Here is a 56,708-nt window from a genome sequence, read left to right as displayed (position 1 = left end):
TGAGCAAGCTCATCAGGGGTCACCGGGACATGAAACCGCCCAGCCCGCCCCGGTGCCCCCCCGACACGCCGAAACCTAACAAAGCACTACTAGGCAGTGGACCTGTCTCGATGTAACCCGACTGAGTGCTTCCCCGCCCTTCCGTTCAGTGCCATGGTCGAGGTGGACGACAGGGGGTGACCGTGGGCGGTGGGTTGATCGGCGCACGCGTGAGCCGTGCGGAGGACGTGCGGCTGCTCACGGGGCGGGCCGTGTTCATCGACGACGTGCGGCCGCCCGGTGTGCTGGAGGCGGCGATCCTGCGCAGCCCGCACCCGCATGCCCGGATCGTGCGCATCGACACGACCGCGGCCGCCGCGCACCCGGGTGTGGTCGCCGTCGTCACGGGCGCGGACGTGAAGTCGATGGTGCGGCGACCCCAGCCGCTGATCTGGCGGTCGGCGCCCGACGGGCCCGAGACGGTCGCGTACCCGCTCGCGGTCGACAAGGTGCTCTACACCGGGCACGGTCTCGCCGCCGTCGCCGCGGTCGACCGAGCCACGGCCGAGGACGCGCTGGAGCTGATCGACGTCGAGTACGAGCCGTTGCCGGCCGTCACGACGTTGGAGCAGGCGCTGGCGCCGGACGCGCCCCGGCTGCACGAGGACTGGCAGGACAACGTGGCGGGCCGCGCCGTGGTCGCGCAGGGCGACGTGGAGGCGGCGTTCGCGCGGGCCGACGTGGTGCTGCGGGAGACGTTCCGCTTCGCCCGGCAGTGGGGCGCGTCCCTGGAGACGCGCGGTGTCGTGGCGACGTGGGACCCGTTCACCTCGCACCTGGACGCGTGGGTCAACACCCAGAGCCCGCACCTGATCCGCGAGCTGTTCGCCGAGGTCCTCGGCCTGTCGGTGGACAAGGTGCGGGTGCGCGTGCCCGACATCGGCGGCGGCTTCGGCAGCAAGTCCGGCTTCTACGGCGACCAGGTGGTGGCCGCGGTCCTGTCCCGCGTGTCCGGGCGGCCGGTGAAGTTCCTGGAGGACCGGAGGGAGAGCTTCGTCGCCACCGTGCACGCGCGGGAGCAGCGCATCGACGTCGAGGTGGCGGCCCGGTCCGACGGCACGATCACCGGTCTGCGCGGCACCGTGCACGGCGTGCTCGGCGCCAACTTCAGCACCGTCGGCCTCAGCCCGTGCTGGACGACCGCCGCCGTCATGACCGGGCCGTACGCCATCCCGGCGGTCGAGCTGAACGTCGTCGGCGTGGTCACGAACAAGCCGCCCTACGGCGCGTACCGGGGGTACGGGCTGCCCAAGGCGAACTTCGTGCACGAGCACGTGGTGGAAGCGCTGGCCCGACGCCTCGACCTCGACCCGCACGAGGTGCGGCGGCGCAACTTCGTGACCGAGTTCCCCTACCAGAGCCCGGTGTTCGTCTACGACACCGGTCGGTACGCCGAGTGCCTGGACCTGTGCCGCGACGCCGTGCGCCGTGCCGGGTGGGCCGACCGGGTGGCCCGTGCGCGTGCCGAGGGCGGGCACGTGGGCATCGGCTACGCCTTCCACAACGAGGTGTCCGCGTTCGCGCCGTCGCGGATCGTCAACATGTCGGGGCTGGACCACTCCGGGTTCGACGAAGCCGCCGTGCGCATCGACTCGACCGGGCGCGTGACCGTCCACACCGGACAGACCTCGATGGGTCAGGGCATCCACACGGCGCTGGCGCAGGTCGCGGCGCACGCGCTGGACGTGCCGCTGGACCACGTCACGGTGATCTCCGGCGACACCGACTCCGCTCCGTACACGGGGTACGGCACCGCGGCCAGCCGTGCCGCCGCGGTCGGTGGCGCGGCCGTGCTCAACGCCGCCACCCGCCTGCGGGCCAAGGTGCTGCGCATCGCCGCCCACGTCTTCGAGGCCTCGCCGGACGACCTGGAGATCAGCGAAGGCGTCGTATCGGTCAAGGGCGTGCCGGGCCGCGGCGTGACCTTGGCCGACATCGGTGACGCGGCCTACCGGCGACCGCACGGCGTGCTGCCCGACGACGAAGATCCGACGCTGCACGAGCGCGAGGTGTACGACCCCGTCAACGTCGCCACGGCGTTCGGCTGCACGGCCGTGCTCGCCTCCGTCGACGTGGAGATAGGAGTCGTGGAACTCCTCGGCTACCTCATCGCCCACGACTGCGGCACGGTGATCAACCCGATGATCGTGGAGGGGCAGCTCCAAGGCGGCGCGGCGCAGGCCATCGGCGGCGCGCTGTACGAGCGGCTGGCCTACGGCGGCTCGGGGGAAGCGCTGACCCGGTCGTTCGCCGAGTACCTGCTGCCGACGGCCGGCGTGGTGCCGCCGTTCGGCATCGACCACCTGGAGACACCCGCCGACCACATCCCCGGCGGTTTCAAGGGAGCCGGGGAGGCCGGGGTGATCGGTGGCGGGGCGGCGATCGCGCACGCCGTGGAGGACGCGACGGCGGAGTTCGGCGTGCGGATCACGTCGCTGCCGATCACCCCGCCGGACCTGCTGGCCGCGATCCGGGCGGGAGCCGAGCGGTGAAGGCGGCGCGGTTCGACTACGTCCGGGCGTCCACCGCCGACATCGCGGTGGACGCGCTCGCGCGGGGCGCCGTCGCGTTGGCGGGCGGCCAGAGCCTCATCCCGCTGCTGAACACGCGGTCGCGACGGCCGGAGGTCGTGGTCGACGTGTCCCGGTTGCCGTTGACCGGCGTGGAGGAGGACGGTTCGACGCTCGTGCTCGGGGCGCTGACCCGGCTGCGCGCCGCCGAGACGTCCCCGGTCGTGCGCCGGGCCGTGCCACTGCTGGCCGAGGCCCTGACGCACGTCGGTCACGTGTCCGTGCGCAACCGCGGCACGGTCGGCGGCAGCGTCGCGCACGCCGACCCGGCGGCCGAACTGCCCGCGGTGTGCCTGGCGCTGGACGCGGTCTTCACGGCCCAGGGGCCCGGTGGCACGAGGGAGGTCGACGCCCGTGACTTCTTCCGCGGCCCGCACCGCACGGCGTTGGCCTCCGACGAACTGCTCACCGGCATCCGCGTCCCGCTGCCACCGCCGACCGCCCGCCACGGCATCGCCGAACTGAGCCGCCGCCCCAACGACCTGGCGATCACGGCGGTCTTCACCTCGATCACGCTCACCGACCGCGTCGTCGCCGAGGCCCGCATCGCCGTGGCCGGTGCGGCGCCCACCCCGATCCGCGCTCACGCGGCGGAAGAGCTGCTGCGAGGCCAAGCCCTCACACCGGAGGTGTTGACCGCGGCGGCGGACGCCGCGGCAGCCGCGACCGACCCCGTCGACGACGTGCACGCCCCTGCCGCGTACCGTCGCGACATGACGGCCGTGCTCACCCGCAGGGCGCTGCGTCAGGCGGTGGCCGGGTGAAGATCACCGTCACGGTCAACGGCCACACCCGCACCGCCGACTGCGAACCCCGCCGCACGCTCGCCGACTTCCTGCGTCACGACCTGGGCCTCACCGGTGTGCACGTCGGCTGCGAGCACGGCGCGTGCGGCTCGTGCACGGTGATGCTGGACGGCGCGACGGCCCGGTCGTGCTGCGTCCTGGCGGTTCAGGCGGAGGGCAGCGAGATCACCACGGTCGAGGGCCTGGCGACCACGTCCCTCACCCCCTTGCAGGAGTCGTTCCGCCGCCACCACGCCCTGCAGTGCGGCTTCTGCACACCGGGGGTCCTGGCCGTGGCGACGGAACTGCTGCGCGACAACCCCTCCCCCACCGAGGCCGAGATCCGCACCGCCATCTCCGGCAACCTCTGCCGCTGCACGGGCTACCACAACATCGTCACCGCCATCGCCGCCGCCCGCGACCACGGCGGCTCGTCGAACGCCGACGCGCCACCGCAGCCGCCCGGGACCTGACCACGACCCTTCCGCCCCTTCGGGCGGAGGACTGGACCGGGTCGGTGATCGTCCTCATCCCTGTTGCGTCGAACTGCGGCGCACCCGGACACGCCGATGCCGCACACGCGACCGAAGTTGCGTGTGCGGCATCGGTTACCGCCGGAGGTGGCCTGCCCTCAGCTCGCGACTGCGCGACGCGGCGAGGTCAGGGGTTCCGCCTTCGGGGCGGGGATAGCGCCCTGGACCGACGCGGACGCGGTCGGCGACACCCCGTCGAGGTAGAAGGTGCCCACCACGTCCACCAGGACGTGGGTCGAGCCGCGGTTGTTGTAGACGTGGAAGCCGTAATCGGGGCCGATCATGGTCTGCACGGCGTTCGGCGTGATCGCGCCGGGATCCAGGTTGAGGTTGGACGTGTTCGGGCGCTCGATCCCGGTGTAGCCCGCGGGCCACACCGTCAGGAAGGTGGCCGCGGTCGGCTGGACGGCGGTGACGTTGGTGGCCACCGCCCAGGTGTCGGCGCCGACGACGGAGTCGGGCACGACGATGGTCGCGGTCGTGGCGTTGCCGATCGCGGACGGCCAGTTCTGGCCCGTGCGGGTGTCGGCGATCCGCTTGGGCACGACCGGTTCGAAGCGCAGCCCTTCCGGCAGCGAGCTGTCGTCGTAGAAGCCGACGATGTCCACGATGACGTGGGTGTCCTGGTTGGTGTACACGCCGATGGACGGCAGGCCGTGCCCGCCGCCGCCGCAGTCGTAGCACCTCATGGTGGGCACCACCGCGAAGTTCGTCACGGTGCTGCCGGTCCCGTAGTTCAGCGTGGACGTGCTCGGCAGGCTGGCGCCGGAGCCGTTCCAGGCGGCGAGGAAGCCGGGTGCGCGGGTGTCGGTCGCGGTGATGTTCACCGCGAAGGCCCGGATCGTCCCGTTGGTCGAGGTGTCCCACGACGCGGCGACGTTGACGTAGTAGCCCGCCGGCAGTCGGCCGATGCCCCACTCACGGGTGTCGGCCAGGCGCACCGGCCTGGCCAACGGGTGGTACTGCCCACCCAGGTAGCTCGCGCGGCCCTTGGAGTAGAAGCCGTTGACGTCGGCGACGAGGTGGACGGACGCACCGTGGTTGTAGAGGTGCACCCCGCCGTCCGCGCCCACCTTCACCGTGACCGAGTTCGCCCCGGTCCAGCCGGGCGTGTAGTTCAACGACGACACGGTCGGCCGCGCCACGTCGGTCGGGTAGATGGAGATGTGGCCCGGGCCGGACGGCCCGGTGACCGTCACGTTCAGCACGACCGTCGACGCCTCGACCGGCACCCCGCCCTGGCCTGCCAGCTGCAACCGGACCGACTGGCCCGAACCGACCGCGACCGCCGGCGCGCCGTGACCGGATCGGGTGTCCAGCACGCGGTACGGCGCGAGCGGGAAGTAGGTCCCCCGGTCGCCGCGCGCGTCGTAGCCCACCAGCGTCAGCTTGCGCGTGACGCTGCCACCGACGGAGTCCTCCGGCAGGGTCAGCAGCGCCGTCTGCTCGCCCTTGCCGATGGCCGTCGGCGTGATGGTCAGCGAGCACTTCTGGCCGTAGGAGAGCGTCTTGCCCGAGCAGGTGTCCGCCGTGATCCGGAACGAGGCGGGATTCGCGCCCGCCACCGTCGCCGCGCCGAAGGTCGTCGGCAGGGTGCCGTTCACCTCGACCGGGACCTCCTTCGGCGTGCCCGTCCGCCCCCACGGCTGCTCGCCGAACCGGAGCGCGTGCTCCCCCCAGGTGTCGGCGGCCCGGTAGCCGAGACCGGACTGGAACCGGATCTCGCCCTTCGCGAAGACCTCGGTGGTCCCGCCGCACTTCACCGAGTAGTCGGCCGCGAACACGGTGAACTGGCCGGTGGCGTCGTCGTAGACGGCCTCGTGGACGTTCAGCGTGCCCGAGGACGTGCCGGAGGCCGAGCACCCCCGCCCGTCACCGCTGATGTTGAACACCGTGATCGCGTCCAGCGGCGAGTAGGAGCTCGTCGTCGGGTACGACCGGCCGGCCTCGAACCGCGTCCCGTTCGGCGGCGACACGTCGAGGTGGTGCCAGTGCGCGTGGCCGCTGGTCGACCCGGACATCGCCAACGCGTACCCGTTGGTGGTCTGCTGGAAGACCTGGAGCGTGTTGCGGGACCTCTCATACGAGAAGTTGCCGTCCACGTCCCAGCCCTCGAAGTGCACCGTCATGGCCGTGTACGGCGCGACAGGCGGCTCCGCGGCCACCGCCACGGGCGCCCCGACCGTCAGGGTCGTCCCCACCAGAAGCGCGGCGGCGCAGGCTCTAGCGCCGCGGAAAGTACGCACGATATCCCCCCGGGAAAATGGTCGCGGCAGAAGGAATGCCCGCGTCCCGCACAGGATAGGTACCCGAAGCCGCGCCGGGCAACAAACATCAGTCCCACCCTGCGCCCTGCGAGACGGCGCCCTCGTGCCTGCCGACCACCCCGTCCACGCAGGCGAGGCGGGAGCACGACGAGACCCGGGGACAGCCGTTGACGTGCTGCCGCCCCACTGCCTCGTCGACCAACACGGCGTGGATGCCCGGCTGTGCTGATCCGACTGGTCTCCTGAGCGTGACCAACGCCGTTGGCGCCGCTGCGCCTAGGGCTTCTTTCTCGCCCCGGGTTGAACGCCGCTTACCCACTGGCACCGGAGTGCCCCGTGGAACTTCGGTCGAGCCGGTTCAGGCGATGTCGTCGGGACTCACCCATCGACCCGCATCGACGAAGACGTCACAGCCGTCGTGTTCGAACCGCACACGCCCGTCGAACGGCGACCGAGCGTTCGAGCGTTCGAGCAAGCGCCGTAGTCGTTGCCCACCCGGCCCGCCAGCGGGATCCAGAACCGACAACCACCGCACTGTTCCTCACCCCAGGACTCCTGGTACTCCTGGTCGTCCCGCCCTCGGTTGCGGTCGCGGATCCACCGGCCGTGGATCGAGTCGAGTTCCGCTTCACTGAGGGTCACGTGGTCGAACTCATCCATCACTTGGCCGCTGTGATGACGCGCGGGATCTCTTCGGGAGAGCTCACCCGTCGATCGAGCCGGATAGCAAGCGTGCCGAAATCGCCGTCCATCTGCCTTCCCCTGTCCCGGTCACCACGTTGGCGCCCAACTGCTCGGCCACCTGCATCAACTTGTCGTCCTTGGTGCCGCTGAGTCTCAGCCACTGCCCGTTCCCGGAGAAGCCGACCTTCTTGGCGATCAGCTGCCGCAGTGCGCCGGCAGCACCTGCGCGCACACCCCAGGTGGCCGACGCGGTGGTGCCGCGCCAAAGGACCACGGCTGTACGACTGGGCCACGGCAATCCTTCCACCGGACCCCGACCAGTACCGCGACATGACGCGATGGCTGCGCCTCACCCTCGGCGGGGTCCGACATCTCCTGGCACACCTGATCACCAAGTGCGGCCGGAGTGCTAGAGCTGTGTGACACCGCCGTCGACGACCAGTTCCGCGCCGGTGGTGAAAGTGCTCTGGTCGCCGGCCAGGTAGACGGCGGTGGCGGCGACCTCGTCGGGACGGCCGGCGCGCCCGAGCGGGGACGGTTCGGCCGCGGTGGGCCCGTCGCCGTGCGGGAAAGCGGCGCGGAGCTCGTCCCCGCCGGGGGTTTCGACGAAGCCGGGAGTGAGGGCGTTGACGCGGATCCCCCGGCCGGCCAGCTCGGCGGCCCAGGTGCGGGCGAGGTTGCGGATCGCGGCCTTGGTGGCGGCGTAGACCCCCAGGCCGGGGACGGCCCGCAGGGCCGCGCTGGAGGAGAGCAGCACCACCGAGGCACCGGCCGTCAGCAGCGGCAGCGCCTTCTGGACGGTGAAGATCGTGCCCTTGAGGTTGATCGAGGTGGTGCGGTCGTACTCCTCCTCGGTGATCGCGCCGAGCGGACCGTACTCCCCGACCCCGGCGTTGGCCACCACGACGTCCAGGCGACCGCTGCGGTTCGCGATCTCGGCGAAGAGCAGGTCGAGGTCGCCGAGGTCCGAGACGTCGCCCTGGACGGCGATGCCCCGGGCACCGACCTGCTCGACGGCGGCGTCCAGCTCGGCCTTGCGGCGGCCGGTGAGGTAGACCGTCGCGCCCTCGGCGGCGAAGCGGCGGGCGATCGCCAAGCCGATGCCGCTGGAGCCACCGGTGACGAGGGTGCTCTTACCGTCCAGCTGTCCCATGAGATCCTCCGATTCCTTGACGTAACCATTTTTGTTACGTCGGTGGGTGCAGAGCACGCTTCTCCTCGAGCAGGAGAAGTCAACGCGCCGAGTTCAGGCGTTTTTTGAGGTCAGGCGGCTTTCAGGACGTCCCGCAGCACGTCCTCCAACGTGGTCCGGGCCAACTCGCCGCGCAAGACGGCCTCCACCTCGTCGTACACGGCGGCCATCACCGGCCCGATGCCGTGGCCCACCACGCACTCGGGGTTCGGCGTCGAGCGATGCAGGGCGAAGAGCGGTCCCGGCTCGATCGCCTGGTAGACGTCGAGCAGGGTGACCTCCCCCAGGTCCCGCACGAGCGTCCAGCCCGCCCCCGCCCCCCGCTGCGAATCGACCAGGCCGGCCCTGCGCAGTTCGGCCAGCAGGCGGCGGATCACCACCGGGTTGGTGTTGACGCTCGTCGCGATCTGGTCGGAGGTGGCGACCTCGTGGCCGCGCCGCTGGTACAACCCGATCCACGTCAAGGCGTGCGCCGCTATGGTCAGTCGGCTGTTCGCGCTCACGTCGACCTCCTCCACCCCTCGAACCCAGTCGTAACTGTAATAGTTACAACGCCGTGCGGCAAGTCCCGCGAAGCAGCCTCGACCGGACCGGGTGCACCAGGAGTTCCCCGTCCACCGACGCTCACCGCCGGCAACCACGGTCACTGCGGGGCGACGTCGGTGCAGTCGACCTGCTTGTCCGGCAGCCGGCCGGTGGTCAGGAACGTCACGGTGGCCTCGTCCACGCAAGCGGAGCCCTGGTTGTAGACGTAATGCCCGCCGTTGTCCGCGCCGACGAAAGCCGCTCGCTTGCCGAGGACCTCGTACAGCCCGAGGCCGTCCTCCCACGGTGTGGCGTTGTCCCTGCGGTTCTGCAGGATCAGCGTGTTGCGCGGTCCCTCGCCCGTCACGCGGACGGGCTCTTCGATCGGCTTCGGCCAGAACGCGCACGCCCAGATGTTGGCGGGCATCCCCGCGGTGAGCGGCCAGGCCGCGCGGTCCTCGGCGGTGCGGCGGGCGTACTCGTCGACTTCGTCGGACCACTGCGCGTCACCACAGGTCAGTGCCAGGAACATGGTGGCCTGGTTGTCGGCCGGCACGCCCGGGGTCGGCGGCGGCGCGGTGAACACCTGCTGCAGCACCTGGCCGTCCGCCTCGGTGAGCACGCCGTCGGCCAGCCCGACGGCGGCCTTCCAGAACTGCGCGAGCACCGGGAGGGTCTCGTTGTGCAGCAGGAGGCTGTAGGTGACGGTGCGCAGCACCGAACCCGTTAGGGCCAGTGGGGTGCCGGGGACGGGCGCGGGGGTGCGGTCGAGGCGGTCGGCGAGTGCGAGGTACTTCTGGGTCACCTCGTCGACGGTGCCGCCCAGTCCGAGCGTGGCGTGCTGTGCCGCAGCGACCTTTGCCGCGTCGGGGAAGCGTTCCGACATGGCCTTGCCCCAGTTGTCCGTCGCGCTGGCCCAGACCTTCGTGGGGTCGACGTTGCCCTCGAGGACCACCCGGTCGGCGCGCTCCGGGAACAGTGATTCGTAGACGGCGCCGAGGTACGTGCCGTAGGACTGGCCCCAGTAGGAGATCTTCTCCTCACCGAGCGCCGTGCGGATGCGGTCCAGGTCGCGCGCCGTGTTGGCGGTGGTGAAGTACCGGAGCTTCTCGCCGGCGTTCGTCGCGCACCGCTCGGCGTCGGTGCGGGCGTGGTCGACGTTCGCGGTGATCGAGCCGTCCGCCGCCGGGTACGGGAAGAGGCCGGCGAGAGACGGGTCGTCGAGGCCGCAGCTCTGCGGGGTGCTGTGCTCGACCCCACGCGGGTCGAAGCCGATCAGGTCGTAGGCCGCCAGCACCGACGGCGGCAGGGTCGGCGCCACGACACCCGGGGTGTCCAAGCCGGGCAACGCCGGGCCGCCCGGGTTCAGCAGCAGGACACCGCGGCGGTCGCGGGACTTCGCTGCCGGCAGCTTCGAGACGGCCACCTCGATCTGCTCGCCACCGGGGTCCCGGTAGTCCAGCGGAACCTTCACCGTTCCGCAGGTGAGCCGGGGGTCGCGACTGGCGCCCTCGGCCAACGCCGGGCACGTGTCCCAGGTGATGCGTGGCGTGGCGGCCGCCTCGGCGACAACCGGTGGTGCGTCCTCACTCGTCGCATCTCCTTCCGCGGCGGCGTCACAGGCCGCCACCGCGGAGACGCCGAGCGCCACCGCGATCACCGCACTGATGAACCTCCGAGGGATACCGGCTCCCGCTGACCGTTGCATCGTCTTCAAGGCCCTTGCCTCCAGGTCTCGGCATGCCGCGACGCACTGACGTCGTCGCCAGCGAAACCTATGGGAGACCGCGGTGCTACGAATCCCCTTGGTGTGGACACTTTTCTGTAGTCCTCAAGGGGGACAGCGGCCTGCGACCGACCGACCGTCGCCCAATGCGAGGCGCGACGGACTGCGCGGCGCGGGCACCTCCCTCTCCGGCGGTGTTCGACTCCACCGGCGATCTCGACGCGAACCTGGACGACATGGTCGAGCCGTTCGGTTCCGGAATGCTGGTCATCGACACGGTCCGACTCGAACCCGCCTGGCGTGGCTACGGTCTGGGTCCGCTCTGCGTGGGGATGATGATCGAGCGCCTGGCCGCCGGCCGTCGGCTGGTGGTCCTGCGGGCAGCGCCGGCGGAGCGTCGCACCGCGAAGGGCGAGGTGGTGGAGGAGATTTCCGCCGCCGAGCGTGACTTCGCCGTGGCGAAGCTCGGCCGCCTGTGGTCGCAATTGGGTTTCGAACACTTCAAGGACGAGGTGTGGGTGCTCGACCTAGGACTGGTCACCTTCTCGAAGGCGATGGACCTGGTTCGGGCGTGGGCTGGTCTGCCGCGCTGATCGCTGAGTCGGCAGGGCGCCAGTCACGGCACAACGGGTCACACATTCCAGATCGTAATGATCGCGGTTACCGCGCCAGGTCACCGACCCCACCGATCGACCGGGCGCGTCCGCGAGGCAGGACGGATCGACCGAGGATCTGGCCGTGCTTCGATCATTCAGCCGAACCACTTCACTTCGGTCGACGCCCAGTCAAGGAGTTCATGAACCGCCCCTCGAACCGAACACCACGATGTTCACCCAGGTATAACGGCACAAACCCCAGTCGCAGAACGACTGAGCGACGTGCTTGGTCCTGTTCTTCCAGGTCAACAGCCAAGGTAACTGGCCGAGTAGAGGAGTCATGGAGCCAGGCTCGGGCGGAATCGCGATGACGCTACGCCATCGGCCCTGATCGGAATCCCACAGGCCCTCCGCAAGCGGACCGCTCAGTGAGCAGCCAGCCAGGTGTCGACCTCGTCCCGCAGCATGGGATCGACGATGGCGTCGCGCACCCACGCCAGCGAGGGCAGCGTCCACGACACGTCCTGCATCAATCGGAACTCCTCATCGGCCGGTTTGTCTTCATCGGCCTCCCGTGCCCACTTGACGGAGACCTCCCGATAACGTTCCAAGGTCAACGGGAACGACTCGATGGTGTGCCGCGCCACCCGGTCCGGTCTCAGAAGATCAGGCAACCCGTGATGCGGCGCCCGCTGAGCGACCGCAGCGAACCTGAGCAGCCAGTAAGCCGCGTACGAAGGCGTGAGGTCACCGAGCCGCACGCTCGTTTGCAGGAACCAGACCGCGAAGTCGAACGCGGGCAGATCCAGGCCACCGGCGCGCCTGGTCGAGACGGAAGCATGCGTCTCGACCGACTCGATCACCGACAGCGCCCACTGCGGCGAGCCGCTGTGGGGGCGCTCGCGCTCGACCCACGCAACTCTGCCCGTTTCCGGCATCCCGCACAACGCCCGGTAGTCGACTACTGTCATGGCCGCCTTCCTCCGTAGTCACGCCAAGCCCGCAACGGGATGCGCTGGGCTTGACCCGTTCTGACGGACATCTGAGATCAGGGGACGCGTGTCCCCGGAGGGATGTCCCATCATGGAGCCCATGGGCAGGAAGAAGCGGCGGCCACGGCGGTCGTTCACCCCGGAGTTCAAGGCCGAGATCGTGGAGTTGTGCTCGCGGGGTGACCGGTCGGTGGGTCAGGTCGCGAAGGACTTCGACCTGACCGAGACCGCGGTCCGGCAATGGGTCGTGCAGGCCGAACGTGACGCCGGCACCCGCGCCGACGGGCTGACCACCGACGAGCGGGAGGAGCTCGCGAGGTTGCGGCGGGAGAACCGTCGACTGACCGAGGACGTGGAGATCCTCAAGCGCGCCACGGCTTTCTTCGCCAAGGATATCCGGTGAACGTCTACCCGTTCATCGAGGCGGAGCGAGTGGGCGGCGGCAACGTCCATCGGGCGTGCACGCTGCTTGAGGTCTCCCGGTCCGCCTACTACGCCCGCCGCACCGCGATCACCACCTGCGCCCGGTGCTGGACCTCTACGCGACCCACTACAACCATCGCCGACCACACCAAGCCCTACAACTCGCCCCACCACGACCGGACCACCCGATCGCAGAGCCGGACTACACCTCGATACGCCGTCGACCAGTCCTCGGCGGCCTGATCAACGAGTACGAACCTGCAGCAGCCTAACCGCAGGTCAGACCATGTGACTGGCTTTTGACACCCCACAGGGGTGGCCCATGCGCGGTCAGCGCCTCGGTCGCTCGGGCGGCTTGGATGACGCCGCCGATCGCTTGTTCGATCCGGGCGCTCGCGTGCTCGGGTTGCCCGGCGTCCAGCCAGGCGAGCACGGCCTCCAACGCCACCGCGGGCACGAGTGCCGCCGCCCACTCCCGCCACGGCCCGGCCGGGACCACCTCGGCCAGGTGGCGGCGGGTCACCTCGGTCGACGCCGAGCGCAGCCGGTCGACCACGTCGCGGAACTCCGGTTCCCGGACCGCGTGGCGGAACAGCAGGCGGAACCCGTCCGGATCAGAGGCGGCTGCCGCCAGCAGCGCGGGGATGCTGCCCTCGTCGAAGTCGTCGGACCCCACGGTGCCGTCGAGCCGGGCGCAGGCGCGGTCGAGGACGGCCCGGTAGAGGTCGGTCTTCGACTCGAAGTGCCGGTACAGGATCACGCGGGTGATGCCCGCCTCGGCGGCCACGTCGTCCAAGCCGGTGGCGGCGAAGCCGGTCCGCGCGAACGCACGGGTCGCGGCGTCCAGGATCTGCTCCCGCCGTTCGGCGCGGGGCATGCGCTTGGTGCCTGCCGTCATCGTCCACCTCCTTGTTGACACGGGAATATACATGTACCTTTGTTTACTGCTACGTATACATGAGCGAGTAAACAACCCTGGAGGTATGCATGAGCGTCCAGTTGCCGTTCGAGCAGGGCCATCCGCTCGACGTCCCGGCGGTGGTCGGCGCGCTGCGGTCGCGAGGCCCGGTGCACAAGGTCCGGACCGCCGTGGGCGACGAGGCGTGGTGGGTCGCCGACCACGCCCGGGTACGGCGACTGCTGGTGGACGACCGCCTCGGCCGCGCCCACCGCACCCCGGAGACGGCGGCGCGCACCGGGGAGTCGGCGTTGTTCGGTGGCCCGTTGGGTGATTTCGACTCCGAGCGGACCGATCACGCCAGGATGCGGTCACTGCTGCAACCGCACTTCACGCCGGGCCGGATGCGGGCGCTGCGGCCACGCGTCGAAGCGCTGACAGGCCGCCTGCTGGACGACCTGGCCGCCGGACCGCGGCCGGTCGACCTGCACGCGGCGCTCGCGCTGCCCCTGCCCGTCCTGGTGATCTGCGAGCTGCTCGGCGTGCCGTACGAGGACCGCGACGAGTTCCGCGGTTGGACCCAGGCCGCCTCCGACATCCACGACCGGGACCGCTCGCTGGGCGGGCTGGGCGCGTTGTTCGAGTACGGCAAGCGATTGGTCGCCCGGAAGCGGCGTGAGCCGGACGACGACGTGATCTCGCGCCTGTGCGCGGTGGACGACGTCGGCGACGACGAGGCCGCGATGCTGTCGATGGCGCTGCTGTTCGCGGGCCACGAGACGACCGTGGTGCAGATCGGCATGGGCGTGCTGCACCTGCTGGCGTACCCGGACCAGTGGCAGGCACTGCGGCAAGACCCGAGCTTGGTCGCGAGCGCGGTGGAGGAGATCATGCGGGCGCCGGTCCAGGGTGGTGGCGGCATCCCCCGGTACGCCCGGACCGACCTGGAGGTCGACGGCGTCGTGATCCGGGCGGGTGACCTCGTCCTGCTCGACATCGGCGCCGCCAACCACGACCCGGCGGTGTTCACCGACCCTGACCGGTTCGACATCGCCCGCCCGGCACAGCCGCACCTGGCCTTCGGCCACGGCGCGCGGTACTGCATTGGCGCGCCGCTGGCCCGCATCGAACTCCAGGCGGTGCTCACGCACCTCGTCCCCCGGTTCCCCACGATGACGTTGGCCGTGCCCGTCGAGGAACTCGTCGTGCGACGGGACACCCTCACCGGCGGACTGGTGGAACTGCCGGTGACGTGGTGACATTCGGACGGGAGGACGGCATGGACGAGGGACTGCGCGGCAAGTGGGACCGGTACGCGGGCCGGTACGACCGTGACATCGGCTTGGTCGAGAAGGTCCAGTTCGGCGGCGGCCGGGAGTGGGTGTGCTCGCAAGCCTCAGGTGAAGTGCTGGAAGTGGCGATCGGCACCGGGCTCAACCTTTCCCACTACCCCACCGGCATCCGGCTGACGGGTGTCGACTTCAGCCCCGCCATGCTCGCCCGCGCCCGTGACCGTGCCGCGCGGCTCGACCGCGACGTGACGCTCCTTGAAGGTGACGCGCAAGCGCTGCCGTTCCCGGACGCCGCCTTCGACACCGTGGTCTGCACGTTGGGTCTGTGCGGAGTGCCCGACGAGCGAGCGGCGATCGACGAGATGCACCGCGTGCTGCGGCCGGGCGGCCTACTCCTGTTGCTCGACCACGTCGGCAGTCATCATCGGCTGATCCACTTCGGACAGCGGCTGCTGGAGCGGCTGTCGGTGCGCATGCTCGGCGACTACCAGACCCGCCGACCGCTGCCGCTCGTCGAACAAGCCGGTTTCACCGTGCGTCGCCGGGAACGCCTCAAGCTGGGCACCGTCGAACGGGTCGCCGCCGTCAAGGAACCCAGCGAGGTCGATTCCCTTTGACGTGCGCGGTGATCCCCCTGGCCGCGGCGAGCAGGTCCGCTCCGATGGTGCCGCGGCCGAGCCCGGCGGGGACGCTCACGACGTGTCGTCCTCCCGGGAAGGTGAGCGGTGGCTCGGCGGGTGGGTTTCGTACATGCGCACGGCGACGATCAGGCCGGAGGCGGCGGTGACGGCGGCGACCACCCACACGGCGACCCGTATGCCCGCGAGGTCGGCGACCACGCCCGACAGGAGCGCGCCGACGGCGAACCCGCCGTCGCGCCAGAGCCGGTAGACCCCGACCGCACGGGCGCGCCACGCGGGGTGGGCGACGTCGCCGATGGTGGCCAGCAGCGTCGGGTAGACCATCGCGGTGCCCGCGCCCAACAGCACGGCGGCCACGGCCCAGGCGGCGAACGTGTGGGCGACGGCGGTCAAGGCGAGGGCGGCGGCCTGCACGAGCATGCCCGCGGTGATGAGGTGCTTGCGTCCCCACCGGTCGGACAGCGGTCCGGTGACCAGCTGCCCGAGTCCCCACACGGCGGGGTAGAGCGCGGCCAGGACGCCGATCCGGGCCACGGACAGCCCGGCGGTGGCGAACAGGATCGGGAACAGGCCCCAGGCCAGGCCGTCGTTGAGGTTGTTGACCATCCCGGCCTGGCTGGTCGCCGACAGCGCGGGTTCGCGCACGCTGGTGTGGGCGAAGACCTGCCGGTCGGTGAGGTCGGCGTGCAGGTGGTCATGCCGTCCGTCGGCGCGGGCGGTGTGCCGTCCGGCCTCGAGTCGCGCGTGATCACGGGTTTCGCGCACGAAGAACACCGACAGGCCGAGGCCGAGGGCGGCGTAGGACAAGCCCAGCAGGAACGGCGCGGGCCGCAACCCGTAACGAGCGGCGAGGTAGCCGGTGGCCAGCGCGGTCACCGCGACCGCGACGTAGCCCGCTGCCTCGTTCAGACCCATCGCCAGCCCGCGGCGTGACGGTCCGGCGAGGTCGATCTTCATGATCACGGTCGTGGACCAGGTCAGCCCCTGGTTGATCCCGAGCAGCACGTTGGCCGCCACGACCCAACCCCACGACGGCGCCCAGATCAGCATCAGCGGCACGGGGATCGCGACCAACCACCCGGCCACCAGCACCGGCTTGCGCCCGTAGCGGTCGGAGAACGTGCCCGCGACGTAGTTGGTCGCGGCCTTGGTCACCCCGAAGGCCAGCACGTACGTCAGCAGGAACGTGTAGCCGGTCAGGTGGAACGCCTGCTCGGCCAACGGGGACAGCACCGTGCGTTCCTGCCCGAGCACGCCGCCGACCAGGGCGTTGACCCCGACCAGCAGGCTGAACTGGGCGAGGTTCGCCCGGATTCCCAGCCGCGGGGTCGACGGTGCGGTGCTCACGCGCCGGTCTCCAACGAGCGGCCGGTCGCCGAGGCCCAGTCGCCGGGTCCGCCGGTGAGCACGGCGAGGTCGCGGTGACCGGCGCGTTCGAGCAGGCTGGCCGCGCCCATCGCGCGCTCACCGTGCCCGCACATCACCACCAGCGGCTCGGCGCCCACTTCCTCCACGCGGCCGACCAGATCGCCCAGTTCGACGTGCAGGGCTCCGGGAACGTGCCCGCCGGCGAACTCCGACGCCTGCCGGATGTCCAGGACCGCGCCCCGCACGTGCTCCGGACCGACCAGCCGGGTGCCCGTGGTCGGGTGCCCCGCCGCGGTCCAGGCGTCCAGACCGCCCGCGAGTTCCCCGACGAGGTTGGTGTAGCCGATCTTGGCGGCCTGCCACGCGGTCTCGACCGGATCCTGATCAGCTCCTCGCACGATCACCAAGGGCCGGTCGTGCGGGGCCAGCCACCCCAGCCAGGACGCGAACACCGGCCGCAGCGGGATGGACAACGCCCCCGGCACGTGGGCGGCGGCGAAGGCCGGCACCGGCCGCACGTCGACCAGGTGCGCCCCGTCCGCCAGCAAGGCCCGGACGGCGTCGACCGCCAGCGGCTTCAGCGCCGGCGGCCCGTCCAGGATCGCGGGCCCGCGGCGGTTGACCTCGCCCAACCGCAGGAAGTACGGCGGGAAGCTGCCCAGCGAGCCCACCAACCGGGCCACGAAAGCGTCCTCGTCCTCGACGGCCAGCAGCGGGTTGGTGGCCTTCTCCCGACCGATCGTGCTGACCCGGTCCGCGCCGGGCGGCGCCGAGCAGAACGATCCGGCGCCGTGGGTCGGCCACACCGCCACCTCGTCGGGGAGCTCGGCCAACCGCCGCAACGACGCGCACTGGGCGCGAGCCAACGCCTCGGTCCGCTCCGGCGAGACCAGGTCGGTCCGCGCCGCCGCACCCACCAGCAGCGAACCACCCGTGAACACACCGACCGGCCGGTCACCGTCGAGCAGGAGGAACGACAGGTGCTCGTGCGTGTGCCCCGGCGTGCCCAGCGCCCTCAGCCGCAACCCGCCCAGGTCCACCTCGTCACCGTCGCGCAGTCCACTGTGCGCGAACTCGCGATGCCCGTCCGCCGAGGCCAGCACCCGCGTGTCACCGATCGCCGACAGCTGCCGCGAGCCGGAGAGGAAGTCGGCGTGCAGGTGGGTGTCCGCGGCGAACGCCACCGACAACCCCCGACGACCGGCGACACGGGAAACCTCGCGCAGGTCGATGCTGACATCGACCACCAGCGCCCGACCGTCGCCGAGATCGACCAGGTAGGCGGAGTTGCCCAGCCCTTCGTCGACGAGCGGAACGACCTCGACCGTGCCCACGGCACCTCCCGACTCCACCGGCGGAACGTCCCGCCGCACCCATGTTCTACACTATTCCAAGGATGATTGGAGAATCATGGGTGACCGGGACGCTAAGACCGCCTTGTTCGAGCAGTTCGCCCGCGTGGGCAAGGCACTGGGCAGCGGCAAGCGACTGGAACTGCTGGACCTGCTCGCGCAGGGTGAGCGCAGCGTGGACTCGCTGGCCCGTGCCGCCGGGCTGGGCTTGACCACCGCCTCAGCGCACCTGCAGACGCTCAAGAACGCCGGTCTGGTGACCACCCGCCGTGACGGCACCAAGATCTACTACCGGTTGGCCGGGGACGACGTGGCGGCGTTGTTCGCACTGGTCCGGGCCGTTGCCGACGACCACTTGGCCGACGTCGCGATCGCGGCCTCCGCCTACCTCGGCGGCCCAGCGACCGACGAGGTGGACCGCGAGGAACTCCAGCGCCGCGTCCACTCCGGACAGGTCACCGTGATCGATGTGCGGCCCCGCGAGGAGTACGCAGCCGGCCACATCCCGGACGCGCTGTCGATCCCACTCGACGAACTGGCCGACCGACTCGCCGAACTCCCCGCCGACCAGGACATCGTCGCCTACTGCCGCGGCGCCTACTGCGTCCTCGCCCACGACGCCGTCCGCCTGCTCACCACCCACGGGTTGACCGCCCGACGCCTGGCCGACGGGATGCTCGAATGGCGCCTGGCGAACCTGCCGGTGGCTACCTGAGCACTACTTCGAGGTTTCCGCGTGGCCTCCATGGTCGGAGATCCGGGCCACGCCCCAGGAGTGCAGTGCCTGGATTAGCTCCGGGCCGGACGTGCGGAAGTCCAGCACAGCGCCGTTGCCGAGGACCCGTCCGACGTCCACGGCTTCGAGGTGACAGACCATGGACTCGAACCGTGGTCACGTCGAAACGGCGAACTCCGTCAAGCTGGATCACCAAAGGTCAACTGGCGGGGTGGAAGTCGAAGTGCTGGACGGGGAAGCGGTACACGTCGGCCAGGGTCATGAAATCTTTATAGAACGGATCCCAGCGCGTCGGGTAGTGCATGCCGCGAGCGAGTTCGGCGTCCGTCTCGTGGTCGAGCCGTCGGTGCAGCGCGGCGATCACGCCATCGCAGAGGCCGGCCATGTGGCGACGTCGCAGCACTGAGCCGCCGAGCCACGAGCCGGCGTAGTTGACCACGTCGAACGGCCTGGTGGCTGCGTTGAGCAGGCGCGCGAAGCCTCGGCTGACCGCGGGCGGGAGCCGGTCGAACAGGCGCACGAGGGCCAGCAGCGCGCGGATGATGAGGAACCCGACGAGCATGTGGAACAGCAGCTGCCGGTTGTTCCACCGGGTGCCGTTGGACCTGCGGCGCAGGTTGGCGGATCACCAACATCCCGGCGGAAAATCGCTGGTCCGACCTGGGACCGTCTGCGTGTAGCCCTGCCAGGGATTCGAACCTGCACACCCCCGCCGGCGCGACTCCGAGACTCAGACATGTTCGCCGATCCCCATCCGCAGTTGCGTCTCCTGAGCCCGCTAGGCAGCCGCGCTCTCGCCGTAATGGCGGGGCATGTCCTCAGAGGTCCAGCCGAGCAGCAGCATCAGGTCGCCGGAGTCGCCGCCGGCGCATTTCCACTCGTGGGCGAAGTTGTGCCGCCAGCGATGGGCGTGGACGCCGGTGAGACCCGCGGCCAGGCCGCGGCGCTTGAGCATGTTTTTGATGCCGTTCGGCGCGAAGCGGCGGATGCCCCGTTCGGCCAGCCACAGATCCGGTAGGTCGGCGGCTTTGCGCTTGGCGCGGGCGCGGAGGTAGCGACTCAGGGCACGGGCGGTTTTCGGGCCGAAGCGGACGCGGCGGTCTTTGTTGCCCTTGCCGTGGTAGTGGGCCGAGTCGGTGTCCATGTCGAGGTCGTCGAGGGTGAGGTTGCCGACCTCGGAGAGGCGAGCGCCGGTGTTGTAGTAGAGGCGGATGATGGCCTCGTCGCGGAGGTGTACGAAGTCCTTGCCCTTGCAGGTGTCCAACACGCGCTTCGTGTCGTCGTCGCGGATGACCGGAATGAGCTTCTTCCGCACCTGGGGTTGCTTCACCCGTTCCATCGGTGACCGGTCGATGTCCTCCTCGTCCAGCATCAGCCACTTGAAGAACTGCTGCAGGCCCTTGTGCTTATTCAGCGCGGTGGCACCCGAGCGGGTCTCGATCATCCACGCCTGGAACGCTTCGACGTGGGCCTTGGTCACTTCGCACGGGTCGTCGGCCGCGTCGTCGGCATCCGGGTCGGGCGAGTACTCGGCCAGGTAGCGGGCCAGTTGGGTGGCGGCGAGGAGGTAGTTGTAGCGGGTGGTCTCCGGGTGACCGGCCGAGCGCAGGGTCCGGTCCCAGTCGCGCAGGTAGCCCGTCCAGGTCTTCGACAGGCCGGTGGTGATCTTGGTCAGGTCCAGCAGAGGCATCGCGGAAGTCCTCCGAGTCAAGGTGTCGCTGAGCGGCGTGCTCGACCTCGAAGAACGAACCAAGATCATAAAAAGAGGGCCCTCGCAGTGTCTGACCTGCGAAGACCCTCTTGGCCGTCGGGACGACAGGATTTGAACCTGCGACCCCTTGACCCCCAGTCAAGTGCGCTACCAAACTGCGCCACGTCCCGGCCGCATCCCGTTGTGGGGTGCGCGCATAGCTTAGCGCACTCCCAACGGGCCTCCGACACGACCCCCCGGGTTGGTCGATCAGGCGGCCTACCTGCGGAAATGGCAGGGGCCCGCGCTTGGCGGGCCCCTGGTCCCCTCGGTCTCGCCGTTCCCCCGGGCGACGCCTCTCGAACTACTATGCGTTCGCCGGGTTTCGTGCACTACCGCCGAAAGTCGAGTCATCTGCGTCAACTTTCGACGCACCCGTCGGTAGGGTCGCGTCGATCACGAAGCCGCCGTCGGCGCGGGCCGTGGTGGTCAGGGTGCCGCCCGCCTGGGTCACCCGCTCCTTCAGGCCGTGCAGGCCGTGGCCGCCCTGGTCGGACGGTGCCGGCGGGGTCGAGGGGCGGTCGTTGGTCACGGTCACGCGTAGGCGATCGTCCTGTTGCGACAGTCGCACGTGGACGGAGGCGTCGGGGGCGTGTTTGGTCACGTTGGTCAGCGCTTCTTGCACCACGCGGTAGGCCGCGCGGCCCGTGGCTGGTGGTGGGGGATGTTCGCTTCGGTCTTCGTAGTCGACCGTCAGGCCGGCTGCGCGCGCCCGGTCGATGAGGGACGAGAGGCCGTCGAAGCCCGGGCTCGGCTCGGTGTTGAGGAGTCCGAGCGCCGCACGCATCTCGGCCAGGGCCTCCTTCGCCAACGCACGCAGGCGCAGGGCGGTGTCGCGGGTCTTGACGTCCTCCGTGGTGGCGGCGAGGGCGGCCGACTCGACCGCGATGAGGGTGGCGTGATGACCTACGGCGTCATGGATCTCACGGGCGATCCGGGCACGTTCCGCCGCACGGGCGCCGTCCTCGCGCGCCTCCACCTCGGCGATCCGGGCCCGGGACGCCTCGGCGAGGCTCGCGGTCAGCTCGCGTCTCGTCGTGATCAGGGCCCCGAGCGCGGTGGGCGCGCCGGCCACGAACAGGCTGAACGCGAACGTCAGGAGCGCGGCGCCGGGAGCCAGGCCCTGGCTGACGACCACCACCGTGGACGGCAGCACGGTCGCCACGGCCACCCAAGTGATCATCACCGGCACGGTGGACTTGCGGCCGATGCGGTACAGGGCGACGACGGTGGGCGGCAGCCCCAGGCCGCCGACCAGGCCGGGCAGGCACGCGAGCGCCGCGACCCAGGGCCGCCACCGGCGCACCGGCAGCAGCGCGCACGCCGCCAGCGCCGTCGGGATCGACCACGTGTACGGGACGTGGTCGGCCAGCAGCACCATCGCGGCGGGCACCACGACGGCCAGGACCTCCAGGACGATCACCACGTGCCCACCTGGTGCGCGACGAGGGCGGCTTGGACGCGGTTCTCGACGCCGAGCTTCGTGAGCACGGTGGACACGTAGCTCTTCACCGTCGCCTCGCTGAGGCCGAGCGCCCCGGCGATGGCGCTGTTCGGCTGCCCGCTCGCCAGCAGTTCGAGCACCTGCCGCTCACGCGCGCTCAGGCCGTCGAGCTGCGGGCTCCGCCGCAGCCTGGCGGCACGCATCCTGGGCAGCAGCCGGGCGGTGATCCGGGGGTCGAGCACGGCTCCCCCGGCGGCCAGGTCGAGCACGGCGCGCACCAAGGCCTCCGGCTCGGCGTCCTTGAGCAGGAAGCCCTGTGCGCCGAGCTCCAACGCTGTGGTCACGTAGTCGTCCAGGTCGAACGTCGTCAGCACGGCCAACGCCGGCGGGTCGGGCCAACTCAACAGCGCCCTCAACGCGGCCAGCCCGTCCATGCCCGGCATCTGCACGTCGACCAGCGCCACGTCCGGCCGGCACCGGCGGACGGCCTCCAGCAGGCCGGCGCCGTCCGCGGCTTCCGCCACGACCTCGACCCGGCCGTCCGCTTCGAGCAGGACCTTCAGCCCCCGACGGAGCAGCGCCTCGTCATCGGCGAGGACCAATCGCACCGGCACGACGACAGGCAACAGCATTCCGCCTGCCGGAGCAACCCGCCGCGACGAACGGCCCCCGTCCGGCCGATCACTTCTTCGTGCGCTTCTCCCGCACCCGCACCGAGATGCGCACCGGGCTGCCCTGGAAGTCGAACTCCTCGCGCAGCTTGCGCTCGATGAACCGCCGGTACCCGGCCTCCAGGAAACCGGTGGTGAACAGCACGAACGTCGGCGGACGCGTGCTCGCCTGGGTGGCGAACAGCACCTTCGGCTGCTTGCCGCTGCGCACCGGCGGCGGGGTGGCGGCGATCAGGTCGCTCAGCCACGAGTTCAGCCGGCCGGTCGGCACGCGGGTGTCCCAGGAGTTCAACGCGGTCCGCAGCGCGGGCGCGAGCTTGCGCACCGCGCGTCCCGTCAACGCCGAGATGTTCACCTTCTCGGCCCACGGCACCCGGACCAGTCCGCGTTCCAGCTCACGCACCATCGCGTGGCGCCGGTCCTCGTCCACGAGGTCCCACTTGTTGAACGCCAGCACGCACGCGCGCCCGGACTCCACGACCATCGTCAGCACCCGCAGGTCCTGCTCGCTGATCGGCTCGGACGCGTCCAGCAGCACGATCGCCACCTCGGCGGACTCGATCGCGGCCTTCGTGCGCAGCGACGCGTAGTACTCGGCGCCGGACGCGAAGTTGACCCGCTTGCGCAGCCCGGCGGTGTCGACGAACCGCCACACCTCGTCGTCCAGCTCGACCAGCGAGTCGACGGGATCGACGGTGGTGCCCGCGACGTCGTGCACGACCGAGCGGTCCTCCCCGCTGAGCCGGTTGAGCAGGGACGACTTGCCGACGTTCGGCCGGCCGACCAGCGCGACCCGGCGCGGGCCGCCGCGGACGGCCTCGTAGGTCTCGCGCGGCGTCTCGGGCAGGGCCTTGAGGATCGCGTCGAGCATGTCGCCGGACCCGCGTCCGTGCAGGCCGGACACCGGGATCGGCTCGCCGAGGCCGAGCGACCACAGCGACGCGACCTCGGACATCAGCCGCTCGTCGTCGACCTTGTTCGCGACCAGCAGCACGGGCCGCTTCGACCGGCGCAGCAGCTTGACCGCGGCCTCGTCGTTGGTGGTCGCGCCGACGGAGGCGTCGACCACGAACAGGATCGCGTCGGCCGTGGCCATCGCCAGTTCCGCCTGCGCGGCGACGGAGGCCATCATGCCGACCGCGTCGGGCTCCCAGCCGCCGGTGTCGACCACGGTGAACTTGCGGCCGTTCCACAGCGCGTCGTAGGCGACCCGGTCGCGGGTCACGCCGGGCACGTCCTGCACGACCGCCTCACGTCGGCCGATGATGCGGTTGACCAGCGTCGACTTGCCCACGTTCGGGCGGCCGACCACGGCCAGCACGGGCATCGGCGGCGTGCCGCCCTCCTCGCCCTCCACCGTCTCGTCGAACGCGGTCCAGTCGGACTCGTCCGCCCAGGTGCCGTCCAAGTCCGTCATCTGACTTCTCCTCGCTGACTGTCGAGCTCGGCCACCAGCGTGGCCAAGCGATCGCGGACCTGCTCGGTGGCCTTCACGAGCGCCTGGCGACCCTTGTCGCTCGGCAGCTCGAACGGCTCACCCACGAGCACGTCCACCACGGGCCGGAACCGCCGTCGGGTTCCGGGCGGGCGCAGGGTGCCCCGGCACGCGACGGGCACGACGACCGCGCCGGTCGAGCGGGCGAGCCACGCCGCGCCGGCCTGCGCCTCGGCCACGTCGCCCGTGCCGCGGGTGCCCTCGGGGAACACGCCCACCACGCCACCGGCCCGCAGCACCTTCTGCGCGGCGAGCAGCGGCGCCCGGTCGGGCTCGCCGCGCCGCACGGCCAGCTGGCCGATCTTGCGCAGCAGCGTGCCCGCCACGCCCTTGAACATCTCCTGCTTGATCAGGAACACCACGCGCCGGGGCAGGAGGCCGAACAGGATCGGCCCGTCCGCCATCGAGCTGTGGTTGGCCACGACGACCACGGGGCCTTCGAGCGGTATCCGCGAGACGCCGCGCGCCCGCACGCGGAACAGTGCCCGCAGCGGTGTGCGCCCGATCCACCGGCCGACGTCGTGCAGCCAGGGCGCCGACCCCTCGGGGAGCTGTCCGGTCACCCGCGCACCCGTCCGCTCGGCTGGGCCAGCAGCCCGTGGGCGTCCACCAGGTCGAGCAACGCGGCCAGCGTGCCCGGGAGGTCGAGCGACGTCGTGTCGAGCACGACCGCGTCGTCGGCGGCGCGCAAGGGCGACACCGCGCGTGACGAGTCGTAGGCGTCACGCCGCTGCACGTCGGCGAGCGTGGCGTCCAGCGTGGACTCGCGGCCGGACGCGCTGTCCTGCTTGGCGCGGCGTTGGGCGCGGGCCTCGGCGTCGGCCGTCAGGTAGACCTTGAGCGGCGCGTCGGGCACGACGGCGGTGCCGATGTCCCGGCCTTCCACCACGATGCCGCCCGCCTGCTCCAACGCCTCCGCGATGATCCGGCGCTGCTCGGCGACGAGCAGCTCGCGCACCGCGGGCACGGCCGAGACCGGCGACACGGCCAGCGTGACCTCGGGGCCGCGGATCTCGGCGCCGACGTCCGCGCCGTCGAGGACCGTGGTCGAGCGGTCCGGGTCGGTGCCCTGCACGACCAGCGCGGCGCTCGCGACCTCGGCGACCTCGGCCGCGTCGGCGAGGTCGACGCCGGCGCGCAGCACGGCCAACGTGACCGCGCGGTACATCGCGCCGGTGTCGAGGTAACGCGCGCCCAGAGTGGCCGCGAGCCGGCGCGCCGCGGAGGACTTGCCGGTGCCGGAGGGCCCGTCGAGGGCCACCACGCCACGCAGCTCACCGTGTTCCACGGGATTTCCTCCTCAACGCGACGACGGTCGTCAACCTCTGATTGTGCCTGGTGTGGCCCGTCACACCCGCATCAGGGCCAGTCCTCGCCCTTGTCGACCGGGCAACTCCCGCCCGGTCACGCCGGACGCCGCCGGTGGGGCGAGGAAGATCACGGGCGCGCCTTCCGGCGTGACGAGGGTGGCGCGTGGGCCACGACGTCGGCTCCGGTTTCGTGTGGGGCTGCTCGGTATGGCGGTCAGGCCGGCAGCACCACGTCGACCTTGACCGCAGGCCCCCTTGCCCAGAGTGGGTGTATCGAGGGCACGCGGTCTCAGAGGCACCGGGGGCGCGCAGCCTCGCCTGGGACGTCGGCCCGTTCTGCGATGCACGGCGCTGCGCGGGGGACCTCGATGCACCACCCTGGGCAGGGGACCTCGATGCACCACGCTGGGCAGGGGTTCTCGCTGCACCCACGCTGCGCAGGGGTCCTCGCCAAGGGGACCCCTGCTTTTATCCTGCCGGCAAGGTCTGACGGTGTGGGCGCTCGCGAGCCAGGCTGTGGACTACTCGTCAAAGGGCCGGGAAGCTGTGGACTACTCGGCGGCGGCCGGTTGACGCCGGGCCCGGTCGACAGCGGCGGCGGAGGCGTCGTCGCCCTCGGCCCGCAACCCGGCGACCACGCCGTCGACGTCGGCCGAGGGCCGGTTCTGGCTGAGCTTCCACTTGGCCTCGACCCGGGTGATGGCCACCTCGACCCCCACCACGGCGCGCAGCTGGCCGGCGATGAACTTCCCCGGCGCGTCGTCCACCGCCCAGGGCCGCTCCCGACCGGCTTCGTGCTTCCCGGTCAACTCCCGCACCGCCCGCCCGACCCACTCCGGATCGTCGTGGAACGTGACCTGCCCGTGGACGTGCGCGGTGATGTAGTTCCACGTCGGCACGACCCGCCCGTGCTCGGCCTTGCCCGGGTACCAGGACGGCGAGACGTAGGCGTCCGGCCCGCGCACGATGACCATCCCCTCCCCCACCACCGGGAGCCGCCAGTGCTCGTTGTTGCGGGCCAGGTGCCCTCGCAGCACCCCGGCCTCTTCGTCGTAGACGAACGGCAGGAACGTGGCGACCAACCCCCGCTCCGTGGCGGTGACCAGGTCGGCCGCGCCGTGCCGCCGGAGCAGGTCACGGACGGACTCGTCGTCGGGCGCGAAGTGAGCGGGCACGTACACGTCACCAGCGTGGTCGCCGAAGTGGTATCAGGAAATAGCCACTCACCATCAAACCGAGAGTGCCAGTCGACGGCCTCAGTCCAAGTCCGCGAGCAACAGCCCGCTGCGCGGCTTCGGCGTGAAGTAGGTGCTCTTGCGCGGCATCCGACCGCCCGCCTCGTGCACGGCCAGCACGTCCGCCAGCGGCACGGGCGCGATCAGCAGCACGGCGTCGACCCCCTCGGCGGGCACGTCACCCGTCACCGGGCGCACGTGCGGGCTCTCCGGATCCAGCCCGAGCGCCTTGTCCAGCAGCACCGCCTCGACGAACGCGTGGTCCACGCCGGCCGACGGCAGCTCGACCCGCACGGCGGACGACCCGGCCACCACGACCACCACACCCGGTGACGGGCGGGTCGCCGCGTCGACCGGCGTCACCACCAGCCCGAGCCCCCGCCACGCGACCACCATGTCCGCCAGCGACAGCCCGCTGCCCGCCACGGCCCGGTGGATCGGCCCGATCCGCAGGTCCGGACCGGCCGTGACCAGCGCCAACAGCCCCGACAGCCCGGCCGACGCCGCCACCCGGTGGTTGCCGTCGGCCACCATCAGCGGGTGCTCGCCCGCGGCGTCCAGCAGGGCGTCCTGCCGTTCTCCCGGACCGACGAGCCACAGCCAGTGCCGCCGCCCGCCGGGATCGACCACGGACACGGCGGGCTCGTCGTCGACCTCCGCCACCAGCCGGGTCAGCCGGACCTCGCGGGCCACGGGCACCAGCATCGCCGCGCTCGTCACGCAGCCGAGGCCGGCCAGCACGCGGGCGCGTTCGGCGACGACGTCCGGGTACACCTCCTCGGTGTGCCCGACCGCGGCCGGGTCGACCATGCACAGCAGTCCGTGGGCGGTGCCGTCCGGCCCGTCCACCCGGTACGGCGCGACCACGTCCCGCACCTCGCGGTAGGCGTTGCGCCGCAGGTGGGCGAGTTCCGCGACGGCGTGCGGCAGGGCGTCGAGCAGGCTCGACCCGGCGGCCAGCGCGGCGGGCGTGCGGTGCGGGTGCTGGACCGCGAGCAGCGTGCCGGGACGGGCGCGGGCCAGCGCGGCGACGATCCGCTCCGGCTCGGCGAACTCGTCGACGTCCGGCCCGGGCACGCGGTCGCGCACGACCCAGCCTCGATCGATCGGGCGAACCAGTCCTGTCACTCGACTAGGATCACATGGTGTGAACGTCGAGGTGACGCCGCTTCCGGGGATCGGCACCCGTCAGGACTTCATGATCCGCGCGGGCCGACGGATCGGGGTGATCACGCACCGTGACGGCAAGTTCGAGCTGATCGTCTCGTCTCTCGACGACCCCGACGACTGCACGGCGTCCATAGCGCTGACGCCCGCCGAGGCGAGCACCCTGGCCGGGCTGCTCGGCTCGCCGCAGCTCGTCGCGCACCTGCAGGAGCAGCAGCGCGAGGTCGCGGGGATCTCCACCAAGCAGTTCCCGATCGTGCCCGGCTCCCGGTTCGACGGCAGCCCGCTGGCCGAGACCGAGCTGCGCACCCGCACCGGCGCGTCCATCGTGGCCGTCGTGCGCGCGGGGTCGGTGCACCCGTCGCCGCGCCCCGACTTCGTCTTCCAGGGCGGCGACCTCGTGGTCGTGGTCGGCACGGCGGACGGCCTCGGCGCCGCGGCCGAACTGCTGGGCGGTGGCTGAACACCTTGCACAGCACCGCACTCGCGCTGATCCAACTCGGCGCGGTCTTCTTCGGCCTGGGCCTGCTCGGCAAGATGGCGTGGCGGATCGGCATCTCCCCGATCCCGCTCTACCTGATCGGCGGCCTGGCCTTCGGGCAGGGCGGCCTGGTGCCGTTGCACGGCATCGAGGACTTCACGCACCTCTCCAGTGAGATCGGCGTCATCCTCCTGCTGCTCCTGCTCGGCCTGGAGTACTCGGCCGCCGAGCTCGTGACCGGGCTCAAGCGGTCGTGGACGGCCGGGCTCATGGACATCGTGCTGAACGCGACGCCGGGCGTGATCGCGGCGCTGATCCTGGGCTGGGGGCCGCTGGGCGCGCTCGCGATGGGCGGCGTCACCTACATCTCGTCGTCCGGGATCATCGCCAAGGTCCTCGGCGACCTGGGCCGGCTGGGCAACCGGGAGACCCCGGTGGTGCTGTCGGTGCTGGTGTTCGAGGACCTGGCGATGGCGGTGTACCTGCCGATCCTGACCGCCGTGCTGGCGGGCGTGAGCTTCGTCGGCGGGCTGACCGCGGTGGGCATCTCCCTGGCGGCCATCACGGTCGTGCTGGTGATCGCGCTGAAGTTCGGCCGGTACGTGTCGGCGCTGGTGGACAGCCCCGACCCGGAGGTGTTCCTGCTCAAGGTGCTCGGCGCGGCGCTGCTGGTCGCCGGTGTGGCGTCCGAGCTCCAGGTGTCCGCGGCGGTGGGCGCGTTCCTGCTCGGCATCGCGATCTCGGGGTCGACGGCGGAGAACGCCACCCGGATGCTGGAGCCGTTGCGCGACCTGTTCGCGGCGATGTTCTTCGTGGTCTTCGGCCTGAACACCGATCCGGCGTCGATACCGCCGGTGCTGGCGCTCGCGGTGGCGCTGGCCGTGGTGACGACGCTGACGAAGGTGGCCACCGGGTGGTGGGCCGCGCGGCGGCAGGGCATCGGTCGGATGGGCCGGGCGCGGGCGGGCGCGGCGCTGGTGGCGCGCGGCGAGTTCTCGATCGTGATCGCGTCGCTGACGGTGGCGTCCGGCGCGGTGGACCAGCAGCTGGCGGCGTTGGCGACGGCCTACGTGCTGCTGATGGCGGTGCTGGGGCCGGTCGCGGCACGCGTGGTGGAGCCGTTGGCCAGGAAGTTCACCCGAAAGCGTGGTCCCGCACCGGCGACGGCCTGACCTGTATCTCCTCGGGCCCCGACGGCTCCACTACGGCATACGAACACGCTCGGCGCTCGCGGCCAACTCTTCCGGCCGATTGAGCCCGAGCGTGATCCGGCGCTACACCTGACTGCCGTCCAACCCCGAAGGGGGTCGTCATGTCACAACCAACGGAAGCCGAGACGACCGGCCGCTTCCTCGTGCTCCTCGACGACAAGTCGGTCACGGCCGGCGCGAGGGAGATGAACCGGGTCGCCGGGATCAGCGCCGCGAGCACCGCGGACTCGGCCACCGGGGCCGAGGTCGCCGCTGCCGATGGCGTCATCTTCCAGGACCTCGGCATCGCGGTGGTCAACGCGACACCGGACCAGGTCCAGCAGCTGACCCGGGCCGCCGAGGCGCCGGGCCCGATCTCCGTGGTCGAGGCCGAACGGGTCGTGCACGCCTACACCGCGCCGCCCGACACGACCGCGGCGCCCGCCGTGGACGAGTCGGTGTTCACGTGGGGCTTGCAGGCCGTCGGCGCGAACATCAGCTCGGCCACCGGCAAGGGCGTGCGCGTCGCCGTGCTCGACACCGGTTTCACCGTCGCGCACCCCGACTTCGCGGGCCGCACCGTGATGACGCAGTCGTTCGTCCCCGGTGAGACGGTGGACGACGCGCACGGCCACGGCACGCACTGCATCGGTTCGGCCGCGGGCCCGCGCAAGGCCGCCAGCGGCGGTCCCGGCTACGGCGTCGCGTACGAGGCGGAGATCTACGCGGGCAAGGTGCTGTCCAACCAGGGCAGCGGCACCGACAGCGGCATCCTGGCGGGCATCGAGTGGGCCATCGCCAACGGCTGCGCGGTCGTCTCGATGTCGTTGGGCGCGAGCGTGCGACCGGGCACGCCGCACTCGCAGATCTTCGAGCAGGCCGCCATGCGCGCGCTGGCGAAGGGCACGTTGATCATCGCGGCGGCCGGCAACGAGAGCAACCGGCCGGGCAAGGTCGCGCCGGTCGGCCACCCGGCCAACTGCCCGTCGATCCTCTCCGTCGGCGCGGTGGACGTGCAGCGGGCGATCGCGTTCTTCTCGTGCGGCACGGTCGACACCGTCGGCCAGGTCGACATCGTCGGCCCCGGCGTGGACGTCTACTCCAGCTGGAACAAGGAGGACGGCGGCCTGGGCATGCACAAGCGCATCCAGGGCACGAGCATGGCCACGCCGCACGTCGCGGGCGTCGCGGCGCTCATCGCGGAGAAGCACGACGCGCGCGGGTGGGAGCTGTGGGCGAGGCTGGCGCAAACCGGTCGTCGCCTGGGCTTGCCTTCCACGGATGTGGGTGCAGGATTGGTGCAAGCTCCCTGAGCCCCTGACGGAGGCGCCCGTGGACAAGGTCGTGGTCTCGGTCGCCGACGACAGCGTGGCCGACCTGCCCACCGTCGTGGCGGCGTTGCGTGACGCCGGGATGGTGGTCGAGCAGGTGCTGGAGGGGTTGGGCGTGGTCACCGGGCAGGTCGCTCCGGGGGTGGGCGACCTGCTCGGTGCCGTGCCCGGCGTCGCGCACGTGGAGGTGGACCGGGCGGTCCAGCTGCCGCCAGAGGTCTGACCAGGGCGTTTGCCGGGCGGGAGGTTCCGCCGATCACGGTGCGCCTTCGCCGGCGTCACCCGGTCGGAGGACGAGAGGTTTGGCGTGGCCACCTCGGGTAACCGGTTGCTGGAGACGAACCGGTCGACCGAGGAGGTCGAAGACGATGAAAGCCCTGCTCGCCGCGCAGACGGTGCAGGCCCAAGGCATCGGTGACGCCACCGGTGACGCCCTGCGCAACGTGGTGACCTTCCTGCCCAAACTCGTCGGATTCCTCGTCGTGCTGCTCATCGGGTGGATCGTCGCCCGGGTGCTGCGCGCGGCGGTGAAGAAGCTGCTGGCCCGCCTGCACTTCGACCGCGCCGTGCAGCGCGGTGGGCTCAGCGACGCGATGGCGCGCTCCAAGTTCGACGCCTCGGGGCTGGTTTCGCAGATCGTGTACTACGCGGTGCTGCTGATCGCGCTCCAGATCGCGTTCGGGATCTTCGGCTCGAACCCGGTGAGCACCCTGCTGACCGAGATCGTGGCCTGGCTGCCGAGGGCGATCGTCGCGATCGTGATCATCGTGGTCGCCGCCGCCATCGCGCGGGCCGTGCAGGACATCACCTCGCGTGCGCTCGGCGGGCTGTCCTACGGGCCGACGCTCGGCAAGATCGCCTCGTGGTTCATCATCGCGCTCGGCGTGATCGCGGCGCTGAACCAGATCGGCGTCGCCACCACCGTCACCACCCCGATCCTGATCACCATCCTGGCCACGGTCGGCGGTATCGCCGTCATCGGCGTCGGCGGTGGCCTGATCAAGCCCATGCAGCAGCGGTGGGAGGGCTGGCTGACGAAGGCCGAGAACGAGGCGCCGCAGGCCAAGGCGCAGGCCGAGGCCTACCAGCGCGGCCGTGAGGACGTGCAGCGGACGGCGCAGGGCGTGTCGCCGGCCGAGCAGACCACCCGGATGACCGAGACCCCGGCGCACGCGGCGAGCATGCCGACGCCGCCGGTGGGCCAGCCGATGCCGCAGGCCCAGCCGACCCGACCGGTTCAGCCGCACCCCGGCCAGTTCCCCCCGGGCGAGCAGCGCTGACCGGCGCCACCGTCCGCTGACAACCTGAGAACGCTACGCAGGGGTCCTCGCCAAGGGGACCCCTGCTTTTATTTTGCCGGCACCCACCGACAAAACGGCAGGCCGAAGCGCCGCAGGCGCGTTCAATGCCACCGGTGCCGACCCGGGTCAGAGGAACTGCTCAGGCAGTCCGCCGGGGCGTCGATGGCCGGGCTCCGCGGAACTCCACGTGCGACCGCCGCCCGGGCCCAGCCTGCTTCGCCGCGCTCTCCGCTCGGCCGCCAAGTCCCGGAACACCGAGTTGACGGTCGATACCACGGCCAGACCCACGAGGAACGTGAAGGCGATCGACGTGACGCGGTCGTCGTCGTAATCGGCCCGCGTCGGGTCGCGCGGGTGGTAGCGGATGGCCACGAGGTCCCCGGGACGGCGGGCTTCGCCTTCCTTCGGGAGCGTGGCGGTGACCGACCGGCCATCGGCGGTCGTGAACCGCACCACCGGCCGCCACGGGGGATGCGTCGCCTTGCTGTGCTCGACGCGCACCACCTCGGCGTCGACCGAGACCGTCGTCAGCTCCGTCGCGACGTAGACGACGCCGAGGACGAGACCGCCCAACGCGGCGATCACCTTCAAGGCTGTGTTCACCTTCACGCCCCCGCGGTCGGCTCCCGACCTCAGGCTAGCCGGCGTGACGTGGTGCGATCGGCGTTTCCGCGCGAGACCTGGCCCTAGCCTTCCAACGCCGGTTCGTCGCGCCGGGCGAGGTGGCAGACGGAGGCCAGTCTCAGCGTCAGCCAGTCCGCGTTCGCCCAGTCCACGATCGCCGGCGGCTCCCAGCCCTGCGCCTTCGCCTCGTCGAGCACGCCCTTGGCGTACCCGGCCAGCAGCACCGCGCCGGCCACCGCCGCCGCCGGCACGCCGAACGCGAGGATGTCGCGCACCGCCGCACCGTGCTGGTCGATCGCCGCCAGCACCCCCGGCGCCAGGACGCCAGGCGCCAGCACCGCCGCAATTCCGAGTTCGTCGCTCAACCGGTCCAAGAACCGGCGAGCGGGGAAGTCCCTCCAACCGCTCACAAGGCCGACACCCTACGCTGTGCGGGGCAATCGACCCACCATCGAACACGTGTTCTATGATCACGCCGGGTCGAGCCGGATGCGCAGAGAGGACGACGAGAACGTGCAGGCGGACACGCTCGTGGAGCAGGAAGAGACGGTGGACGCCGAGGCGCCCGCCGCACCCGTGCAGCAGGAGGTCGCACCCGTGGCACAGGCAGAGCAGCCCGAACAGCCCGCGGAGGCCAAGCCCGCGGCGAAGCGGCCCAAGTCGACGGCCAAGAAGACCCGCACGGTCGAGCTGACGCTGACCGTCACCGGGACCGCCGACGGCGAGTGGCAGGCAGACCTGGTGCACGGCACCAAGCGGGTCGTGCAGGGCCTGACGATCTCGGCCGCGGCGGTGTCGCGGGCGGCCAAGGAGCTGCACGACGACATCGCGGGCGGTATCGACGAGGTCATCGAGGCGGCCCGCGCCCAGCACCGCACGCGGATGGAGGAGCTGGAGGCCGAGCTCGCGAAGGTCAAGGCCGCGTTGGCCGAACTGAGCGACTGACCTGCCCGGGACGGGTGCCGCCGCCCGAGCGTGAGCGACGGCACCCCTTCCTCAGCGTGACGGGTCGAGCACCAGCCGCCGTCACCCGACGATGCCGGGCATCGCCTCAGCTCTCCGGGCCGAGAACGACCGCCATGCGCTGGAGGAGGTAGCCCGCGCACCAGCGCGCTTCGGTGTCCTTCGGGTCGACAGCCTCCTTGGCCAACTTGGTCGCGAGCCGCCGGGGTTCCGGCGCGCCGGCGGGGTCGTCGGCGACCGCGAGAGCGACCTCCCAAGCGCACTGAGTCAGCCGGGACACCTCCGACGCCAGGCACAGCCGCCGCACGACACCGTCGGTCTCCAGCACGCTGACCACGACGTCGGCGTTCTCCCTGCCCGGCAGGAAACCCAAGATGCTCACCGCGTTGGCCCGCAGCGTCGACGTCTCCCCGCTGACGGCCCATCGCCGGAAATGCCCGATCGCTTCCGGCCCCAGCACGGGAGCCACGGCCGCGTCGATGGAACTGGACGTCGGCCCCTGGGCGAAGATGTCCGGATTTCCGCTCTCCACGGCCTGCTGAATGTGTTGCAGTTGTTCGGGGCTTTCGATCTTCCGCAGTCTCGGGTGGTTGATATCCGCTCGATACACGCCGACCCCTAATGCTCGTTCGTACGCCGCTACGACTTCCAGCGTAACCGGGTTGACACCGGTCTCGACCAGTCCCAGGTACGACTTCGAGTAGTTGGTCGCCTGCGCCATGCGGGTGAGGGAGAACCCGGCGTACTCCCTGGCAGCCCTCAGCCGTGTGCCCACCACGTCGAGACCTTGTGCCACAGCCTGCCCCTTACTTCACGCGATACCAGACGGTAGCGCACCTCATACCAGACCGCTCGCAGCTGCACGAGACCAGACACCACCAGACCGCCGACCAGACACCGCCAGACGCGTCGATCACGGCCGCCGCTGGGCGAAGCCGATAGGAACGGAGTCGCTCGCGGCAGTCGAACGGTCGCGGGCCAGGCGAACATCGCGATCGCACGGTGGGATGGGGACGATGTGGTGGGCAATCCTGGTGTCGATCGGTGTAACGACGCTCGTAGTGGTGCTCGTGCGCTTTCACCGATGCGTCCGCTGCAACTGCCACGACTGCCGAAGCCGATTCCCGTGGCTCCGCCGTGCGAGCCGCAGCAGCGATACCACGTGACAGAAAGGGAGTTGTCCGCAGATGGCACAACCAGCAGACGCGATCGAGCAGACGTCGTATCTCCGGATCACCAGTGAGGCAGAATTCAAGGAATTCATCACCGCTGACGGCGATTACGAAGTCAGCTTCGGCACGGCGGCGACTGTCGCACTCACCCCCGACGCGGCGGAGAAGTTCTTCTGGATGCTCAGCACCAGGATCCCGGAGCTGCGCCGGCTGGCCGGAACGTTCAGCCTCAACTGACCGACGCACGCGACGGAGCCCTCACCGGAGGAACGGTGAGGGCTCCGTGATGTGTCAGCGTGACGGGTCGAGGACCAGTTTTCCGGTGGTGCGGCGGGCGCGCAGGTCCTCGTGCGCCCGGCGCACCTCGGACAGGCCGTACTCGCCGCCCGGCACGGCGCGCAGGTCGCCCGCCAGGACCAGGTCGAACAGCTCGGCCATGGCGCGGTGGACGACGCGGCCCGGGAGCTTGAACGCGTGCGGCAGCCACATGCCGGCGACGGTGGTCGAGTGGACCAGCAGCTTGCCCGGGGCGATGGGGGTCGGCTGCTCCCGGCTGGCCATCCCGTAGAACGCGAGCCGCCCGAACGGCGCCAGCGCGGCGATGCTCTGGTCGGTCACGGCGCCGCCGGTCATGTCCAGCACGACGTCGACCCGCCGCCCGCCGTTGGCCTCGCGCAGCGCATCGGTCATGTCCGCCGCGGTGGAGTCGACCGCGACGTCCGCGCCCAGGTCCAGCGCGAGCTTGCGCTTGTCCTCGGTGCTCGCGGTGGCGATGACGCGTCCCGCGCCCCACTTCTTCGCCAGCTGCACGGCCAGCGACCCGACCCCGCCGGCGGCGGCGTGCACGACGACGCTCTCCCCCGGCTCGAGGTGCGCGCTGCGTCGCAGCAGGAGCCAGGCCGTCGCCCCCTGCACGACCATGCTCAACGCGGTCAGGTCGTCCACGCCGTCCGGCACGTCGAACGCGGTCGCCTCGGGCACCACGGCCTTCTGCGCGTACCCGCCGAAGTTGGTGAGGCCGACCACGCGCCGGTCGCCCGCCGTGCCGACGACCTCGCCGCCGGGCACCAGCGGCAGCTCCATCTTCGACAGGTAGGAGTTCTCGGCCTGGTGGGTGTCGGCGTAGTTGAGGCCCGCGCGGCTGACGTCGACGAGCAGTTCGCCCTCGCCCGCCACGGGGTCGGGCAGCTCGACCTCGGTGAGGACCTCGGGTCCGCCGAACTCGGTGATCTGGATGGCGCGCACGGTGCTCAGTTCTCCTTGGCGATCGGGTCGTGGTCGAGCCGCACGCGTTCACCGGTGGCGGTGCGCGGGCCCGGCGGGTTGGGGAAGGTGAAGGGCGCGCTGGGACGTCCGGCCTGCACGAACCAGCATTCACCTGGTTTGCCGTCGCGCAACACGGAGACGAACGCGTCGACCACGTCGTCCACGCTCATGACCGGCATCCCAGCGGACTCCAGGGCGGACTTGAAGCCGGTGATGATGGCCGTGTCGGCGAACGACGGGCACACCGCGTTGACGGTGATGCCGTCGGCGGCGACGACCGGCGCCAAGCCGCGCACCAGGCCGACGACGGCGGCCTTGTTCGCGCCGTAGAGGGGGTCCATGGGCATGGCCATCAGGCCCGCCATGCTGGCGGTGGCGACGATGCGCCCGCCGCCCCGCTTCTTCAGCTCGGGCAACGCCGCGTGCACGCCGAACACCACACCGTCGAGGTTGATGCCCATGACCGCGCGGTACCGCTCGGCGTCGAAGTCCTCACCCAGGCCGAAGCCGGTGGCGATGCCCGCGTTGAGCACGGCGATGTCGAGCCCGCCGAACCGCTGCACGGCCGTCGCGACCGCCGCCTCGCTGTGCCGGGGGTCGCGCACGTCGCAGTGCGCGAACACGCCGCCGATCTCGTCGGCCACGGCCTGGCCCCGCGCGTCGTCCACGTCCGCGACGACGACGGACGCGCCGGCGGCGGCCAGTCGGCGTGCCACCCCCGCGCCGATGCCGTTCGCGGCACCGGTGACCAGTGCGACCTTGCCCGAGAACTCCACCGCGCCTCCTCTGGCTGGCATTCCGACCAGTCGGTATGGTTCTCCTGACACGCTCTGGCGTCAAGGCGACGTCGCCGGTAGGTTACTAAGCGGTTGCTTAGGCCCGCAGATCAAGGAGGACTGACCGTGGCCGAGACGGACGCACGGGTGGCCATCGTCACCGGTGCCGCACGCGGCATCGGTGCCGCCGTAGCCACGCGGCTCGCGCAGGACGGCATGGCCGTCGCGCTCCTCGACCTCGACGAGGACAGCTGCGCGGAAGCCGTGGAGAAGATCAAGGCCTCCGGCGGGACCGCGATCGCGGTGGGCGTCGACGTCAGCGACAGCGCGGCGGTGGACGCGGCCGTGCAGCGGGTGGCCGACGAGCTCGGCGCGCCGACCGTGCTGGTCAACAACGCGGGCATCCTGCGGGACAACCTGCTGTTCAAGATGACCGACGACGACTGGGACGCGGTGATCAACGTCCACCTGCGCGGCACGTTCCTGATGAGCCGGGCGGTGCAGAAGTTCCAGACGGCGGCGCAGTGGGGCCGGATCGTCAACCTGTCCAGCACGTCGGCGCTGGGCAACCGGGGCCAGGCGAACTACTCGGCCGCCAAGGCGGGCCTGCAGGGGTTCACCAAGACGCTCGCGATCGAGCTGGGCAAGTTCAACGTGACGGTGAACGCGATCGCGCCGGGGTTCATCGCGACCGACATGACCGCCGCGACGGCGGCCCGGGTCGGTGTCGACTTCGAGGACTTCAAGAAGGGCGCGGCCGCAGCGATCCCGGTGCAGCGCGTCGGCACGCCCGAGGACATCGCGCACACGGCGTCGTTCCTGGTCAGCGAGGGCGCCGGGTTCGTGTCCGGTCAGGTCATCTACGTCGCCGGCGGACCGAAGGACTGACCATGCGGGTATTCGCTGACCTGGAGGAATTCGCGGCCGCCAAGGGCGAGCACCTCGGCCACGGCGAGTGGCACGAGATCACGCAGTCGGAGATCAACCTGTTCGCCGACGCCACCGGCGACCACCAGTGGATCCACGTGGACCTGGAGAAGGCCGCCGCGGGGCCGTTCGGCGCGCCGGTCGCGCACGGCTACCTGACGTTGTCCCTGATCCCGTTGCTCGTGCGGGACATCTACGCGGTGCAGGGGCTGGCCATGGGCGTGAACTACGGGTTGAACAAGGTGCGCTTCCCGAGCCCGGTGACCGTCGGGTCGCGGGTGCGGGCCGGGGCCGAGCTGGCGGAGATCACCGACGCGGCGCAGGGCAAGCAGGCGGTGGTGAAGGTGACCGTCGAGATCGAGGGCAACCCGAAGCCCGGCTGCGTGGCGGAGACCGTGGTCCTGCTGGTGCCGGCCGCCTGAACCGACGGGCACGGCACTCGTCCGGGTGCCGTGCCCGGTCACGGTGACGGCGGGCCCACTTCCAGGTCGCCGCTGTAGGTGTCCTTGATGTGCACCCGCACCTTCCGCTCCCTGCCGTCGTCCATGAACGTGCAGCTGAACGTGACGCCTTCCTTGATGGCGATGTGGCCGGGGCAGGGCGCCGAGCTGTCGTCACCGCTCCACCCCGTGATGCCGGAGTCGGGGTGCTGGTCGCGGAGCTGGTCGAACACCTTGGCGGACAGCTCCATCCGGTCGAACGTCCGCATTTGCTCCAGCTGCACGGTCGCGGTGCCGGAGAGCACGGCGACCGTCAGGACCAGGGCGCACACCGCGGTCACCACGGCCGACAGTGCCAAGGTGACGCGCAAGTAGATCGGCATGCGAAGTATGTAACCGATGAAGCGCCACGCCGGCGGCGTATTGGCCGAGATGTGGCACAACGGTGCTGTGGCGACGGTGACGCCGACCGGCCCGCGGCGGCGAGGTGGAGTTCGACGACGGCGCCCGGCAGGCGTTCGCCGAGGCCCCGGCCGGCAGCACGCCCGGGCGGCCGCGGGGTCTGACGGCTCAGGCCCGCGCCTCGCGGGCGACGCGTTCCAGCTTCGCGTGGTAGGTCTCCCAGTCCACCGACGGCAGGTTGTCGCTGCCCGCGCGCAGACCGGCCGTGCCGTCGACCAGCTCGCGGACGATGTCGGCGTGGCCCGCGTGCCGGTTGGTCTCGGCGATCACGTGGATCAGGACGAGGTGGAGGGTGACCGCACCGCGGTCACCCGGCCACCACGGCACGGCGCCCGGCGAGTCCAGGTCCAGCGCCTCGATCGTCCCGTCCGCGTGCGCGCAGGCACGGCGGTAGAGGGAGACGACGTCCTCACGGGACTCCTCGGCCGTCGCCCACATGTCCACGTTGGGCTCGTCCTCGAAGTCCGCCCACGGCAGCGGCTCGGGGAACGGGCGGCCGAACGTGTCGCCGAAGTAGCCGACCTCGATCCCCGCCAGGTGCTTGACCAGGCCCAACAGGTTCGTCCCGGTCGGCGTCAGCGGACGGCGCGCGTCGTAGGGCGACAGGCCCTCCAGCTTCCACAGCACCGCTTCACGCGCGGACCTCAGGTAGCGGTGCAGGTCGGACTTCACGAAGAACCCTCCGAAACGGGACGCAAGGACGCGAGCAGGAGGTCCGCGAAGTGCCGGCCGACCTGCTTGGCCGACATCGGCCCGTCCGCGCTGTACCACTGGCCGAGGTGGTGGACGGTGCCGAAGAAGTAGTGCACGGTCAGGTCCGCGGGCACGTCCGTGCGGAACACGCCGGCGGCCTGCCCCTCCTCCACCAGCGACCGGAACCGCTCGTGGTAGCGCCGCCGTTCCGCCCGCATCTCGCGCCGCTTGTCCTCGGCCAGGTGGTCGGCCGAGCGGAAGTACACCCGCGCCTGGTCGAAGTTGTCCACCGACGTGACCACGACGTCGACCGCCGCCGCGTGCAGCCGCTCGGCCACCGGCGCGGACCCGGACGCGAAGTGGTCCAGCCGCTCGGTCTGCATCCGCAGCAGGCTGCCGTAGATCTCGTGCAGCAGGTCGTCCTTGGACCCGAAGTAGTGGTACATGGCGCCCTTGGTGACGCCCGCCAGGTCCACGATGTCCTGCACCGCGACCCGGTCGAAGCCCTTGGCGGCGAACAACCGCGTCGCGGCGTCGATCAACCGCTCCGGTACCGATGCCATGGGCCAAGCATCGCACGCCCCGTCACTGGAACATCGCGATCGGCAGGATGACCAGCTCCCGGGTGTCCTCGTTCCACGACTGCACCTTGCCCAGGCAATGGGCGTTGAAGGTCCCTTGGGGCACCGAGTCACCCAGCAGCCAGCGGTCGCCGCACTCCAGCCGCACCTGTGGACCGTCCTCGGCCGGTTCGCCGACCGGAGCGAGGAACACCGTCGTGCCGTTGCTCTGGGACGTCATCCGGCACACGCCCTCCACCCACACGTACCGGGTGACCCGCCGCAGCCTGAGCGGACCGGTCGCCATCTCCCACGAGGCCATCAGCCGCTCGAGGGCCGTGTTCCGCAGCACGGTGCGCTCGTCCAGGTTCACGTACACGATGTCGTCCCTGTTCTCCAGGCCCTTGACCATGTCGCCGACCAGGTCGACCGGCTCGAAGACCTCCTGGACGACCCTGGTCTGCCCTCTTCTGGAGGAGAACTGGCCGATCTCGCCCAGTCCCGGAACGGCTATCTTGCCGTCCTTGGTGAGCTCGGCCGTCGACGTGACGTCGGCGGGGAACCGCGGGATGTCGATCATCGCGATGATGCGCGACACCATCTCCCCGTCGACGTAGACGGGAGGGCCCGGTGTCGGTGACAGAGCGGACTTGCGCGCCGCGCGCCAGGCGAGCACCGCCACCCCGACCGCCACGACGAGCGCCAGGACGGTCACGATCCACACGAGCAGCCACGGCCACCACACCGACCACCACAGTTCCCTACCGACAGCCACGGATCTCCTTCACCGCCTCCAGCAGCGACCCGGTGGTGGCGTCCACCACCCGCCCGCCGGTCGCGCGCGCCACCCGGTCCAGTTCCACCGGGTCGGCCTCGCCGAACCGGATCGCGTACGTGCGCGCGGGCGGGTCCGGCCACTTGCCCAGGAACTCGTCCGCGCTCATCCCCGCGTTGTTCTCGCCGTCGGTCATCAACACCACCGTGCCGTCGCCGACGATCCGGTAGGCGTGGTCGAGCGCCGACCAGATCGCGGTGCCGTCGTCGGCCAACTCGGCCGACGCCAACGCGCCGGCCAGCACTTCGAGGTCCGCGGCCTGTCGCACCACGATGCTGCGCTCCTCCATCACGGTTCCCGCGAACCGCACGAGCACGACCGTCTCCCCCACCCGGAACCGGTCGAACCCGCCCGCACGGCCGAGCGTCGCGAACGCCTCTCGCAGGCCGGCGATCCGCGGGCCCGCCATGGACGTCGAGTGGTCGAGCACGAACACCACCCGGCCCTGCTCGCCGGCCCGGTCGTAGGCGGCCAGCAGGCTGTTCAAGACCTCCTGCGTGCCGGGGAAGTACAGCGCGGTGCCGATGGGCTCGCGCAACTCCTCGGTCCGCTGGACCTGGGGGTCCACGGGCCGGCGCGAGGTCCGCTCCATGATGGCCCGCTGCGCGGACGGCGAGCGCAGCCACTCGACGGCCCGGTCGTACGCGGCCCGCTTGTCCGGCTTGAGCAGCATCAACGGGTAGTCGGACAGGACGATGCCGTCCTTCGGGTACACGACCTCCAACGGCTCGCGGAGCCGCCCGGACGCGTTCAGCGACAACACGGTCGACTCGTACGCGACCACGGCGTCCACGTCGTCCTGCCGCCGCACGTACTCGTCACCGACCTCGGCCGCGCCGGACGCGCCGAACGCCTGGCCGGTGAGGAAGCCCTGGAGCTTGTCGCAGGTGACGTCCTCGGGCCGCAGCGCCGCACCGGTGCCCGCGGCGGCCGTCGCCACGCCGATCAACGCCGCCATCCCGCTGCCGGACACCCGCGGGTCGGCCATGCCGAAGCGCAGCTCCCCCGCCGCCGCACGGCTCGCCACGTCGGCCCACGAGGCGCCGCGCAACGCCTCCGCCTTGCCCGCCTTCACGCCCAGCACGAGCGGCGAGAGCATCGTGGGGGTGGACAGCGGCAGGTCCACGCCCTTCAGCGCCAGGTACCGGTTCGTGGACAGCCACGCCAGGTCGTGGTCCGCGCCGCCCGCCGCCAGCTCCTCGGCGGCCCGGATGGTGCCCCTGCGGTCGAGCTTCAGCTCCACCCCGGTGTCCCGGCGCAGGTCGGCCAGCAGCGGCTCCAGGTCCGCCAGCTCGGAACTGGCCAGCACGGTCAGCGCGGCCGGTTCGGGCGTGCCGGTGGTGCAGCCGCCGAGGACCGCCGCGGCCACCAGGAGCAGGACCGGCAACCTCATATCGGCACCCGGATCTCCGGGCAGTCGCCGACCTCCCTGATCATGGCCTCCAGGTTGTCCGGCCTGGGCAGCAGGCCTTCGGTGCTGCTCAGGGCGGGCTCCGGCAGACCGCGTTCCCTCAGCAGGTGGGGCAGGGCGGTCGGCTCCTTGTTGTCCAGCCGGAACCCCAGTTCCAGGGCACGTCGGCGCAGACCGGGGTCGTCGCGCACCAGGTCGCCGACCAGCTCCCCGGCCGGGCTGAACGCGATGAGCCGCGGCTCGGTGCGGTGGTGCGCGTCGGGGTAGAGCAGCACCCGGTCGGTGTCGGCCGCACCGGTCCGCGCCACCGCGGTGAACTGGTGCGCGATGTACTGGTGCTCGTACATGACGCCGACCGGGGCACTGGTGCGGCCGTCGGGGTGGAAGAACGAGGTGCCGATGCCGGAGCCGTGCAGGCCCTCGATCTCGAACACCGGCTTGATCCTCTCCGCCACCTCCGGCGCGCTGCGCTCGTTGGGCGGGACGGAGTTGTTGGCCGCGAACGCGACCAGCCCGAGCCAGGCCGAGCCGGAGTAGGAGTCGCACGGGTTCGGCGTCTGCGCGACGACCTGGTTGCGGTTGTCGACGCGCGGGTCCACCTGCGCCCAGGTCTTCGTCGGCGCGCCGTTCCCGGGGAGGGACAGCTCGTTGACGAAGACGTCCAGCTTGAGGGTGTAGTAGAGGCCGAGGCCCTTCTCGTCGTCCTGCTTCACCGCCGCGCCGGCGCGCACCAGGGCTTCCGCGTACTCCCTGAACGCGCCCAGCACGAGGGGGCTCGCGAACGGGTAGTAGGCCCGACCGCCGAACCGCTCGTGGATCAGCTCGGCCGAGGCCTGGCCGGACGGCATCACGAAGTCGAACTCGTGCACCCGGTCCTGCCGGTCCCTGATGAGCTGCCGCGAGCCGCCCGAGTCGGTGACCTGCACGTCGACGCCGTGGGACATCAGGATCCGGCGGACCTCGGGATCCTGGAAGTACACGATCTTGGACGCCATCATGGCGCGCACCACCGTGATGCCCCGGAACGGCAGCGCGATCGTGCCGGACGTGAGCATCGCGATCACACCGGCGAGCGCGACCGCCACCGATACGCCGAACGGCAGCAGATAGCGCTTGCGCAGGTAGATCGCCCGGGTCTTCGGCCTGCGGACGGCGAAGGCCGGCTCTGCGGTGGAACGGTTCGCGACCACGGAACTCCCCCGTGCGGACGGCGATCTCCCCTGCCTACCAGGCTAGGTCGTCGCGCCGCCGCGGTGGGTTACAAGTCGGGTGATCAGCCTCCGAGGGTCACGCCGCCGTCGACCACGAACGTCGCGCCGGTGGTGTAGCCGCCCGCCGCCGACGCCAGGAAGACGACGGCCGCGGCCAGCTCCTCCGGGTCGCCCACGCGGCCCAGCGGCAGCCGGGAGATGTGCGCTTCGAGGTAGCCCTCGGGGTACTGGTCGGTCATCTCGGAGGCGAAGTAGCCCGGCGCGAGCGCGTTGACCCGGATGCCCTTGCGGCCGGTCCACTGCTGCGCCAGGTCGCGGGTCAGGCCGAGCAGACCCGCCTTGGACGCCGAGTACGCCGCCTGCGGCAGGCCGCCGGAGACCAGGCCGAGCACGCTGGAGACGTTGACGATCGAACCGCCGTTCGCCATCACGGCCGCCGCCGCCTGCGCCATCCAGTACGCGCCGTTGAGGTTGACGTCCATGACGCCGAGGAACTGCTCGGGCGTCTCCCGGGACGCGGGCACCGCCGACGCCACGCCCGCGTTGTTCACCAGCACGTGCACCGGGCCGAACTCCGCCGCGGCACGCGCCACCTCACGGCAGTCGTCCGGCTGCGCCACGTCCGCCCGCACGACCAGCGCGCGCCGACCGGCGTCCTCCACCAGCTGGGCGGTGTCCTTGAGCCGGTCGGCCCGCCGGGCGGCGAGCACCACGTCCGCGCCCGCCTCCGCCAGGCCCTTGGCGAACGCCACCCCGAGGCCCGAGGACGCGCCGGTGACGATCGCGACCTGCCCGTCCAGCCGGAACTTGTCCAGGATTCCCATTCAGCTCAACCTCTCCAGGATGATCGCCATGCCCTGACCGCCGCCGACGCACATCGTCTCCAGCCCGAACTGCGCGTCACGGGCGCGCATCCCGTTGATCAGGGTGGTCATGATGCGGGCGCCGGTGGAGCCGAACGGGTGGCCGAGCGCGATCGCGCCGCCGTGCACGTTCAGCTTGTCCATGTCGATGCCGAGCGCGCGCTGGCTGCCCAGCACCTGCACCGCGAACGCCTCGTTGATCTCGACCAGGTCGATGTCGTCGACGGTCAGGTTCGCGTGCGCGAGCGCCTGCTTGGTGGCGTCGACGGGGCCGAGCCCCATGATCTCCGGCGAGAGGCCGGACACGCCGGTGGACACGATGCGCGCCAACGGGGTCAGGCCCAGCTCCTTGGCCCGCACGTCGCTCATCACGACCACGGCCGCCGCGCCGTCGTTGAGGGGGCAGCAGTTGCCGGGCGTGACGGTCCCTTGTGGACGGAACGACGGGTTGAGCGCCGACACCGCGTCGTAGGTGACGCCACGGCGCGGACCGTCGTCGGTGTCGACGACCGTGCCGTCCGGGAGGGTGACCGGGGTGATCTCGCGGGCGAAGAAGCCGTCCGCGATGGCCTTCTCCGCCAGGTTGTGCGAGCGGACGCCGAACTCGTCCTGGTCACGACGGCTGATGCCGAGCGCGGTGGCGACGTTCTCGGCGGTCTGGCCCATCGCGATGTAGTAGTCCGGCAGCTCGCCGTCCTGGCGCGGGTCGTGCCACGGCTCGTTGGTCTCCGCGGTGCGTTGAGTGCGTTCGCGCGCGGCGTCGAAGAGCGGGTTGAAGTGCGGGTCGCCGTGCCGGTAGCGGGAGACGCACTCCACGCCGGCGCTGATGAACGCGTGGCCCTCGCCCGCCTTGATGGCGTGGAAGGCCATGCGCGCGGTCTGCACGGACGACGCGCAGAACCGGTTGACCGTGGTGCCGGGCAGGGTGTCCAGGCCGAGCTGCACGGCGATGCGGCGGGCCACGTTCTGCCCGTGCTCGTCCTGCGGCTCGGCGCACCCCAGGTGCAGGTCGGTGATCTCGGCGCGGTCCAGCTCGGGGACCTGGTCGAGCGCGGCGGCGACGATCCGCGCGGCCAGGTCGTCCGGGCGCAGGTCGACCAACGAGCCCTTGCGCGCCCGACCGATCGGGGAACGCGAGGTGGCGACGATGACAGCCTCGGGCATGGCGGTGCTCCTGTGTCTAGAGGCCGAGGTCGCGGCCGATGAGTTCCTTCATGATCTCGTTGGAGCCGGCCCAGATCCGGGTCACCCGGGCGTCCATCCAGGCGCGCGCCACGCGGTACTCGGTCATGTAGCCGTAGCCGCCGTGCAGCTGCACGCAGGCGTCGATGACGTCGTTCTGCACGTCCGCGCTCCACCACTTGGCCTTGGCCGCGTCCACGGCGGTCAGCTCGCGGCGGGTGTGCGCGTCGGTGCACTGGTCCAGGAACGCCTGCGTCACGTCGATCCTGGTGACCAGCTCGGCGAGGGTGAACTTGTTGTGCTGGAAGGAGCCGATGGCCTGGCCGAACGCCTTGCGCTCCTTGGTGTACTCGATCGTCTCGAGCAGGATCTGCTTGGCGTGGGCCAGGTTGGAGATCGCGCCGCCGAGGCGTTCCTGCGGCAGGCGTTCCATCATGTAGATGAAGCCCTGGTCGACCTCGCCGATGACGTTCTCGGCCGGGATGCGCACGTCCTCGAAGAACAGCTCGGCGGTGTCGGACTCGGGCTGGCCGACCTTGTCCAGCTTGCGGCCGCGCTCGAAGCCCTTCATGCCGGTCTCGACGGCGAACAGGGTGATGCCGCGGGCCTTCTTCTCCGGGCTGGTGCGCGCGGCGACGACGATCAGGTCGGCGGAGAAGCCGTTGGTGATGAACGTCTTGGAGCCGTTGAGGACCCAGTCGCCGCCGTCGCGCACGGCGGTGCTCTTGAGCGCGGCCAGGTCGGAGCCGCCGGAGGGCTCGGTCATGCCGATGCCGGTCGTCAGCTCGCCCGAGCAGAACCTCGGCAGCCAGCGCTGCTTCTGCTCGTCGGTGCACAGGTCGACCAGGTAGGGCGCGACGACGTCGCCGTGGATGCCCAGGCAGGACGACATGCCGGCGCTGACCTTGGACAGCTCCTCGCCCAGCACGGCGTTGAACCGGTAGTCGTTCGCGCCGCTGCCGCCGTGCTCCTCGGGGACCTCCAGGCCGAGCAGGCCCTGCTTGCCCGCTTCGAGCCACACGTCGCGGTCGATGTGGCGCTGCTCGACGAACCGCTCGTAGTTCGGGGTGAGCGTGCGGTCGCAGAACGCCCGCGCGGTCTCGCGGAACGCTTCGTGGTCGGGTTCGAACAGCGAGCGGCGCACTCTCGTTTCCTCCATACTAAGCGGTTGCTTAGGTCTAAGCGTGTGCTTAGCCTGCGGTATCGTTCGGGTTCGTGTCAAGGAGGGCCGGCTGTGACGACGACCAGTGGTGAGTTCGCGCTCCTGGATGAGACGTGGTCCTCGGTGACGCCGCCGGCGGCCAGGCGGATGCTGATCGCCGCCGCGGCCGCGTTCTCGGTGCGGGGGTACCACGCGACGACGACCCGTGACATCGCGGCGCAGGCCGGCATGTCACCCGCGGCGGTCTACATCCACTACCGGTCCAAAGAGGAACTGCTGTTCCACATCTCGCGGATCGGGCACGCGACGTCGTTGTCGGTGTTGACGGGCGTGTCCGAGGTGGACCCGGTGGCGCGGCTGGCGGCGGCCGTGCGGGCGTTCGCGTCGTGGCACGCGGAGTACCACACGACGGCGCGGGTCGTGCAGTACGAGCTGAGCGCGTTGACGCCGGAGCACCTGGCCGAGGTGGTGGAGCTGCGGCGGCGGATCGAGGCGGCGGTGCGCGACATGGTCTCGGACGGCGTCCGCGCGGGCGCGTTCGACGTGCCGGACGTGCGCGGGGCGACGTTGGCGGTGCTGTCGCTGTGCATCGACGTGGCCCGCTGGTACCAGCCCGCCGGCCGCCGCACGCCGGCCGAGATCGGCGACCTCTACGCGGACCTGGTCCTGCGCATGGTGGGCGCCACCACCTGACCCGCGCGTGCCCTGCGCCCGAAGCGCGCGTCCTACGTCCCGGCGCCCCGAGTTGAACGCTCAGGACGGCGAGCCGTGCGCTGAGCGTTCAACATCGGTGTTCCGACCGTAGGACACGCGGGCTAGCGGACGGATTTCTTGCCGTAGAACCCTGCGACGAGGCTGACGCCGATGGCGGCGATGATCACCTGCACGATGATCTCGATCCAGTCGATGCCGGGCGTGTCCTCCACGCCGAGCGCCCGGGCGATGAACGTGCCCAGGAACGCCGCCACGATGCCGACGATGATCGTCAGCCAGATGGGGATGGCCTGCTTGCCCGGCGCGATGAGCTTGCCCAGCAAACCGATGATGAGACCCACGATCAGAGCGCTGATCACACCGCCGATGCCCACGATGCCTCCTGCGGGTTAGTCGCCTTCGAAGAAGTCCCCGACCGCGTCGAGGGCCTCATCGGTCATCATCCCCACCGCAGACGCCGTCCGCAGCGCCAGCGGCGACCGGGCGAGCCCTGCCCGCACGCCGCGGCGACGTCCGCGCGGGCCGCCCTAGTGGCCGAAACCGTGGGAAGATCGCCTCCCGGAGACCTGGTCCATCCACTGGTGCAGCAGCGCCGCCCAGTCCGTGCGGATCACCTCATCGTGCGACATGGCGAAGTGCCCGAACGAGTCGCCGCCCGCCCGGAACAGCCCACCGCGGCGGTCGGCCTCCAGCACCACGTACAGCCGGTGCGGGTCGGCGACGAAGGTCAGCTCCAGCTGGCTGATCTTGGCCAGGAACTGCCCCGGCGGCAGGAACTCGATCTCCTGGTAGAACGGCAGCTGCTGCGGCACGCCCCGGATCCGCCCCGACTCGTTGTCCGCGCGCTGGAAGCGGAACCCGAGGGCGCCGAACGCGTTCAGCACGTGCTCCTGCGAGCGCATCGGGTGCACGGCCACCGGGTCGAGGTCGCCCGGGTCGACGGCGCCGCGCACCTCCAGCTCCGTGCGCAGGCCCATCGTCATGCCGTGCAGGTGCTGCCCGTGCACGACGGTCACCGGCGTCTCCAGCGGCACCGGGAACTGGAACGGCAGCACCAGGTTCTGCCCCGGCGCGACGACGATCTGCCTGCCGACGACGACCCGCGCGAACTCGACGTTGCGGTTGTGCTCGTTGTCGCCGCTCTCCACCTCGACCCGGGTGACGAGGGACAGCTTGACCTCGTCGATCTCGGCGGGGTGGTCGCCGCCCGCGATGCGCACCTCGCCGGTCAGCGCCTCGCCCGGCCGGGTGTTCGGGTTGGCCAGCACCGTGTCCACCGACGGACCGCCGACTCCGAACGCGCGCAACATCCTCTTGAAAACCACGGTGGGTGCCTCCTGGCCTGCTCTGTGTCACGCCCTTGACCTCGGGTTTCTTCAAGGACGCCTCGACAGGTGCATCGGTTCCCCTGGACGAACGCCAAGCGCGGATGCCAGTATGCGACCGCGGTCACATACTAAGCGGTCGCTCAGGAGGTTGAAGTGCCCACGCTGCTCGTCGCCAACCGGGGAGAGATCGCCGTCCGGGTGCTGCGCGCCGCCGCCGACCTCGGCTGGCGGACCGTCGCCCTGGTCACCGACTCCGACGACGCGCACGGCCGGTTCGCCGACCGCGCCGTCCGGCTGCAAGGCTCCTACCTGGACGTGGACGCCGTCCTCGCCGCCGCCGACGGGTGCGACCTGGTGCACCCCGGCTACGGGTTCCTGGCCGAGAACGCCCGGTTCGCCCGCCGCTGCGCCGAGGCCGGGCTGACGTTCGTCGGACCGCCGCCGGAAGTGCTGGAGCTGCTCGGCGACAAGAGCCGGGCCCGTGCCCTGGCCGCCGAGGTCGGCGTGCCGGTGCTCGCGGGCGCCGAGGACGAGTTCGAGGACTTCTTCCGCGCGCACGGCGCGGTGGTCGTGAAGGCCGTGGCCGGTGGCGGCGGCAAGGGCGTGCGCGTGGTGCGCCGCCTCGCCGACCTCGCCGCGGCCGTCGAGCGGTGCCGGGCCGAGGCGCTGGCCGCGTTCGGCGACGGCACGGTGTTCGTCGAGGAGCTGCTCGAACCCGCGCGGCACGTCGAGGTGCAGCTGGTCGGCACGACGGTGCTCGGCGACCGCGACTGCTCGTTGCAGCTCAGGCACCAGAAGCTGGTCGAGGTCGCGCCCGCGCCCGACCTCTCCCCCGACCTGCGGTCCGCGCTGCACGACGCGGCGGCCACGATCGCGCGCGCCGTCCGGTACACCGGGCTGGGCACGGTGGAGTTCCTGGTCGCGCCGGACGGCCGGTTCGCGTTCCTGGAGGCCAACCCGAGGCTCCAGGTCGAGCACACCGTCACCGAGCAGGTCACCGGGCTGGACCTGGTGCGCGCGCAACTGCTGCTCGCGGCCGAGGTCGAGCCGGACCTGACGCACACGCCACGCGGCAGCGCGCTGCAACTGCGCGTGAGCCTGACGTCCGCGGGGCGGCTGTCGGCGTTCGTCCCGCCAACAGGACCGGGCGTGCGGGTCGACACGCACGCGTCGGTCGGCTACCGGGCGGGCCTCGGCTTCGACCCGTTGCTGGCGAAGGTCGTGGTGCACGCCGACGACCTGGAGACCGCGCTGCGCCGGGCCCGCCGCGCGCTGGACGAGTTCACCGTGGACGGTGCGCGCACGAACATCGGCTTCCTGCGCGGGCTCCTGGACCACCCGGACGTCCTGAAAGCGCACACGGGCCTGGTCGACTCACTGCCCCGCGAGGACACCGGAGCGCGCGCTCCCGTGCAGGGAACGGTCGTCGCGATCGAGTCCGGCACGGTCGTCGTGGAAGCGATGAAGATGCAGCACGTCGTGCCGATCGGCGACGCGCGGGTGCTGGTCGAGGTCGGCGACACGGTCGCGGAGGGCGCGTTGCTGGCCGAGGGCGTGGACCTCGCCGTCGAGGAGAAGGCCGTCGAGGTCGACCTGGACGACGTGCGGCCCGACCTCGCGGAGACGTTGGCGCGCCACGACTTCTCACGTCCCGAGGCGGAGGCGAAGCGGCACGCGGCCGGCCGCCGCGCGGTCCGGGAGAACATCGCCGACCTGTGCGAGGAGTTCGTGGAGTACGGCGGGCTGGCCATCGCCGCGCAACGCCGCCGCCGGTCGTTGGACGAGCTGGTCGAGCGCACGCCCGCGGACGGGCTGGTGGCGGGCGTCGGTCGGGTGAACGGCGGCCAAGTCGTCGCGATGTCCTACGACTACACGGTCATGGCGGGCACGCAAGGGCTGCGCAACCACGCCAAGAAGGACCGGATGTTCGAGCTGGCCGAGCAGCGGCGGCTGCCCGTGGTGCTGTTCGCCGAGGGCGGCGGCGGGCGGCCCGGCGACACCGACCACGGCGGCGTCAGCGGGCTGGACTGCCTGGCGTTCCACCTGTTCGCCAAGCTGTCCGGGTTGGTGCCGCTGATCGGCATCGCGTCGGGCCGCTGCTTCGCGGGCAACGCCGTGCTGCTGGGCACGTGCGACGTGGTCATCGCGACCCGTGACGCGACCATCGGCATGGGCGGCCCGGCGATGATCGAGGGCGGCGGGCTCGGCGTGTTCCGGCCCGAGGAGGTCGGGCCGGTCGACGTTCAGGTGCCCAACGGCGTGATCGACGTGCTCGTGTCCGACGAGGCCGAGGCCGTCGCGGTGGCCAAGAAGTACCTGTCGTACTTCCAAGGTCACCCCGATGGGACGCGCACCGACGCCTGGGAGTGCCCCGACCAGCGGCTGCTGCGGCACCTCGTGCCGGAGAACCGGGTCCGCGCCTACGACGTGCGGACCGTGGTGGAGACGCTCGCCGACACCGGCTCGGTGCTGGAGCTGCGGCGCGAGTTCGGCCGCGGCATCGTCACCGCCCTGGTCCGGGTCGAGGGCAGGCCGCTGGGGCTGATCGCGAACGACCCCGGCCACCTCGGCGGCGCGATCGACGCCGACTCCGCCGACAAGGCCGCGCGGTTCCTCCAGCTGTGCGACGCGTTCGACCTGCCGGTGGTGTCGCTGTGCGACACGCCGGGGTTCATGGTCGGGCCGGACGCCGAGCGCACCGCGACCGTGCGGCACCTGACCCGGATGCTCGTGGCCGGCGCGAACCTCGACGTGCCGTTCGGGTTCGTGGCGCTGCGCAAGGCCTACGGGCTGGGCGCGCAGGCGATGGCGGCGGGCAGCTTGAAGGTGCCGCTGTTCGCGGTGTCGTGGCCCAGCGGCGAGTTCGGCCCGATGGGGCTGGAAGGCGCGGTGCGGCTCGGGTACCGGCGCGAGCTGGACGCCATCGACGACCCGGCCCAGCGCAAGGAGATGTTCGAGGCGATGGTCTCCGCCGCCTACGAGCACGGCAAGGCGCTCAACGTGGCGTCCGCGTACGAGATCGACGACGTGATCGACCCCGCCGACACCCGGCGCTGGATCACCACCCTGCTCACCGGCCCCGACCCCGTCCAGGTCAGGACCGGCAAGAAACGCCCGTTCGTGGACACCTGGTGAAAGGGAACAAGCACATGGTCACGACCGCTCCCCCCGAGCGGCGCACGTTGCGCAAACTCATGGCGGCCGGGCTCGTCGGCTCCTCGCTCGAGTGGTACGACTTCTTCATCTACGCGACCGCCGCGGCGCTGGTGTTCCCCAAGTTGTTCTTCCCCGAGGCGTCGCCGCTGATCGGGCTGCTGCTGTCGTTCAGCACGTTCTGGGCGGGGTTCATCGCCCGACCGGTCGGCGGGCTGGTGTTCGGGCACGTCGGCGACAAGTTCGGCCGCAAGCCCGCGCTGGTGACGTGCCTGGCGCTGATGGCCGCGGCGACGTTCCTGATCGGGTTGCTGCCGACCAGCGCGACGCTGGGCGTGATGGCGCCGGTGCTGCTGGTGGTGCTGCGGTTCCTCCAGGGGATCGCGGTGGGCGGGCAGTGGGGCGGTGTCGTGCTGCTGCTGACCGAGACCGCGGGGCCGCAGCGGCGTGGGTTCGCCGGGACGTTCGGGCAGGCGGGCGTGCCGCTGGGCGTGATCCTGGGCAACGTCGCGTTCCTGGTCGTGGGCGCGACCGTGCCGGCCGCTTCGTTCGCGACGTGGGGGTGGCGGGTGCCGTTCCTGGCTAGCGCGCTGCTGTTCCCGGTGGTGCTGTTCATCCAGTTGAAGGTCGAGGACAGCCCGGTGTTCCGGGAGATCAAGGAACGGCGTGGCGACGGTCCCGCGCCCGCGCCGTTGCGGGAGGTGCTGCGGACGCACCGCAAGCCGGTGCTGCTCGGCGCGGGGCTGATGTTCGCGTCCAACGCGGTGTTCTACGTGAGCATCGCGGGCGTGCTCGACTACGCGACGCGTGAGCTGGGGTTGGCGCGGAACTCGGTGCTCGTGGTGACGCTGCTGTCGTCGCTGGTCAGCGTGCCGGTCATCCTGCTGGCGGGGCGTTGGTCGGACCGGCACGGCAGGCGTCCGCTGATCGTGGCGGGCGCGGTGGCGATGATCGTGTGGGCGTTCCCCTACTTCTGGCTGATCGACACCGCGTCGCTGGGGCTGATCTTCGTCGCGCTCGCCGTGTCGGGGGTGGGGTCGAGCCTGGTCTACGGGCCGGTGGCGGCGTACCTGGCGGAGCTGTTCGAGCCGGGGGTGCGGTACTCGGGGGCGTCGCTGGCGTACCAGCTGGCGTCGATCCTGGTCAGCGGCGGCACACCGTTCATCATGACGGCGTTGCTGGTGGCGACCGGGACATCACTCTCGGTGTCCGCGTTCCTGCTGGTCATGGGCGTGGTGACGCTGGCGTCCGTCCTCGGACTGCGCGAAACGCACAAGCGCTAACATCTGCCGACTTCCCATCCGTTATATTCCACACCGGTTGGAATATAACCCTCGATTGCAATTGGGAATGAGGTTGCTTTGACCGGGGAACGGCCCATCGGCGGCGAAAGCGGCAACGACGGCTGACGTCGGCGGCATTGCGCACCGCGAGAAGGGGCGGCCTCATGCGGGGCCGTCCCTTCCCTTGAGCTCGAGTCGCATCCCCACGCTTTCGTGCACCGGCAGGTCGAACCCCTCGAAGAGGAACACCGGCCTGCCGTCCTCGTCGTTCGCCGGACCGCAGGAGTAGCCGTTCTGGTGCTCCTCGAAGCCCACCGGCTCGATGTAGGCGTCGAAACCGCGCGGCAGCGCCACCTTGTACCGCGCGTAGACGACCGGAGTGGCGAACTGGAGCTTGAACGTGTCGGGACGGCGGTCGCGCATCAGTGGTGAGCACATCGCGGGCCAGCTGAACTCCACCGCGATGGTGATCTCGCTGTCGACCTTCGGCGGTTCGGGGAAGTGCACCATCAGCACGAGCTGCCCGTCCTTCAGCCAGGCCACGGTCGTGCTCAGGCTGGCGCCGGGCAGGTCCCCGATCAGCAGTTTGCGCACCTCGACGCGAACCTTGCGGCGATACCTGGCCGGCTGCGCCCAGCCGCAGCCCTGCACCAGGCGCAGCACGCGCAGGTCGTTGAGGACCTTCGCCCGGATCGTGAGCTGCTTGCGCGCGTCGCCATTGGGCTCGACGGCGACGTACTCCTCCCACGTGATGACGTCGTACGACGGGTGGCGGTCATCGGCGACCCGCTTCGAGTACTTGGAGACCAGCTCTTTGTGCAGCTCGAGTTGACGCACGAGGTCGCGCCGGTCGGACAGCAGCAGCAGGCCGAACGAGAGCACGGCGAGAATGGAGGCAACGAGGGCGCCCGCTTTGACCGCGGCATTCCCGAACACCGCGCCCAAGAGCACCGCGAACGACATGATGCCGACGACCGCTTTCACGACCGCCGCCGAGCCCTCATCGACGAGGAGGTCGTCGAGCCACTGGACGAACCGTTTCAGCACGCCGCCCCCTACGAGACGTGATCACGCCTGGGAATCGGAGGTTATCGGTCAGTAGTCACGATCGGGAGCACCCGAGTGGCCCCGGCTCCCGGAGACAGTCGAGTTCGCCCACTCGGAGGCAGCCTCGCCCGCAGTTCTACGGGCGGTGCGCACAAGATCGACTCGTCTGACGAGTGAACTGTCAACCGGGTGACGTGCGGAACGTTGTGCGCTTGCCGTACGTTGCCGTGCCGTGACCACTCTCCTGGGACGGTTCAAGCAGCGGATGCGGCGGTTCGCGCAGAAGCCCGGCTCCGCCGACCTCACGCCCTACCGGAAGCTGCTCGACGAGGTCAACGAGCAGTCCGAACGCGTGAAGAAGCTCAGCGACGAGGAGCTGACCGCCGCGGCCGCCGCGCTGCGCGACAAGTCGGACTTCGGCCGCCCCGAGCTGGTGGAGGTGTGCGCGCTCGGCCGCGAGGCCGCCGACCGCGCGCTCGGCCTGCGCCCGTTCGACGTGCAGATCCTCGGTGCGCTGGGCCTCCTGGAGGGCCACGTGGTCGAGATGGCCACCGGTGAGGGCAAGACGCTCTCCGGCGCCATCGCCGCGGCCGGCTTCGCGTTGCGCGGCGACCAGGTGCACGTGGTCTCGGTCAACGACTACCTGGCCCAGCGCGACGCCGAGTGGATGGGCCCGCTCTACGAGCTCATGGGCGTGAAGGTCGGCTGGATCAACCAGAGCTCCAAGCCCGAGGAGCGCCGCGCCGCCTACCAGGCCGAGGTCATGTACGCCTCGGTCTCGGAAATCGGCTTCGACGTGCTGCGCGACCGGCTGGCCACCGACGAGGGCAACCTCATCGTGCCCAAGCCGCGCGTCGCCCTCGTCGACGAGGCGGACTCGGTCCTGGTGGACGAGGCGCGCGTGCCGCTGGTCCTGGCGGGCTCCACGGCGGGCCCGGCGGTCGACCCGGCGCTGGCCGACCTGGTCAAGCGGCTGCGCCGCGACCTGCACTTCGAGATCGACGACGAAGAGCGCAACGTCTACCTCACCGGCGCGGGCAGCGAGCTGGTCGAACGGGCGCTCGGCGGCATCGACCTGTACTCCGACGAGCACGTCTCGACCACGCTGAGCAAGGTCAACGTGGCCCTGCACGCGCAGGTCCTGCTGCACCGCGACGTGGACTACATCGTCCGCGACGGCAGGGTGCACCTGATCAACGACACCCGCGGCCGGATCGCGAAGCTCCAGCGCTGGCCCGACGGCCTCCAGGCGGCGGTCGAGGCCAAGGAGAACGTGGCGACCACGGACGCGGGCGAGGTGCTGGACTCGATCACCGTCCAGGCGCTGCTCAGCCGCTACCCCACGGTCTGCGGCATGACCGGCACCGCGGTGGCCGTCGCCGAGCAGCTGCGCGACTTCTACCAGCTGGAAGTGCTGGTCATCCCGCCGAACGTGGAGACGATCCGGGAGGACGAGGCGCCCCGGCTGTACGCGACGCTGGAGCAGAAGGAAGCGGCCGTCGTCGCCGAGATCAAGGAGGTCCACGAGACGGGCCGCCCGATCCTGGTCGGCACGCTGGACGTGGCCGAGTCCGAGCGCCTGTCCCGCAAGCTCGCCGAGGCGGGCCTGGACTGCGTGGTGCTCAACGCCAAGAACGACGCCGAGGAAGCCGCGATCATCGCCGACGCGGGCTCGTTCCAGCGGGTCACCGTGTCGACCCAGATGGCGGGCCGCGGCACGGACATCCGGCTCGGCGGGCACGACTCGACCGACCGGGAGCGCATCGCCGAGCTCGGCGGCCTCTACGTGATCGGCACCGGCCGCCACTCCAGCAGCCGGCTGGACGACCAGCTGCGCGGTCGCGCGGGCCGCCAGGGCGACCCCGGCGGGTCGGTGTTCTTCTCCTCGTTGCAGGACGACCTGGTCACGCAGTACGTGCCCGACCACGACGAGCCGGCGGAGGTGGACGAGGACGGCCGCATCACGGACTCCGGCACGCTGCACACCGTGGAGCACGCGCAGCGCGTCGCCGAGGGCGTGCACCTGGAGATCCACCGCAACACCTGGCGGTACAACAAGCTGATCGAGCACCAGCGCCAGCTGCTGCTGGAGTACCGGGACAAGCTGCTGCGCACCGACCTGGCGTGGCAGGAGCTCTCCGAGCGCAAGCCGGACAAGGCGCACGAGATCAAGGACCTGGACACCGACGTGAAGGTCGGCGCGGCCCGGTTGATCGCGCTGCACCACCTCGACCAGCGGTGGAGCGACCACCTGACGTTCCTGACCGACCTGCGCGAGGGCATCCACCTGCGGGCGCTGGCGCGGCAGAACCCGCTCGACGAGTTCCACCGGGAGGCGATCCCGGCCTACCACAAGATCATCCCGGACGCGTGGGACGAGGCGGAGGAGACCTTCGCCAAGGTGGAGATCGACGCCGACGGCGCGCACCTCGCCGAGGCGGGCGTGCAGCGCCCGAACACCACCTGGACCTACCTGGTCAACGACAACCCGTTCTCCTCGGGCCTGGAGGAGACGTTCAAGGGCCTGGTCAAGCTGGTCCGGCGCCGCTGACCGCGTCCGTGGGGGGGGGGGGGGGGGGGGGGGGGGCCCGGACGGGGGTTCGAGGAAAGGAGGGGGGGAACTTCCCTCCCCCCCCCACGCA

At 71.0% G+C, this 56,708-nt stretch carries 58 protein-coding genes and 1 tRNA gene; 22 read left to right on the top strand and 37 right to left on the bottom strand.

The genetic code is table 11. The annotated features are described in order from the left end of the window. Window positions 1–176: 176 nt before the first annotated feature. Genes ACZ7GX_RS32450 through ACZ7GX_RS32440 form a run of 3 tightly spaced genes read left to right on the top strand, consistent with a single transcriptional unit; the run spans window position 177 to window position 3,867 of the window. Window positions 177–2,531, top strand: coding sequence for a xanthine dehydrogenase family protein molybdopterin-binding subunit (locus ACZ7GX_RS32450; RefSeq protein ID WP_498782260.1), 2,355 nt, complete (start codon window positions 177–179; stop codon window positions 2,529–2,531). Further along, window positions 2,528–3,373: an FAD binding domain-containing protein gene (locus ACZ7GX_RS32445; protein ID WP_498782258.1), complete on the top strand. Its 846-nt coding sequence runs from the start codon at window positions 2,528–2,530 to the stop codon at window positions 3,371–3,373. The genes ACZ7GX_RS32450 and ACZ7GX_RS32445 overlap by 4 nt, the downstream gene beginning before the upstream one ends. Next, on the top strand, window positions 3,370–3,867 hold the full coding sequence (locus ACZ7GX_RS32440; protein WP_498782256.1) for a (2Fe-2S)-binding protein: 498 nt from the start codon (window positions 3,370–3,372) through the stop codon (window positions 3,865–3,867). The genes ACZ7GX_RS32445 and ACZ7GX_RS32440 overlap by 4 nt, the downstream gene beginning before the upstream one ends. Window positions 3,868–4,025: 158 nt before the next feature. On the opposite strand, the gene ACZ7GX_RS32435 is transcribed toward ACZ7GX_RS32440, so the two are convergent. The 6 genes from ACZ7GX_RS32435 to ACZ7GX_RS32410 form a co-directional block, all read right to left on the bottom strand. Continuing rightward, entirely contained in the window at window positions 4,026–6,056 is a 2,031-nt protein-coding gene (locus ACZ7GX_RS32435) for a hypothetical protein (RefSeq protein ID WP_498782254.1), read from the bottom strand. A gap of 516 nt (window positions 6,057–6,572) precedes the next feature. Next, window positions 6,573–6,854, bottom strand: a complete 282-nt coding sequence (locus tag ACZ7GX_RS32430; RefSeq protein ID WP_498782252.1) for a DUF3027 domain-containing protein — start codon at window positions 6,852–6,854, stop codon at window positions 6,573–6,575. Window positions 6,855–6,897: 43 nt separating this feature from the next. After that, complete coding sequence (locus tag ACZ7GX_RS32425; RefSeq protein WP_498782250.1) at window positions 6,898–7,152, bottom strand: hypothetical protein; 255 nt, start codon at window positions 7,150–7,152, stop codon at window positions 6,898–6,900. A 135-nt stretch (window positions 7,153–7,287) separates the two neighbouring features. Continuing rightward, window positions 7,288–8,031 (bottom strand): SDR family NAD(P)-dependent oxidoreductase, encoded by a 744-nt coding sequence (locus tag ACZ7GX_RS32420; protein WP_498782248.1) that lies wholly within the window; start codon window positions 8,029–8,031, stop codon window positions 7,288–7,290. Between the two features lie 110 nt (window positions 8,032–8,141). Next, window positions 8,142–8,573 carry an Rrf2 family transcriptional regulator gene (locus tag ACZ7GX_RS32415; protein ID WP_498782246.1) on the bottom strand — a complete coding sequence of 144 codons (432 nt, stop codon included), beginning with the start codon at window positions 8,571–8,573 and terminating at the stop codon, window positions 8,142–8,144. Between the two features lie 140 nt (window positions 8,574–8,713). Beyond that, the gene (locus ACZ7GX_RS32410; RefSeq protein WP_498782244.1) at window positions 8,714–10,255 is read right to left on the bottom strand and encodes an alpha/beta hydrolase; all 1,542 of its coding nucleotides are present in this window, start codon (window positions 10,253–10,255) and stop codon (window positions 8,714–8,716) included. Between the two features lie 260 nt (window positions 10,256–10,515). On the opposite strand from ACZ7GX_RS32410, the gene ACZ7GX_RS32405 reads away from it, so the two are divergent. After that, window positions 10,516–10,914, top strand: coding sequence for a hypothetical protein (locus tag ACZ7GX_RS32405; RefSeq protein ID WP_498782242.1), 399 nt, complete (start codon window positions 10,516–10,518; stop codon window positions 10,912–10,914). Between the two features lie 428 nt (window positions 10,915–11,342). On the opposite strand, the gene ACZ7GX_RS32400 is transcribed toward ACZ7GX_RS32405, so the two are convergent. Beyond that, window positions 11,343–11,888, bottom strand: a complete 546-nt coding sequence (locus tag ACZ7GX_RS32400) for a hypothetical protein (protein WP_498782240.1) — start codon at window positions 11,886–11,888, stop codon at window positions 11,343–11,345. A gap of 121 nt (window positions 11,889–12,009) precedes the next feature. Between ACZ7GX_RS32400 and ACZ7GX_RS32395 the strand changes: the two genes are divergently transcribed. Further along, window positions 12,010–12,312, top strand: coding sequence for a transposase (locus ACZ7GX_RS32395; RefSeq protein WP_498782238.1), 303 nt, complete (start codon window positions 12,010–12,012; stop codon window positions 12,310–12,312). Next, entirely contained in the window at window positions 12,309–12,575 is a 267-nt protein-coding gene (locus tag ACZ7GX_RS32390; RefSeq protein ID WP_498782236.1) for a hypothetical protein, read from the top strand. Before ACZ7GX_RS32395 ends, ACZ7GX_RS32390 begins: the two co-directional genes overlap by 4 nt. A 25-nt stretch (window positions 12,576–12,600) precedes the next feature. On the opposite strand, the gene ACZ7GX_RS32385 is transcribed toward ACZ7GX_RS32390, so the two are convergent. Further along, window positions 12,601–13,230 (bottom strand): TetR/AcrR family transcriptional regulator, encoded by a 630-nt coding sequence (locus ACZ7GX_RS32385; protein WP_498782234.1) that lies wholly within the window; start codon window positions 13,228–13,230, stop codon window positions 12,601–12,603. Between the two features lie 89 nt (window positions 13,231–13,319). Between ACZ7GX_RS32385 and ACZ7GX_RS32380 the strand changes: the two genes are divergently transcribed. Further along, on the top strand, window positions 13,320–14,489 hold the full coding sequence (locus tag ACZ7GX_RS32380; RefSeq protein ID WP_498782232.1) for a cytochrome P450: 1,170 nt from the start codon (window positions 13,320–13,322) through the stop codon (window positions 14,487–14,489). After that, window positions 14,486–15,139 carry a class I SAM-dependent methyltransferase gene (locus ACZ7GX_RS32375; RefSeq protein WP_498782230.1) on the top strand — a complete coding sequence of 218 codons (654 nt, stop codon included), beginning with the start codon at window positions 14,486–14,488 and terminating at the stop codon, window positions 15,137–15,139. The genes ACZ7GX_RS32380 and ACZ7GX_RS32375 overlap by 4 nt, the downstream gene beginning before the upstream one ends. 75 nt (window positions 15,140–15,214) lie before the next feature. Here ACZ7GX_RS32375 and ACZ7GX_RS32370 read toward each other — a convergent pair whose 3' ends face one another. Together ACZ7GX_RS32370 and ACZ7GX_RS32365 are read right to left on the bottom strand one after the other, a co-directional pair. Continuing rightward, entirely contained in the window at window positions 15,215–16,510 is a 1,296-nt protein-coding gene (locus ACZ7GX_RS32370; RefSeq protein ID WP_498782228.1) for an MFS transporter, read from the bottom strand. Further along, window positions 16,507–17,865: an MBL fold metallo-hydrolase gene (locus ACZ7GX_RS32365; RefSeq protein ID WP_498782226.1), complete on the bottom strand. Its 1,359-nt coding sequence runs from the start codon at window positions 17,863–17,865 to the stop codon at window positions 16,507–16,509. The genes ACZ7GX_RS32370 and ACZ7GX_RS32365 overlap by 4 nt, the downstream gene beginning before the upstream one ends. A gap of 76 nt (window positions 17,866–17,941) precedes the next feature. Here ACZ7GX_RS32365 and ACZ7GX_RS32360 point away from each other — a divergent pair, with 76 nt between their 5' ends. Beyond that, complete coding sequence (locus tag ACZ7GX_RS32360) at window positions 17,942–18,598, top strand: ArsR/SmtB family transcription factor (RefSeq protein WP_498782224.1); 657 nt, start codon at window positions 17,942–17,944, stop codon at window positions 18,596–18,598. 220 nt (window positions 18,599–18,818) lie between these two features. Here the strand turns inward: ACZ7GX_RS32360 and ACZ7GX_RS32355 are convergent, their stop codons facing one another. The 10 genes from ACZ7GX_RS32355 to ACZ7GX_RS32310 all read right to left on the bottom strand — a co-directional run bounded on the left by ACZ7GX_RS32355 (window position 18,819) and on the right by ACZ7GX_RS32310 (window position 27,652). After that, entirely contained in the window at window positions 18,819–19,181 is a 363-nt protein-coding gene (locus ACZ7GX_RS32355) for a DinB family protein (RefSeq protein WP_498782222.1), read from the bottom strand. A gap of 216 nt (window positions 19,182–19,397) precedes the next feature. After that, on the bottom strand, window positions 19,398–20,309 hold the full coding sequence (locus ACZ7GX_RS32350) for a tyrosine-type recombinase/integrase (protein ID WP_498782220.1): 912 nt from the start codon (window positions 20,307–20,309) through the stop codon (window positions 19,398–19,400). A gap of 117 nt (window positions 20,310–20,426) precedes the next feature. Then, window positions 20,427–20,500, bottom strand: a tRNA-Pro gene (locus ACZ7GX_RS32345). Between the two features lie 176 nt (window positions 20,501–20,676). Beyond that, on the bottom strand, window positions 20,677–21,795 hold the full coding sequence (locus tag ACZ7GX_RS32340; protein WP_498782218.1) for a sensor histidine kinase: 1,119 nt from the start codon (window positions 21,793–21,795) through the stop codon (window positions 20,677–20,679). Then, window positions 21,789–22,445, bottom strand: a complete 657-nt coding sequence (locus tag ACZ7GX_RS32335) for a response regulator (protein ID WP_498782216.1) — start codon at window positions 22,443–22,445, stop codon at window positions 21,789–21,791. The genes ACZ7GX_RS32340 and ACZ7GX_RS32335 overlap by 7 nt, the downstream gene beginning before the upstream one ends. A gap of 49 nt (window positions 22,446–22,494) precedes the next feature. Further along, a complete protein-coding gene (gene der / locus ACZ7GX_RS32330) occupies window positions 22,495–23,901 on the bottom strand; it encodes a ribosome biogenesis GTPase Der (RefSeq protein WP_498782214.1) in 1,407 nt (468 codons plus the stop codon). Next, window positions 23,898–24,542, bottom strand: coding sequence for a lysophospholipid acyltransferase family protein (locus ACZ7GX_RS32325; protein ID WP_498782212.1), 645 nt, complete (start codon window positions 24,540–24,542; stop codon window positions 23,898–23,900). Before ACZ7GX_RS32325 ends, der begins: the two co-directional genes overlap by 4 nt. Then, on the bottom strand, window positions 24,539–25,267 hold the full coding sequence (gene cmk / locus ACZ7GX_RS32320) for a (d)CMP kinase (protein ID WP_498782210.1): 729 nt from the start codon (window positions 25,265–25,267) through the stop codon (window positions 24,539–24,541). The genes ACZ7GX_RS32325 and cmk overlap by 4 nt, the downstream gene beginning before the upstream one ends. A gap of 573 nt (window positions 25,268–25,840) precedes the next feature. Further along, window positions 25,841–26,470, bottom strand: coding sequence for an FMN-binding negative transcriptional regulator (locus ACZ7GX_RS32315; RefSeq protein WP_498782208.1), 630 nt, complete (start codon window positions 26,468–26,470; stop codon window positions 25,841–25,843). Window positions 26,471–26,545: 75 nt separating this feature from the next. Then, a complete protein-coding gene (locus ACZ7GX_RS32310; RefSeq protein WP_498782206.1) occupies window positions 26,546–27,652 on the bottom strand; it encodes a DUF1015 family protein in 1,107 nt (368 codons plus the stop codon). Window positions 27,653–27,671: 19 nt separating this feature from the next. On the opposite strand from ACZ7GX_RS32310, the gene ACZ7GX_RS32305 reads away from it, so the two are divergent. The 5 genes from ACZ7GX_RS32305 to ACZ7GX_RS32285 all read left to right on the top strand — a co-directional run bounded on the left by ACZ7GX_RS32305 (window position 27,672) and on the right by ACZ7GX_RS32285 (window position 31,973). Next, window positions 27,672–28,154, top strand: coding sequence for a cation:proton antiporter regulatory subunit (locus ACZ7GX_RS32305; RefSeq protein ID WP_498782204.1), 483 nt, complete (start codon window positions 27,672–27,674; stop codon window positions 28,152–28,154). Window positions 28,155–28,159: 5 nt separating this feature from the next. Beyond that, window positions 28,160–29,344, top strand: a complete 1,185-nt coding sequence (locus ACZ7GX_RS32300) for a cation:proton antiporter (protein WP_498782202.1) — start codon at window positions 28,160–28,162, stop codon at window positions 29,342–29,344. Window positions 29,345–29,484: 140 nt separating this feature from the next. After that, window positions 29,485–30,675, top strand: a complete 1,191-nt coding sequence (locus tag ACZ7GX_RS32295; RefSeq protein WP_498782200.1) for a S8 family serine peptidase — start codon at window positions 29,485–29,487, stop codon at window positions 30,673–30,675. A 19-nt stretch (window positions 30,676–30,694) separates the two neighbouring features. Beyond that, on the top strand, window positions 30,695–30,916 hold the full coding sequence (locus tag ACZ7GX_RS32290) for a hypothetical protein (protein ID WP_498782198.1): 222 nt from the start codon (window positions 30,695–30,697) through the stop codon (window positions 30,914–30,916). 145 nt (window positions 30,917–31,061) lie between these two features. After that, window positions 31,062–31,973, top strand: a complete 912-nt coding sequence (locus ACZ7GX_RS32285) for a mechanosensitive ion channel family protein (RefSeq protein WP_498782196.1) — start codon at window positions 31,062–31,064, stop codon at window positions 31,971–31,973. A 147-nt stretch (window positions 31,974–32,120) separates the two neighbouring features. On the opposite strand, the gene ACZ7GX_RS32280 is transcribed toward ACZ7GX_RS32285, so the two are convergent. Further along, on the bottom strand, window positions 32,121–32,597 hold the full coding sequence (locus ACZ7GX_RS32280) for a DUF3592 domain-containing protein (protein ID WP_498782194.1): 477 nt from the start codon (window positions 32,595–32,597) through the stop codon (window positions 32,121–32,123). Window positions 32,598–32,680: 83 nt separating this feature from the next. Continuing rightward, window positions 32,681–33,028, bottom strand: coding sequence for a DUF6401 family natural product biosynthesis protein (locus tag ACZ7GX_RS32275; RefSeq protein ID WP_498782192.1), 348 nt, complete (start codon window positions 33,026–33,028; stop codon window positions 32,681–32,683). Window positions 33,029–33,077: 49 nt separating this feature from the next. Here ACZ7GX_RS32275 and ACZ7GX_RS32270 point away from each other — a divergent pair, with 49 nt between their 5' ends. Beyond that, entirely contained in the window at window positions 33,078–33,563 is a 486-nt protein-coding gene (locus ACZ7GX_RS32270; RefSeq protein ID WP_498782190.1) for a DUF6319 family protein, read from the top strand. A gap of 106 nt (window positions 33,564–33,669) precedes the next feature. On the opposite strand, the gene ACZ7GX_RS32265 is transcribed toward ACZ7GX_RS32270, so the two are convergent. Continuing rightward, window positions 33,670–34,377, bottom strand: coding sequence for a helix-turn-helix domain-containing protein (locus ACZ7GX_RS32265; RefSeq protein WP_498782188.1), 708 nt, complete (start codon window positions 34,375–34,377; stop codon window positions 33,670–33,672). 391 nt (window positions 34,378–34,768) lie between these two features. Here ACZ7GX_RS32265 and ACZ7GX_RS32260 point away from each other — a divergent pair, with 391 nt between their 5' ends. Beyond that, entirely contained in the window at window positions 34,769–34,990 is a 222-nt protein-coding gene (locus tag ACZ7GX_RS32260) for a hypothetical protein (RefSeq protein ID WP_498782186.1), read from the top strand. A 54-nt stretch (window positions 34,991–35,044) separates the two neighbouring features. Here ACZ7GX_RS32260 and ACZ7GX_RS32255 read toward each other — a convergent pair whose 3' ends face one another. Then, window positions 35,045–35,998 (bottom strand): quinone oxidoreductase family protein, encoded by a 954-nt coding sequence (locus ACZ7GX_RS32255; RefSeq protein ID WP_498782184.1) that lies wholly within the window; start codon window positions 35,996–35,998, stop codon window positions 35,045–35,047. Window positions 35,999–36,003: 5 nt separating this feature from the next. Then, on the bottom strand, window positions 36,004–36,795 hold the full coding sequence (locus ACZ7GX_RS32250) for an SDR family NAD(P)-dependent oxidoreductase (RefSeq protein ID WP_498782182.1): 792 nt from the start codon (window positions 36,793–36,795) through the stop codon (window positions 36,004–36,006). 126 nt (window positions 36,796–36,921) lie between these two features. On the opposite strand from ACZ7GX_RS32250, the gene fabG reads away from it, so the two are divergent. Together fabG and ACZ7GX_RS32240 are read left to right on the top strand one after the other, a co-directional pair. After that, entirely contained in the window at window positions 36,922–37,683 is a 762-nt protein-coding gene (fabG, locus tag ACZ7GX_RS32245; RefSeq protein WP_498782180.1) for a 3-oxoacyl-ACP reductase FabG, read from the top strand. Window positions 37,684–37,685: 2 nt separating this feature from the next. Then, window positions 37,686–38,144 carry a MaoC family dehydratase gene (locus tag ACZ7GX_RS32240; protein WP_498782178.1) on the top strand — a complete coding sequence of 153 codons (459 nt, stop codon included), beginning with the start codon at window positions 37,686–37,688 and terminating at the stop codon, window positions 38,142–38,144. A gap of 38 nt (window positions 38,145–38,182) precedes the next feature. On the opposite strand, the gene ACZ7GX_RS32235 is transcribed toward ACZ7GX_RS32240, so the two are convergent. The 9 genes from ACZ7GX_RS32235 to ACZ7GX_RS32195 all read right to left on the bottom strand — a co-directional run bounded on the left by ACZ7GX_RS32235 (window position 38,183) and on the right by ACZ7GX_RS32195 (window position 46,523). Then, window positions 38,183–38,545, bottom strand: coding sequence for a DUF4333 domain-containing protein (locus tag ACZ7GX_RS32235; protein ID WP_498782176.1), 363 nt, complete (start codon window positions 38,543–38,545; stop codon window positions 38,183–38,185). A 187-nt stretch (window positions 38,546–38,732) separates the two neighbouring features. After that, window positions 38,733–39,296 (bottom strand): DinB family protein, encoded by a 564-nt coding sequence (locus tag ACZ7GX_RS32230; protein WP_498782174.1) that lies wholly within the window; start codon window positions 39,294–39,296, stop codon window positions 38,733–38,735. Further along, window positions 39,293–39,880 carry a TetR/AcrR family transcriptional regulator gene (locus tag ACZ7GX_RS32225; RefSeq protein ID WP_498782172.1) on the bottom strand — a complete coding sequence of 196 codons (588 nt, stop codon included), beginning with the start codon at window positions 39,878–39,880 and terminating at the stop codon, window positions 39,293–39,295. The genes ACZ7GX_RS32230 and ACZ7GX_RS32225 overlap by 4 nt, the downstream gene beginning before the upstream one ends. Window positions 39,881–39,902: 22 nt before the next feature. Beyond that, a complete protein-coding gene (locus tag ACZ7GX_RS32220; RefSeq protein ID WP_498782170.1) occupies window positions 39,903–40,652 on the bottom strand; it encodes a hypothetical protein in 750 nt (249 codons plus the stop codon). Then, window positions 40,639–42,105, bottom strand: coding sequence for a substrate-binding domain-containing protein (locus ACZ7GX_RS32215; protein WP_498782168.1), 1,467 nt, complete (start codon window positions 42,103–42,105; stop codon window positions 40,639–40,641). The genes ACZ7GX_RS32220 and ACZ7GX_RS32215 overlap by 14 nt, the downstream gene beginning before the upstream one ends. After that, window positions 42,102–43,313: a hypothetical protein gene (locus ACZ7GX_RS32210; protein WP_498782166.1), complete on the bottom strand. Its 1,212-nt coding sequence runs from the start codon at window positions 43,311–43,313 to the stop codon at window positions 42,102–42,104. The genes ACZ7GX_RS32215 and ACZ7GX_RS32210 overlap by 4 nt, the downstream gene beginning before the upstream one ends. 83 nt (window positions 43,314–43,396) lie before the next feature. Next, window positions 43,397–44,158, bottom strand: a complete 762-nt coding sequence (locus tag ACZ7GX_RS32205) for an SDR family NAD(P)-dependent oxidoreductase (protein WP_498782164.1) — start codon at window positions 44,156–44,158, stop codon at window positions 43,397–43,399. Continuing rightward, window positions 44,159–45,361 carry an acetyl-CoA C-acetyltransferase gene (locus ACZ7GX_RS32200; RefSeq protein ID WP_498782162.1) on the bottom strand — a complete coding sequence of 401 codons (1,203 nt, stop codon included), beginning with the start codon at window positions 45,359–45,361 and terminating at the stop codon, window positions 44,159–44,161. A 16-nt stretch (window positions 45,362–45,377) separates the two neighbouring features. Further along, a complete protein-coding gene (locus ACZ7GX_RS32195; protein ID WP_498782160.1) occupies window positions 45,378–46,523 on the bottom strand; it encodes an acyl-CoA dehydrogenase family protein in 1,146 nt (381 codons plus the stop codon). Between the two features lie 165 nt (window positions 46,524–46,688). Between ACZ7GX_RS32195 and ACZ7GX_RS32190 the strand changes: the two genes are divergently transcribed. Continuing rightward, the gene (locus ACZ7GX_RS32190) at window positions 46,689–47,234 is read left to right on the top strand and encodes a TetR/AcrR family transcriptional regulator (protein WP_498782262.1); all 546 of its coding nucleotides are present in this window, start codon (window positions 46,689–46,691) and stop codon (window positions 47,232–47,234) included. A 122-nt stretch (window positions 47,235–47,356) separates the two neighbouring features. Here the strand turns inward: ACZ7GX_RS32190 and ACZ7GX_RS32185 are convergent, their stop codons facing one another. Next, window positions 47,357–47,629, bottom strand: coding sequence for a GlsB/YeaQ/YmgE family stress response membrane protein (locus ACZ7GX_RS32185; protein ID WP_053718253.1), 273 nt, complete (start codon window positions 47,627–47,629; stop codon window positions 47,357–47,359). Window positions 47,630–47,782: 153 nt separating this feature from the next. Then, the gene (locus ACZ7GX_RS32180) at window positions 47,783–48,580 is read right to left on the bottom strand and encodes a sporulation protein (RefSeq protein WP_498782158.1); all 798 of its coding nucleotides are present in this window, start codon (window positions 48,578–48,580) and stop codon (window positions 47,783–47,785) included. A gap of 156 nt (window positions 48,581–48,736) precedes the next feature. Here ACZ7GX_RS32180 and ACZ7GX_RS32175 point away from each other — a divergent pair, with 156 nt between their 5' ends. Both ACZ7GX_RS32175 and ACZ7GX_RS32170 read left to right on the top strand, forming a co-directional pair. Beyond that, on the top strand, window positions 48,737–51,718 hold the full coding sequence (locus tag ACZ7GX_RS32175) for an acetyl-CoA carboxylase family protein (RefSeq protein ID WP_498782156.1): 2,982 nt from the start codon (window positions 48,737–48,739) through the stop codon (window positions 51,716–51,718). Continuing rightward, entirely contained in the window at window positions 51,715–53,019 is a 1,305-nt protein-coding gene (locus ACZ7GX_RS32170) for an MFS transporter (RefSeq protein ID WP_498782154.1), read from the top strand. Before ACZ7GX_RS32175 ends, ACZ7GX_RS32170 begins: the two co-directional genes overlap by 4 nt. Before the next feature lie 162 nt (window positions 53,020–53,181). Here the strand turns inward: ACZ7GX_RS32170 and ACZ7GX_RS32165 are convergent, their stop codons facing one another. Beyond that, the gene (locus tag ACZ7GX_RS32165; protein WP_498782152.1) at window positions 53,182–54,066 is read right to left on the bottom strand and encodes a hypothetical protein; all 885 of its coding nucleotides are present in this window, start codon (window positions 54,064–54,066) and stop codon (window positions 53,182–53,184) included. Window positions 54,067–54,298: 232 nt separating this feature from the next. Here ACZ7GX_RS32165 and secA2 point away from each other — a divergent pair, with 232 nt between their 5' ends. Beyond that, entirely contained in the window at window positions 54,299–56,617 is a 2,319-nt protein-coding gene (secA2, locus tag ACZ7GX_RS32160; protein ID WP_498782150.1) for an accessory Sec system translocase SecA2, read from the top strand. Window positions 56,618–56,708 lie beyond the last annotated feature (91 nt).

The organism is Actinosynnema sp. NPDC037264, assembly GCF_055603705.1.
This window is presented reverse-complemented; position numbering and strand designations above follow the sequence as displayed.

Coding starts and splice junctions, on each gene's coding strand:
- ACZ7GX_RS32395 (WP_498782238.1), top strand. CDS start 12,010: ATGGGCAGGAAGAAGCGGCGGCCACGGCGGTCGTTCACCCCGGAGTTC.
- der (WP_498782214.1), bottom strand. CDS start 23,901: ATGACGGACTTGGACGGCACCTGGGCGGACGAGTCCGACTGGACCGCG.
- ACZ7GX_RS32225 (WP_498782172.1), bottom strand. CDS start 39,880: ATGGCATCGGTACCGGAGCGGTTGATCGACGCCGCGACGCGGTTGTTC.
- ACZ7GX_RS32435 (WP_498782254.1), bottom strand. CDS start 6,056: ATGACGGTGCACTTCGAGGGCTGGGACGTGGACGGCAACTTCTCGTAT.
- ACZ7GX_RS32400 (WP_498782240.1), bottom strand. CDS start 11,888: ATGACAGTAGTCGACTACCGGGCGTTGTGCGGGATGCCGGAAACGGGC.
- ACZ7GX_RS32285 (WP_498782196.1), top strand. CDS start 31,062: ATGAAAGCCCTGCTCGCCGCGCAGACGGTGCAGGCCCAAGGCATCGGT.
- ACZ7GX_RS32335 (WP_498782216.1), bottom strand. CDS start 22,445: ATGCTGTTGCCTGTCGTCGTGCCGGTGCGATTGGTCCTCGCCGATGAC.
- ACZ7GX_RS32430 (WP_498782252.1), bottom strand. CDS start 6,854: ATGGATGAGTTCGACCACGTGACCCTCAGTGAAGCGGAACTCGACTCG.
- ACZ7GX_RS32240 (WP_498782178.1), top strand. CDS start 37,686: ATGCGGGTATTCGCTGACCTGGAGGAATTCGCGGCCGCCAAGGGCGAG.
- ACZ7GX_RS32360 (WP_498782224.1), top strand. CDS start 17,942: ATGGGTGACCGGGACGCTAAGACCGCCTTGTTCGAGCAGTTCGCCCGC.
- ACZ7GX_RS32200 (WP_498782162.1), bottom strand. CDS start 45,361: ATGCCCGAGGCTGTCATCGTCGCCACCTCGCGTTCCCCGATCGGTCGG.
- ACZ7GX_RS32350 (WP_498782220.1), bottom strand. CDS start 20,309: ATGCCTCTGCTGGACCTGACCAAGATCACCACCGGCCTGTCGAAGACC.
- ACZ7GX_RS32235 (WP_498782176.1), bottom strand. CDS start 38,545: ATGCCGATCTACTTGCGCGTCACCTTGGCACTGTCGGCCGTGGTGACC.
- ACZ7GX_RS32205 (WP_498782164.1), bottom strand. CDS start 44,158: ATGGGAATCCTGGACAAGTTCCGGCTGGACGGGCAGGTCGCGATCGTC.
- ACZ7GX_RS32355 (WP_498782222.1), bottom strand. CDS start 19,181: ATGCTCGTCGGGTTCCTCATCATCCGCGCGCTGCTGGCCCTCGTGCGC.
- ACZ7GX_RS32215 (WP_498782168.1), bottom strand. CDS start 42,105: ATGAGGTTGCCGGTCCTGCTCCTGGTGGCCGCGGCGGTCCTCGGCGGC.
- ACZ7GX_RS32385 (WP_498782234.1), bottom strand. CDS start 13,230: ATGACGGCAGGCACCAAGCGCATGCCCCGCGCCGAACGGCGGGAGCAG.
- ACZ7GX_RS32190 (WP_498782262.1), top strand. CDS start 46,689: ATGCTGATCGCCGCCGCGGCCGCGTTCTCGGTGCGGGGGTACCACGCG.
- ACZ7GX_RS32420 (WP_498782248.1), bottom strand. CDS start 8,031: ATGGGACAGCTGGACGGTAAGAGCACCCTCGTCACCGGTGGCTCCAGC.
- ACZ7GX_RS32295 (WP_498782200.1), top strand. CDS start 29,485: ATGTCACAACCAACGGAAGCCGAGACGACCGGCCGCTTCCTCGTGCTC.
- ACZ7GX_RS32380 (WP_498782232.1), top strand. CDS start 13,320: ATGAGCGTCCAGTTGCCGTTCGAGCAGGGCCATCCGCTCGACGTCCCG.
- ACZ7GX_RS32260 (WP_498782186.1), top strand. CDS start 34,769: ATGGCACAACCAGCAGACGCGATCGAGCAGACGTCGTATCTCCGGATC.